At 67.8% G+C, this 56371-nt stretch carries 50 protein-coding genes and 1 other RNA gene (2 of these 51 cut by a window edge); 27 read left to right on the top strand and 24 right to left on the bottom strand.

Going from position 1 to position 56371, the window contains the following annotated elements; all coding sequences use genetic code 11:
- From DIE17_RS08570 to DIE17_RS08545, 6 genes are all read left to right on the top strand, one after another.
- A protein-coding gene (locus tag DIE17_RS08570) for a biopolymer transporter ExbD (protein WP_044844159.1) crosses the window boundary here: on the top strand, window positions 1–395 show its 3' portion. 61 nt of this gene lie to the left of the window's left edge; the window shows 395 of its 456 coding nt (coding positions 62–456); the start codon falls outside the window, past its left edge; its stop codon occupies window positions 393–395.
- 294 nt (window positions 396–689) lie between these two features.
- Window positions 690–3284 carry a leucine--tRNA ligase gene (gene leuS / locus DIE17_RS08565; RefSeq protein WP_124519977.1) on the top strand — a complete coding sequence of 865 codons (2595 nt, stop codon included), beginning with the start codon at window positions 690–692 and terminating at the stop codon, window positions 3282–3284.
- Between the two features lie 38 nt (window positions 3285–3322).
- On the top strand, window positions 3323–3877 hold the full coding sequence (gene lptE / locus DIE17_RS08560; protein WP_124519975.1) for an LPS assembly lipoprotein LptE: 555 nt from the start codon (window positions 3323–3325) through the stop codon (window positions 3875–3877).
- Window positions 3878–3895: 18 nt separating this feature from the next.
- On the top strand, window positions 3896–4990 hold the full coding sequence (holA, locus tag DIE17_RS08555) for a DNA polymerase III subunit delta (protein ID WP_124488266.1): 1095 nt from the start codon (window positions 3896–3898) through the stop codon (window positions 4988–4990).
- Window positions 4991–5128: 138 nt separating this feature from the next.
- Window positions 5129–6400, top strand: a complete 1272-nt coding sequence (locus tag DIE17_RS08550; RefSeq protein WP_044844155.1) for a glutamate-5-semialdehyde dehydrogenase — start codon at window positions 5129–5131, stop codon at window positions 6398–6400.
- 17 nt (window positions 6401–6417) lie between these two features.
- Window positions 6418–6840 (top strand): CopD family protein, encoded by a 423-nt coding sequence (locus tag DIE17_RS08545; protein WP_124519973.1) that lies wholly within the window; start codon window positions 6418–6420, stop codon window positions 6838–6840.
- Window positions 6841–6991: 151 nt separating this feature from the next.
- Here DIE17_RS08545 and DIE17_RS08540 read toward each other — a convergent pair whose 3' ends face one another.
- Window positions 6992–7840 (bottom strand): MurR/RpiR family transcriptional regulator, encoded by an 849-nt coding sequence (locus DIE17_RS08540; protein ID WP_044844153.1) that lies wholly within the window; start codon window positions 7838–7840, stop codon window positions 6992–6994.
- Between the two features lie 293 nt (window positions 7841–8133).
- Here DIE17_RS08540 and edd point away from each other — a divergent pair, with 293 nt between their 5' ends.
- The 4 genes from edd to DIE17_RS08515 all read left to right on the top strand — a co-directional run bounded on the left by edd (window position 8134) and on the right by DIE17_RS08515 (window position 12728).
- Window positions 8134–9990 carry a phosphogluconate dehydratase gene (edd, locus tag DIE17_RS08535; RefSeq protein WP_124519971.1) on the top strand — a complete coding sequence of 619 codons (1857 nt, stop codon included), beginning with the start codon at window positions 8134–8136 and terminating at the stop codon, window positions 9988–9990.
- Between the two features lie 19 nt (window positions 9991–10009).
- Complete coding sequence (gene eda, locus DIE17_RS08530; protein WP_044844151.1) at window positions 10010–10636, top strand: bifunctional 4-hydroxy-2-oxoglutarate aldolase/2-dehydro-3-deoxy-phosphogluconate aldolase; 627 nt, start codon at window positions 10010–10012, stop codon at window positions 10634–10636.
- A gap of 219 nt (window positions 10637–10855) precedes the next feature.
- A complete protein-coding gene (locus tag DIE17_RS08520) occupies window positions 10856–12217 on the top strand; it encodes a GntP family permease (protein WP_044844150.1) in 1362 nt (453 codons plus the stop codon).
- 13 nt (window positions 12218–12230) lie between these two features.
- On the top strand, window positions 12231–12728 hold the full coding sequence (locus DIE17_RS08515; RefSeq protein WP_044844149.1) for a gluconokinase: 498 nt from the start codon (window positions 12231–12233) through the stop codon (window positions 12726–12728).
- Between the two features lie 147 nt (window positions 12729–12875).
- Here the strand turns inward: DIE17_RS08515 and purB are convergent, their stop codons facing one another.
- Window positions 12876–14264 carry an adenylosuccinate lyase gene (purB, locus tag DIE17_RS08510; RefSeq protein ID WP_044844148.1) on the bottom strand — a complete coding sequence of 463 codons (1389 nt, stop codon included), beginning with the start codon at window positions 14262–14264 and terminating at the stop codon, window positions 12876–12878.
- 263 nt (window positions 14265–14527) lie between these two features.
- Between purB and DIE17_RS08505 the strand changes: the two genes are divergently transcribed.
- The 6 genes from DIE17_RS08505 to DIE17_RS08475 all read left to right on the top strand — a co-directional run bounded on the left by DIE17_RS08505 (window position 14528) and on the right by DIE17_RS08475 (window position 20414).
- The gene (locus tag DIE17_RS08505) at window positions 14528–15481 is read left to right on the top strand and encodes a LysR substrate-binding domain-containing protein (protein WP_044848296.1); all 954 of its coding nucleotides are present in this window, start codon (window positions 14528–14530) and stop codon (window positions 15479–15481) included.
- Between the two features lie 276 nt (window positions 15482–15757).
- Window positions 15758–17044, top strand: a complete 1287-nt coding sequence (locus DIE17_RS08495; RefSeq protein WP_044848295.1) for a Glu/Leu/Phe/Val family dehydrogenase — start codon at window positions 15758–15760, stop codon at window positions 17042–17044.
- A gap of 252 nt (window positions 17045–17296) precedes the next feature.
- Window positions 17297–18190, top strand: a complete 894-nt coding sequence (locus DIE17_RS08490) for a glutamate/aspartate ABC transporter substrate-binding protein (protein ID WP_185500314.1) — start codon at window positions 17297–17299, stop codon at window positions 18188–18190.
- 84 nt (window positions 18191–18274) lie between these two features.
- Window positions 18275–19015 carry an amino acid ABC transporter permease gene (locus DIE17_RS08485; RefSeq protein ID WP_044848294.1) on the top strand — a complete coding sequence of 247 codons (741 nt, stop codon included), beginning with the start codon at window positions 18275–18277 and terminating at the stop codon, window positions 19013–19015.
- Entirely contained in the window at window positions 19015–19692 is a 678-nt protein-coding gene (gene gltK, locus DIE17_RS08480) for a glutamate/aspartate ABC transporter permease GltK (protein ID WP_044848293.1), read from the top strand. Before DIE17_RS08485 ends, gltK begins: the two co-directional genes overlap by 1 nt.
- A complete protein-coding gene (locus tag DIE17_RS08475; RefSeq protein WP_044848292.1) occupies window positions 19689–20414 on the top strand; it encodes an amino acid ABC transporter ATP-binding protein in 726 nt (241 codons plus the stop codon). Before gltK ends, DIE17_RS08475 begins: the two co-directional genes overlap by 4 nt.
- Before the next feature lie 126 nt (window positions 20415–20540).
- Here the strand turns inward: DIE17_RS08475 and DIE17_RS08470 are convergent, their stop codons facing one another.
- The gene (locus DIE17_RS08470) at window positions 20541–25787 is read right to left on the bottom strand and encodes an autotransporter outer membrane beta-barrel domain-containing protein (protein ID WP_124519969.1); all 5247 of its coding nucleotides are present in this window, start codon (window positions 25785–25787) and stop codon (window positions 20541–20543) included.
- Between the two features lie 645 nt (window positions 25788–26432).
- Window positions 26433–27347: a class II glutamine amidotransferase gene (locus DIE17_RS08465; RefSeq protein WP_124551328.1), complete on the bottom strand. Its 915-nt coding sequence runs from the start codon at window positions 27345–27347 to the stop codon at window positions 26433–26435.
- Window positions 27348–27548: 201 nt separating this feature from the next.
- Between DIE17_RS08465 and pyrC the strand changes: the two genes are divergently transcribed.
- The 3 genes from pyrC (at window position 27549) to rnpB (ending at window position 29912) form a co-directional block, all read left to right on the top strand.
- Window positions 27549–28613 (top strand): dihydroorotase, encoded by a 1065-nt coding sequence (gene pyrC, locus DIE17_RS08460; protein ID WP_044848289.1) that lies wholly within the window; start codon window positions 27549–27551, stop codon window positions 28611–28613.
- Window positions 28610–29488 carry a DUF3025 domain-containing protein gene (locus DIE17_RS08455; protein ID WP_124519967.1) on the top strand — a complete coding sequence of 293 codons (879 nt, stop codon included), beginning with the start codon at window positions 28610–28612 and terminating at the stop codon, window positions 29486–29488. Before pyrC ends, DIE17_RS08455 begins: the two co-directional genes overlap by 4 nt.
- A 12-nt stretch (window positions 29489–29500) precedes the next feature.
- An RNA gene (gene rnpB, locus DIE17_RS08450) (RNase P RNA component class A) lies at window positions 29501–29912 on the top strand.
- Between the two features lie 69 nt (window positions 29913–29981).
- Here rnpB and DIE17_RS08445 read toward each other — a convergent pair.
- Both DIE17_RS08445 and DIE17_RS08435 read right to left on the bottom strand, forming a co-directional pair.
- Window positions 29982–30446 (bottom strand): OsmC family protein, encoded by a 465-nt coding sequence (locus DIE17_RS08445; RefSeq protein ID WP_072465471.1) that lies wholly within the window; start codon window positions 30444–30446, stop codon window positions 29982–29984.
- Between the two features lie 436 nt (window positions 30447–30882).
- Window positions 30883–31188, bottom strand: coding sequence for a DUF1090 family protein (locus DIE17_RS08435; protein ID WP_124487992.1), 306 nt, complete (start codon window positions 31186–31188; stop codon window positions 30883–30885).
- A 311-nt stretch (window positions 31189–31499) separates the two neighbouring features.
- On the opposite strand from DIE17_RS08435, the gene rplM reads away from it, so the two are divergent.
- From rplM to erpA, 3 genes are all read left to right on the top strand, one after another.
- Entirely contained in the window at window positions 31500–31928 is a 429-nt protein-coding gene (gene rplM / locus DIE17_RS08430; RefSeq protein WP_009687896.1) for a 50S ribosomal protein L13, read from the top strand.
- Window positions 31929–31939: 11 nt separating this feature from the next.
- Window positions 31940–32332: a 30S ribosomal protein S9 gene (rpsI, locus tag DIE17_RS08425; RefSeq protein ID WP_011883283.1), complete on the top strand. Its 393-nt coding sequence runs from the start codon at window positions 31940–31942 to the stop codon at window positions 32330–32332.
- Between the two features lie 207 nt (window positions 32333–32539).
- Window positions 32540–32911 (top strand): iron-sulfur cluster insertion protein ErpA, encoded by a 372-nt coding sequence (gene erpA, locus DIE17_RS08420; RefSeq protein WP_006401687.1) that lies wholly within the window; start codon window positions 32540–32542, stop codon window positions 32909–32911.
- Window positions 32912–33069: 158 nt separating this feature from the next.
- On the opposite strand, the gene DIE17_RS08415 is transcribed toward erpA, so the two are convergent.
- On the bottom strand, window positions 33070–34218 hold the full coding sequence (locus DIE17_RS08415) for an anhydro-N-acetylmuramic acid kinase (RefSeq protein WP_124487991.1): 1149 nt from the start codon (window positions 34216–34218) through the stop codon (window positions 33070–33072).
- A gap of 142 nt (window positions 34219–34360) precedes the next feature.
- Between DIE17_RS08415 and tyrS the strand changes: the two genes are divergently transcribed.
- The 3 genes from tyrS to DIE17_RS08400 are packed head-to-tail and all read left to right on the top strand — an operon-like array spanning window position 34361 to window position 36743.
- Entirely contained in the window at window positions 34361–35602 is a 1242-nt protein-coding gene (gene tyrS / locus DIE17_RS08410; RefSeq protein WP_044848285.1) for a tyrosine--tRNA ligase, read from the top strand.
- Window positions 35599–36057: a D-aminoacyl-tRNA deacylase gene (gene dtd / locus DIE17_RS08405; protein ID WP_124487990.1), complete on the top strand. Its 459-nt coding sequence runs from the start codon at window positions 35599–35601 to the stop codon at window positions 36055–36057. Before tyrS ends, dtd begins: the two co-directional genes overlap by 4 nt.
- Before the next feature lie 23 nt (window positions 36058–36080).
- Window positions 36081–36743, top strand: coding sequence for a histidine phosphatase family protein (locus tag DIE17_RS08400; RefSeq protein ID WP_124487989.1), 663 nt, complete (start codon window positions 36081–36083; stop codon window positions 36741–36743).
- A gap of 40 nt (window positions 36744–36783) precedes the next feature.
- Here DIE17_RS08400 and DIE17_RS08395 read toward each other — a convergent pair whose 3' ends face one another.
- The 9 genes from DIE17_RS08395 to DIE17_RS08355 form a co-directional block, all read right to left on the bottom strand.
- Window positions 36784–37737 (bottom strand): oxygenase MpaB family protein, encoded by a 954-nt coding sequence (locus tag DIE17_RS08395; protein WP_044848283.1) that lies wholly within the window; start codon window positions 37735–37737, stop codon window positions 36784–36786.
- Between the two features lie 24 nt (window positions 37738–37761).
- A complete protein-coding gene (gene ruvB / locus DIE17_RS08390; protein ID WP_044848282.1) occupies window positions 37762–38829 on the bottom strand; it encodes a Holliday junction branch migration DNA helicase RuvB in 1068 nt (355 codons plus the stop codon).
- 108 nt (window positions 38830–38937) lie between these two features.
- Window positions 38938–39519 (bottom strand): Holliday junction branch migration protein RuvA, encoded by a 582-nt coding sequence (ruvA, locus tag DIE17_RS08385; RefSeq protein ID WP_044848281.1) that lies wholly within the window; start codon window positions 39517–39519, stop codon window positions 38938–38940.
- Between the two features lie 186 nt (window positions 39520–39705).
- Window positions 39706–40248, bottom strand: coding sequence for a crossover junction endodeoxyribonuclease RuvC (ruvC, locus tag DIE17_RS08380; RefSeq protein WP_044848280.1), 543 nt, complete (start codon window positions 40246–40248; stop codon window positions 39706–39708).
- A gap of 151 nt (window positions 40249–40399) precedes the next feature.
- Complete coding sequence (gene purH / locus DIE17_RS08375) at window positions 40400–41965, bottom strand: bifunctional phosphoribosylaminoimidazolecarboxamide formyltransferase/IMP cyclohydrolase (protein ID WP_044848279.1); 1566 nt, start codon at window positions 41963–41965, stop codon at window positions 40400–40402.
- Window positions 41966–42009: 44 nt separating this feature from the next.
- Window positions 42010–42243 (bottom strand): Fis family transcriptional regulator, encoded by a 234-nt coding sequence (locus DIE17_RS08370; protein WP_006476892.1) that lies wholly within the window; start codon window positions 42241–42243, stop codon window positions 42010–42012.
- Complete coding sequence (gene dusB / locus DIE17_RS08365) at window positions 42240–43307, bottom strand: tRNA dihydrouridine synthase DusB (RefSeq protein WP_006751898.1); 1068 nt, start codon at window positions 43305–43307, stop codon at window positions 42240–42242. Before dusB ends, DIE17_RS08370 begins: the two co-directional genes overlap by 4 nt.
- 136 nt (window positions 43308–43443) lie before the next feature.
- Window positions 43444–44622: a UbiH/UbiF/VisC/COQ6 family ubiquinone biosynthesis hydroxylase gene (locus DIE17_RS08360; protein WP_124487988.1), complete on the bottom strand. Its 1179-nt coding sequence runs from the start codon at window positions 44620–44622 to the stop codon at window positions 43444–43446.
- Window positions 44623–44724: 102 nt separating this feature from the next.
- Window positions 44725–46122, bottom strand: coding sequence for an aminopeptidase P N-terminal domain-containing protein (locus tag DIE17_RS08355; RefSeq protein WP_124487987.1), 1398 nt, complete (start codon window positions 46120–46122; stop codon window positions 44725–44727).
- A 187-nt stretch (window positions 46123–46309) separates the two neighbouring features.
- On the opposite strand from DIE17_RS08355, the gene DIE17_RS08350 reads away from it, so the two are divergent.
- The gene (locus DIE17_RS08350) at window positions 46310–46921 is read left to right on the top strand and encodes a glutathione S-transferase family protein (protein WP_044848297.1); all 612 of its coding nucleotides are present in this window, start codon (window positions 46310–46312) and stop codon (window positions 46919–46921) included.
- A 94-nt stretch (window positions 46922–47015) separates the two neighbouring features.
- On the opposite strand, the gene DIE17_RS08345 is transcribed toward DIE17_RS08350, so the two are convergent.
- From DIE17_RS08345 to DIE17_RS08325, 4 genes are all read right to left on the bottom strand, one after another.
- Window positions 47016–48635, bottom strand: a complete 1620-nt coding sequence (locus DIE17_RS08345) for an FMN-binding glutamate synthase family protein (protein WP_124920789.1) — start codon at window positions 48633–48635, stop codon at window positions 47016–47018.
- A gap of 400 nt (window positions 48636–49035) precedes the next feature.
- Window positions 49036–50205, bottom strand: a complete 1170-nt coding sequence (gene mnmA / locus DIE17_RS08335; protein ID WP_124920788.1) for a tRNA 2-thiouridine(34) synthase MnmA — start codon at window positions 50203–50205, stop codon at window positions 49036–49038.
- A complete protein-coding gene (locus tag DIE17_RS08330; protein WP_124487985.1) occupies window positions 50202–50711 on the bottom strand; it encodes an NUDIX hydrolase in 510 nt (169 codons plus the stop codon). The genes mnmA and DIE17_RS08330 overlap by 4 nt, the downstream gene beginning before the upstream one ends.
- A 109-nt stretch (window positions 50712–50820) precedes the next feature.
- Window positions 50821–51741, bottom strand: a complete 921-nt coding sequence (locus tag DIE17_RS08325) for a LysR family transcriptional regulator (protein WP_124487984.1) — start codon at window positions 51739–51741, stop codon at window positions 50821–50823.
- 80 nt (window positions 51742–51821) lie between these two features.
- On the opposite strand from DIE17_RS08325, the gene DIE17_RS08320 reads away from it, so the two are divergent.
- Window positions 51822–52745, top strand: coding sequence for a carbon-nitrogen hydrolase family protein (locus tag DIE17_RS08320; RefSeq protein ID WP_044848272.1), 924 nt, complete (start codon window positions 51822–51824; stop codon window positions 52743–52745).
- 155 nt (window positions 52746–52900) lie between these two features.
- Here DIE17_RS08320 and DIE17_RS08315 read toward each other — a convergent pair whose 3' ends face one another.
- From DIE17_RS08315 to DIE17_RS08300, 4 genes are all read right to left on the bottom strand, one after another.
- Window positions 52901–53587 (bottom strand): YafY family protein, encoded by a 687-nt coding sequence (locus tag DIE17_RS08315; protein WP_044848271.1) that lies wholly within the window; start codon window positions 53585–53587, stop codon window positions 52901–52903.
- 73 nt (window positions 53588–53660) lie between these two features.
- Window positions 53661–54071: a VOC family protein gene (locus tag DIE17_RS08310; protein WP_044848270.1), complete on the bottom strand. Its 411-nt coding sequence runs from the start codon at window positions 54069–54071 to the stop codon at window positions 53661–53663.
- Between the two features lie 279 nt (window positions 54072–54350).
- Window positions 54351–55649: a class I SAM-dependent RNA methyltransferase gene (locus DIE17_RS08305; protein WP_044848269.1), complete on the bottom strand. Its 1299-nt coding sequence runs from the start codon at window positions 55647–55649 to the stop codon at window positions 54351–54353.
- 166 nt (window positions 55650–55815) lie between these two features.
- On the bottom strand, window positions 55816–56371 hold the 3' portion of the coding sequence (locus DIE17_RS08300; protein ID WP_124487983.1) for a site-specific recombinase. Its footprint extends 1568 nt past the window's final position; 556 of the gene's 2124 nt are visible here — the last part of the coding sequence; its start codon lies beyond the right edge, outside the window; its stop codon occupies window positions 55816–55818.

Here is a 56371-nt window from a genome sequence, read left to right as displayed (position 1 = left end):
CGCCGCTGATCGACGTGATGCTCGTGCTGCTCGTCATCTTCATCATCACCGCGCCGCTGATGACGCACGCGATCCGGCTCGACCTGCCGAAGGTCGCGGCCGGCGTTGCGCGCGACACGCCGCAGTCGGTCACGCTGTCGATCGACGACGCCGGCAAGCTCTACTGGGACGACGCGCCCGTCGCACTCGACGCGCTGCCGGCGCGCTTCCGGGCCGCCGCCGCGGGCGCCGCGCCGCCCGAGCTGCGGCTGCGCGCCTCGCGCGCGACCCGCTACGACGTGATCGCGCAGGTGATGGGCGCCGCGCAGGCCGCCGGGCTCACGCGGATCGGCTTCGTCACCGACGTGCCGCCGGCGGGCGCCGCCGCGCCGGCCGCCGCGGGCGCGACCCGCTGACCGGCTGACGCACCGGGCGCTCGCGCCATCCGTGTCGTCCCGCAGGCAAGAATGCGGGCCGGCCGGCGAGACCGGCCGTACCGCCCGCCACGAACGGTATAATCGTCGTTTTCGCCCGGTTGGCAGGGTTTCGCCGGGTAACCTGGAGACCCTCCGGGTTATCCGGCGAATATCCGGATCATGAGGCAGGCACGAGAACCGTGAGCCTGCCCCCGCCGCCGGGCTGCCCGATTTCGTCCACTTCCGCGTGCCCGCCTCGTGGCGCGCCGCTTAAAGCCTAGTCCGAACCACACCATGCACGAGAGATACGTACCCGCCGACGTCGAAGCCGCCGCTCAGGGCGACTGGCGCGCAGCCGATGCCTACAAGACGAAGGAAGATTCGCAGAAGCCGAAGTTCTACTGCGTGTCGATGCTGCCGTACCCGTCCGGCAAGCTGCACATGGGTCACGTGCGCAACTACACGATCAACGACGTGATGTACCGCTATCTGCGGATGAACGGCTACAACACGCTGATGCCGATGGGCTGGGACGCGTTCGGGATGCCGGCCGAGAACGCCGCGATGGCGAACGGCGTGCCGCCCGCGAAGTGGACCTACGACAACATCGACTACATGAAGGGCCAGATGCAGTCGATGGGCCTCGCGATCGACTGGTCGCGCGAGATCGCGACGTGCAAGCCCGACTACTACAAGTGGAACCAGTGGCTGTTCCTGAAGATGCTCGAGAAGGGCATCGCGTACAAGAAGACGGGCACCGTGAACTGGGATCCGGTCGACCAGACCGTGCTCGCGAACGAGCAGGTGATCGACGGCCGCGGCTGGCGTTCGGGCGCGCTCGTCGAGAAGCGCGAGATCCCGATGTACTACCTGCGGATCACGCAGTACGCGGATGAACTGCTGAACGACCTCGACGGCCTCGGCTGGCCCGAGCGCGTGAAGATCATGCAGCAGAACTGGATCGGCAAGAGCTTCGGCGTGAACTTCGGCTTCCCGTACGAACTCGACGGCGAGCAGAAGCTGCTGCGCGTGTTCACGACGCGTGCCGACACGATCATGGGCGTCACGTTCTGCGCGATCGCGGCCGAGCACCCGCTCGCCACGCGCCTCGCGCAGGGCAAGCCGGAACTGCAGGCGTTCATCGACGAATGCAAGCGCGGCGGCGTCGCCGAGGCCGATGTCGCGACGATGGAGAAGAAGGGCGTCGCGACCGGCTTCTCGGTCCAGCACCCGCTGACGGGCGAGCCGGTCGAGGTGTGGATCGGCAACTACGTGCTGATGAGCTATGGCGAAGGCGCGGTGATGGGCGTGCCGGCGCACGACGAGCGCGATTTCGCATTCGCGAAGAAATACGACCTGCCGATCAAGCAGGTGATCGCGGCCGAAGGCCGGACGTACTCGCTCGACGCATGGCAGGAGTGGTACGGCGACAAGGAAGTCGCGACCTGCATCAACAGCGGCAAGTACGACGGCCTCGCGTACGGCGCGGCGGTCGACGCGATCGCGGCCGACCTGAAGGCCGGCGGCTTCGGCGACAAGCAGGTCACGTGGCGCCTGCGCGACTGGGGCGTGTCGCGCCAGCGCTACTGGGGCACGCCGATCCCGATCATCCACTGCCCGTCGTGCGGCGACGTGCCGGTGCCGGAGCAGGATCTGCCGGTCGTGCTGCCGGAAGACCTCGTGCCGGACGGCTCGGGCAACCCGCTCGCGAAGTCGGAAGCGTTCCTGAACTGTTCGTGCCCGAAGTGCGGCGCGGCCGCGAAGCGTGAAACCGACACGATGGACACCTTCGTCGATTCGTCGTGGTACTTCTCGCGCTACACGGCGCCGGACGCCGAGACGATGGTCGACGCGCGCACCGATTACTGGATGCCGATGGATCAATACATCGGCGGCATCGAGCACGCGATCCTGCACCTGCTGTATTCGCGCTTCTGGACCAAGGTGATGCGCGACCTCGGCCTCGTGAAGTTCGGCGAGCCGGCGAAGAACCTGCTGACGCAGGGCATGGTGCTGAACGAGACGTTCTACCGCGAAGACGCATCGGGCAAGAAGACCTGGTACAACCCGGCCGACGTGACCGTCGCGTTCGACGAGAAGGGCCGCCCGGTCGGCGCGACGCTGAACGCCGACGGCCAGCCGGTCGTGCTCGGCGGCATCGAGAAGATGTCGAAGTCGAAGAACAACGGCGTCGATCCTCAGGTGCTGATCGACCAGTACGGCGCCGATACCGCGCGCCTGTTCACGATGTTCGCCGCACCGCCCGAGCAGCAGCTCGAATGGTCGGGCGCGGGCGTCGAAGGCGCGAGCCGCTTCCTGCGCCGCGTGTGGAGCTTCGGCGCGACGAACCGCGAAGCGCTCGCCGCGCGCGCGGGCTTCGACGCGGCCGCGCTCGGCGATGCCGACAAGGCGCTGCGCCGCGAGATCTACAGCGTGCTGAAGCAGGCCGATTTCGACTACCAGCGCCTGCAGTACAACACGGTCGTGTCGGCCGCGATGAAGATGCTGAACGCGATCGACGGCGCGAAGGGCGCGACGCCCGGCGTGCTGCGCGAGACGTACGGCGTGCTGCTGCGCGTGCTGTACCCGGTCGTGCCGCACGTCACGTTCGAACTGTGGAAGGCGCTCGGCTACGCTGACGAATTCGGCCCGCTGCTCGACGCCCCGTGGCCGAAGGTCGACGAGGCCGCGCTCGAGCAGGCCGAGATCGAACTCGTGCTGCAGGTGAACGGCAAGGTGCGCGGCGCGCTGAAGGTCGCGAAGGACGCGAGCCGCGAGGCGATCGAAGCGGCGGCGGTGGCCGACGAAGCATTCGCGAAGTTCAGCGACGGCAAGCCGGCGAAGAAGATCGTCGTCGTGCCGGGCCGCCTCGTGAACATCGTCGTCTGACGGCCGTTGGCCGCCGGGCGCACACAGAAGGAGCGAAGGTGATCCGCAGATCGTTTTTGATGCTCGCCGTCGGCAGCGCGCTCGCGCTGTCGGCATGCGGTTTCCAGTTGCGCGGCCAGCAGGACTACGCGTTCAAGCGCCTGCTGGTGGCCGGCGCGCCGGCGCCCGTCGAGGCGCGCCTGGTGCGCCTCGTCGAGGCCGGCAGCGACACGAAGATCGTCAAGTCGGCGGACGACGCCGATGCCGTGCTGCGCATGTGGGAGTCGCGTGGGCAGAACACGCTGACGCTCAACAAGTACGGCTCGGCGCAGGAATACGCGCTGTTCTATACGCTGAACTACACGCTGACGAGCAAGGACGGCACCGTGCTGATCCCGCCGAGCGCGATCGCGCTGAACCGCGCGATGACGTACAGCGACCAGTACACGAACGCGAAGGCGCAGGAAGCCGAGATCCTGTACGGCGACATGGAGAACGACGCGGTCGACCAACTGATGCGGCGTCTCGCGATCGTCCACACGCTGACGCCGGCGCCGGAAGACGTGGTGCCGGGCGTTGCACCGGGCGCACCGCTGCCGCCGCCGCCGCTCTGATCGCCGGCGCACGTATCGATGCAATTGCGACTTGATGCGCTGGAGCCGCACCTCGCGAAGGGGATGGCCGGGCTCTACACCGTCTACGGCGACGAGCCGCTGCTCGCGCAGGAAGCGTGCGACCGCATTCGTGCGGCCGCGCGCGCGGCCGGCTTCACCGAGCGTTCGGTGCACACGGTCGAGCGCGGTTTCGACTGGAGCGTGCTGCTCGGCGCGACCCAGGCGATGTCGCTGTTCGGCGAGCGTCAGCTGATCGAGCTGCGCATTCCGTCGGGCAAGCCCGGCAAGGAAGGCGCCGACGCGCTGAAGACGCTCGCGGCCGCACCGAACCCCGATGCGCTGATGCTCGTCACGTTGCCGCGCCTCGACGCGGCAACGCAGAAATCCGCGTGGTTTACCGCGCTGCAGAACGGCGGCGTCGCGCTGAAGATCGATCCGGTCGACCGCGCGCAGCTGCCGAACTGGATCGGCCAGCGTCTGTCGATGCAGGGCCAGCGCGTCGCGCCCGGCGACGACGGCCGGCGCGCGCTGCAGTTCATCGCGGAGCGTGTCGAGGGCAACCTGCTCGCCGCGCACCAGGAAATCCAGAAGCTCGGGCTGCTCTATCCGCAGGGCGTGCTGACGTTCGAGCAGGTGCACGACGCGGTGTTGAACGTCGCGCGCTACGACGTGTTCAAGCTGAACGAGGCGATGCTCGCGGGCGACGCCGCGCGGCTCGCGCGGATGATCGACGGGCTGAAGGGCGAGGGCGAGGCGATCGTGCTCGTGATGTGGGCCGTCGTCGAGGAACTGCGCACACTGCTGCGGATCAAGCGCGGCACGACGGCCGGCAAGCCGCTGGCCACGCTGCTGCGCGAGAACCGCGTGTGGGGGCCGCGCGAGCGGCTGATCGGCCCCGCGTTGAACCGCGTGTCGGAAGGCGTGCTCGAGAAGGCGCTCGCGTTCGCCGCGAAGCTCGACCGGCAGGTGAAGGGGCTGTCGGCCGTCACGCCGGGCCGCCGCACGCAGGACGAGCCGCCGCCCGATCCGTGGGACGGCCTGTTCCAGCTCGCGATGACGGTGGCGGGCGCGCGCGGCGAACGACCGCCGACCGCGGGTCGCGTGCGGCGTTAAGCCCCGTCCGGGCCTTCAGCGCACGCATCGCAACCCGCTTACAATATTTCGATAGCCGGCGCGGCCTTCCTGCCGCCGCGCCTCACGCTTCTCCACGAATTCATGCCGCGCCAAGCGGCTCGCTTCTCGAGTCACACGATGGATATCGACCAGTACATGACGGACCTGGGCCGCCGTGCCCGGCACGCTTCCCGCGCGATGGCGCGCGCCAGCACGGCGGCGAAGAACGCGGCGCTCGACGCCGTGGCCCGCGCGATCGAGCGCGACGCGCAGGCGCTGAAGGACGCGAATGCGCGCGACGTCGCCCGTGCCCGCGAAAAGGGGCTCGATGCGGCGTTCATCGACCGCCTGACGCTGTCGGACAAGGCGCTGAACACGATGGTCGAGGGCCTGCGCCAGGTCGCGTCGCTGGCCGATCCGATCGGCGAGATCGGCAATCTCAAGTATCGCCCGAGCGGAATCCAGGTCGGCCAGATGCGCGTGCCGCTCGGCGTGATCGGCATCATCTACGAGTCGCGTCCGAACGTGACGATCGACGCGGCCGCGCTGTGCCTGAAGTCGGGCAACGCGACGATCCTGCGCGGCGGCTCCGAGGCGCTCGAATCGAACGCGGCGCTCGCGAAGCTGATCGGCGAAGGGCTCGAGGCGGCCGGCCTGCCGCAGGACGCGGTGCAGGTCGTCGCGACCGCCGATCGCGCGGCGGTCGGCAAGCTGATCACGATGACCGAATACGTCGACGTGATCGTGCCGCGCGGCGGCAAGAGCCTGATCGAGCGCCTGATCAACGAGGCGCGCGTGCCGATGATCAAGCACCTCGACGGCATCTGCCACGTGTACGTCGACGATCGTGCCGATCTCGCCAAGGCACTGACGGTGTGCGACAACGCGAAGACGCACCGCTACGGCACCTGCAACACGATGGAAACGCTGCTCGTGTCGGGCGGCATCGCAGCCGCGCTGCTGCCGCCCCTCGGCAAGCTGTATCGCGACAAGCAGGTCGAGCTGCGCGTCGATGCAGCCGCGCGCGCGGTGCTCGCCGAGGCGGGCGTCGGTCCGCTCGTCGACGCGACCGACGAAGACTGGCACACCGAATATCTCGCGCCGGTGCTGGCGATCAAGGTCGTCGACGGCCTCGACGCCGCGATCGAGCACATCAACCATTACGGCTCGCACCACACCGATGCGATCGTCACCGAGGATCACGACCGCGCAATGCGCTTCCTGCGCGAAGTCGATTCGGCGAGCGTGATGGTCAATGCGTCGACGCGCTTCGCGGACGGCTTCGAATTCGGCCTCGGTGCGGAAATCGGCATCTCGAACGACAAGCTGCACGCACGCGGCCCCGTCGGCCTGGAAGGGCTCACGTCGCTGAAGTACGTCGTGCTCGGGCACGGCGAAGGCCGCCAGTAAAGCGAGGCGCACAACCGATGGCAATGCTCTGGGTCAAGACGTTCCATATCGTTCTGATCGCCGCGTGGTTCGCGGGACTGTTCTACCTGCCGCGCATCTACGTGAACCTGGCCATGGAGACCGATCCGGCCGCGGTGCGGCGCCTGCTGCTGATGGCGCGCAAGCTGTTCCGCTTCATGACGATGATCGCCGTGCCGGCGCTCGCATGCGGGCTGTGGCTGTGGCTCGTGATCGGCATCGGCCAGGGGCAGGGCTGGATCCATGCGAAGGTGACGGTGGTGCTGCTGCTCGTCATCTACCACGCGTATTGCGGGCACCTGCTGAAGATGTTCGAGCGCGGCGAGAACCGTCGCACCGACAAGTGGTATCGCGTGTTCAACGAACTGCCGGTGCTCGGCATGCTCGTGGCGGTCGCGCTGGTCGTGATCAAGCCGTTTTGAGCTGAGCGGCCGGTTGGCCGCACCGACTCAAGCGCAACGGCGCCCCGCGGGGCGCCGTTCTTCGTTTACGTGCGTGCCGGGTAGCGGCTGATGCGCCGGACCGTGCGTCGGTTCTGCATCGCTCATGCGCCGGCGGGGCGCCGTGCGTGGGTCAATCCTTCGTGCCGTCGTCGATCCGGCGGCGCGTAATCGCTTCCTTCGCGCGGCCGACGCGCTCCATCAATGCGGGCCCGCGCGACAGCGCGACGCCGACCGCGAGGATATCCCCGATCGCGAGATGCGACATGCGCGACGTCATCGGCGAGAACACGTCGGTTTCCTCCGCGACGTTCGACGCGAGGCTCACCGTCGCGAGCTTCGCGAGCGGCGAATGGCTCTGCGTGATCGCGACGACCTTCGCGCCGCACGCGAGCGCGGAGCGCGCGGCCTCGACGATGTCGCGCGTGCGGCCGGTGTTCGAGATCGCGACGACGACGTCGTGCGGCCCGAGCAGCGCCGACGACATCGAGAACGTGTGCGGGTCCGAATACGCGACGCTCGGCACGCCGAGCCGGAAGAACTTGTGCTGGATGTCCTGCGCGGCGATGCCGGAGCCGCCGGCGCCGTAGAACTCGATGCGCGACGCGTTCGACAGCAGCGCGATCGCGTCGGCGACGCTGCCGGCCGACAGGCTGTTGCGCACCTCGATCAGCGCGCCGATCGTGCGGTCGAACACCTTGCCGATGATGCCGGGCGCGGGCTCGTCGGGCTCGACGTCGCGATACACGGACGACACGCCCGGCGCGACGCTCTGCGCGAGCCGGATCTTGAATTCGCGAAAGCCGCTGCAGCCGAGCGCCTGGCAGAAGCGCGCGATGGTCGGCTGGCTGACGCCCGCGCGGGTCGACAGCTCGGTCATCGCGAGGTCGAGCACCTCGCGCGGCGCGGCGAGGATGTAGTCGGCGAGCTTGCGCTCGGACGGGCGCAGGTCGGCGCGGATCGCTTCAATGCGAGGCAGCATGGGACGGCGGATGGAAATCGGGTTCGGATGAGCGAGTGTATCGCAATCGAATTGTAGAAAATCTACATGAAAATGCTAGCTCTATCGTCGGCAATTTCTGCAGTGGACGATGCCGTGGATTAGGGTTTTCACTAGGAAAGCCTTGCTGGTGGCGGGGATGTGAGTTGCGCGTATGCTGATCCGCATTGCGCGCTTGTAGTTTTTCTACTAGACTGACTTCGTTCGTTCGATGCACTCGACCGTCCCCACGATTCCAACCGCCGGTGTCCGTCCGGCATACAGGAGCGCCCAGCATGACGTCGCTGCACCCCACCCTGGCGAAAGTCACCGATCGCGTGATCGCCCGCAGCCAATCGACCCGTTCCGCCTATCTGCAGCGCATCGACGGCGCGCAAGGCAAGTTCCCGGCGCGCGGCGCGCTGTCGTGCGCGAACCTCGCGCACGGCTTCGCGGGTCTCGAAGGCAGCGACAAGTTCCAGATCAAGGCGATCCGCGAGCCGAACATCGGCATCGTGTCCTCGTACAACGAGATGCTGTCCGCGCACGCGCCGTACAAGGATTTCCCCGACATCATCAAGGCCGCCGCGCGCGAGAACGGCGGCGTCGCGCAGTTCGCGGGCGGCGTGCCGGCGATGTGCGACGGCGTCACGCAGGGCAACCCGGGCATGGAGCTGTCGCTGTTCTCGCGCGAGGCGATCGCGATGGGCACCGCGATCGCGCTCACCCACAACATGTTCGACGCGGCGCTCTGCCTCGGCATCTGCGACAAGATCGTGCCGGGCCTCCTGATCGGCGCGCTGCAGTTCGGCCATCTGCCGACCATCTTCGTGCCGGCCGGCCCGATGACGAGTGGCCTGTCGAACGACGACAAGGCGAAGATCCGCCAGCAGTTCGCGACCGGCCAGGTCGGCCGCGACGCGCTGCTCGAAGCGGAATCGGCGGCATATCACGGCCACGGCACCTGCACGTTCTACGGCACCGCGAACAGCAACCAGATGCTGATGGAGCTGATGGGCCTGCACCTGCCGGGTTCGGCGTTCGTCCATCCGCACACGCCGCTGCGCGACGCGCTGACCGCCGAAGCCGCGCGCCGCGTGCTCGACCTGACGGTCGAGCGCGGCCACTACACGCCGATCGGCCACGTGATCGACGAGAAGGCGATCGTCAACGGGATCGTCGCGTTGCTCGCGACGGGCGGCTCGACCAACCACACGCTGCACCTCGTCGCGATCGCGCGCGCGGCCGGCATCCTGATCGACTGGAACGATTTCGACGAGCTGTCGGCGGTCGTGCCGCTGCTCGCGAAGATCTACCCGAACGGCAAGGCCGACGTGAACCACTTCCACGCGGCGGGCGGCGTCGCGTTCCTGGTGCGCAACCTGCTCGAGGGCGGGCTGCTGCACGAAGACGTGACGACCGTGGCGGGCAAGGGCCTGTCGCACTACACGAAGGAGCCGAAGCTGATCGACGGCAAGCTGACGTGGGTCGACGGCACGGCCGAGAGCCACGACACGAAGGTGCTGCGCGGCATTCGCGACCCGTTCCAGCCGGACGGCGGCCTGCGCCTGATGCAGGGCCGGCTCGGCCGCGGCGTGATCAAGATCTCGGCGGTCGCGCCCGAGCACCGCAAGGTGACGGCGCCCGCGATCGTGTTCGATTCGCAGGAAGCCGTGCAGGAGGCCTTCGATCGCGGCGAGCTGAAGCGCGATTTCGTCGCGGTCGTGCGCTTCCAGGGCGCGCGTGCGAACGGGATGCCCGAGCTGCACCGTTTGACGCCGCTGCTCGGCGTGCTGCAGGATCAGGGCTTCCACGTCGCGCTCGTCACCGACGGCCGCATGTCGGGTGCGTCGGGCAAGGTGCCGGCCGTGATCCACGTGTCGCCGGAAGCGCTGCTGGCCGGCCCGCTCGGCAAGGTGAAGACGGGCGACACGCTCGTGATCGACGCGGAAGCCGGCATCCTCGACATCGAGGTCGACGACGCCGAGTGGCAGGCGCGCCCGGTCGCGCAGCCGCTGCACCAGGCCGACAACGAAACGGGTTTCGGGCGCGAACTGTTCGGCGTGTTCCGCGCGGCGGCCGCGCCGGCCGAGCAGGGCGCATCGGTTTTCGGGACGCTGGTCGGCGAAACGGCCGTCAGCGTCGCTGCATGAATTTCAAGGAGTGTTCCAGATGAAGACGATTGCTGAAATCGTGAAGCTGGGCCCGGTGATTCCGGTGCTCGCATTCGACTCGGTCGAGCAGGGCGAACACGTGTCGCGCGCGTTGCACGCGGGCGGCGTCAAGGTGCTCGAGATCACGCTGCGCACGCCGGCCGGCCTGGAGGCGATCCAGCGCGCGAGCCAGCTCGCGGACGACATCGTCGTCGGCGTCGGCACGATCACGAAGCCCGAGCACTGCGAGCAGGCGAAGCGCGCGGGTGCGAAGTTCGGCGTGTCGCCGGGCCTGACGAAGGACCTGCACCTCGCGTCCCTCGACGCCGGCCTGCCGCTGCTGCCGGGCGTGATGACGCCGAGCGACATCATCCAGGCGCTCGAGTTCGGCTACGAGATCGTCAAGTTCTTCCCCGCGCAGCAAGCCGGCGGCGTGCCGATGCTGCAGGCGTTCCACGGTCCGTTCCCGGCGCTGAAGTTCTGCCCGACGGGCGGCATCACGGTCGACACCGCGCCGAATTTCCTGAAGCTGCCGAACGTCGTATGCGTCGGCGGTTCGTGGCTCACGCCGAAGGCCGCGCTCGCCGCGCAGGACTGGGCCGAAGTCACGCGCCTCGCGCAAGCCGCGAGCCAGCTGCCCCGTTAAGACTTGTACGAAACGAACGTTTGACCCTCGGTAAGCGAGCGCTTAGTGCTTGTTTTACCGAGGGTTTTTGCTGATGGAACCGGTTCTATCCGCGGACCGTAAAGATAAGTAAAATTCAGCGTCCTCGCGGGGTGGGAACCCCCGTGTTTCGGAGACCTGCATAGCCGGGCATACTCGCAACAACTCGCCCGGTTCGAACAATCCTAGGAGGAGTGCCACATGGGGGCTGTCCAAGGCAGCATGCTGCTCATTTATACCGTGATCGCGATCGTCGCGCTGATCGTGATGATCGCGCGGTTCAAGATCTATCCGTTCCTGGTGCTCATCATCGTCTCGCTCGGCCTCGGCCTCGTGGTCGGGATGCCGATGGACAAGATCGTCAAGTCGTTCGAGACCGGCAACGGCAACACGCTCGGCCACATCGCGGTGGTCGTCGGCCTCGGCACGATGCTCGGCAAGATGATGGCCGAATCGGGCGGCGCGGAGCGGATCGCGACCACGCTGATCGACTGGTTCGGCGAGAAGAACATCCATTGGGCGATGATGTTCGTCGCGATCATCGTCGGCCTGCCGGTGTTCTTCGAAGTCGGCTTCGTGCTGCTGATCCCGATCGCGTTCAACGTCGCGAAGCGCACCGGCAAGTCGCTGCTCGTCGTCGGCCTGCCGATGGTCGCGGGCCTGTCCGTCGTGCACGGGCTGATTCCGCCGCACCCGGCCGCGCTGCTGGCCGTCCAGCAATACGGTGCCGACATCGGCAAGACGATCGCGTTCGGCCTGATCGTCGGCGTGCCGACCGCGATCGTCGCGGGCCCGCTGTTTGCGCTGATGATCTCGAAGTTCGTCAAGCTGCCGGAGAACAATCCGCTCGCCGCGCAGTTCGTCGAATCGCACACGGAAGGCAAGCAGCGCGAACTGCCGAGCTTCGGCATCACGCTGTTCACGATCCTGCTGCCGGTGATCCTGATGCTGGTCGGCAGCTGGGCCGACCTGATCTTCACGCCGAAGTCGCTGCCGAACAGCCTGCTGCGCTTTGCCGGCAACTCGGACGTCGCGCTGCTGATCGCCGTGCTGGTGAGCTTCTTCACGTTCGGCAAGCTGCAGGGTTTCAACCGCGACCAGATCCAGAAGTTCTGCGGCGAGTGCCTGGCACCGATCGCCGGCATCACGCTGATCGTCGGTGCGGGCGGCGGCTTCGGCGGCGTCCTGCGCGACAGCGGGATCTCGCAGCAGATCGTCGAGACCGCGAAGCACGCGCACCTGTCGCCGCTGCTGCTCGGCTGGTTCGTCGCGGCGCTGATGCGTCTCGCGACGGGTTCGGCGACGGTCGCGATGACGACGGCCTGCGGCATCGTCGCGCCGATCGCGGCGGCGTCGGGCGCGGCGGTTCGTCCGGAGCTGCTGGTGCTCGCGACGGGCTCGGGCTCGCTGATCTTCTCGCACGTGAACGACGGCGGCTTCTGGCTGATCAAGGAATACTTCGGGATGACGGTTGGTCAGACGTTCAAGACCTGGTCGCTGCTTGAAACCATCATCTCGGTGCTCGGTCTGAGCTTTACGCTGCTGCTGAGCGTGGTTTTGTAACAAGGGGTAGTCAATGATTCTGATCGCAATGGGCGTGTCGGGCGCGGGCAAATCGCGAATCGGCGAAATGCTGGCAGAACGCCTGTCGTGCAGCTATACCGACGGCGACGCGTTTCACAGCGCGGCGAACAAGGAAAAGATGCACAACGGCATTCCGCTGACCGACGACGACCGCTGGCCGTGGCTGCGCACGATCCGCGCGGCCATCGAGGAAAAGCAGCGTGCCGGCGAGACGGCCGTGTTCACGTGCTCTTCGCTGAAGCGGTCGTACCGCGACGTGCTGCGCGGCACCGACACCGACGTGCGGTTCGTGTATCTGAAGGGCTCGTTCGAGGTGTTGCACGAGCGCCTGAAAAGCCGCACCGGCCATTTCTTCGATCCGTCGCTGCTGAAGAGCCAGCTCGACACACTCGAGGAGCCGGGCCCGGACGAGGCGATCGAGGTCAGCATCGAGCTGACGCCCGAACAGATCGTCGATCAGGTGATGGCGAAGATCGGCCACGCGCACTGAGCGCGGTTCGCGGCAATCGTGATGCCGCAGTGAGACAGGCGCCCCTCGGGGCGCCTTTTTTCGTCGAGCGCGCGCGAGCCGCCAAAGAAAAAGCCCGATGCGAGCAATTTCGCATCGGGCTTTTTTTCCGTCCGGCGACGGCGGCGCTTACGCGATCCGCTTCGCGAGTTCGACGGCCTTGCCGATGTACGACGCCGGCGTCATCGCGAGCAGGCGGTCCTTCGCATCCTGCGGGATCGCGAGCGTGGCGACGAATTCCTGCAGCGCTTCGCGCGTGATGCCCTTGCCGCGCGTCAGTTCCTTCAGCTGTTCGTACGGGTTCTCGATGCCGTAGCGGCGCATCACCGTCTGCACCGGCTCCGCGAGCACTTCCCAGCAGTTGTCGAGATCTTCGTTCAGGCGCTGCGGGTTGACTTCGAGCTTGTCGAGGCCGCGGATCAGCGAGTCGTAGGCGAGCAGCGAATAGCCGAGCGCGACGCCCATGTTGCGCAGCACCGTCGAGTCGGTCAGGTCACGCTGCCAGCGCGACACCGGCAGCTTGTCGGCGAGGTGGCGCAGCGTCGCGTTCGCGAGGCCGAGGTTGCCTTCCGAGTTCTCGAAGTCGATCGGGTTGACCTTGTGCGGCATCGTCGACGAGCCGATTTCGCCGGCCTTCGTCTTCTGCTTGAAGTAGCCGACCGAGATGTAGCCCCACACGTCGCGATCGAGGTCGAGCAGGATCGTGTTCGCGCGCGCAACCGCGTCGAACAGCTCGGCCATGTAGTCGTGCGGTTCGATCTGGATCGTGTACGGGTTGAACGTGAGCTTCAGGCGGTTCTCGATCACGTCGCGCGAGAACGCTTCCCAGTCGAATTCCGGATACGCGGACAGGTGCGCGTTGAAGTTGCCGACCGCGCCGTTCATCTTGCCGAGGATCTCGACCTTCTCGATGCGCGTGATCGCGCGTGCGAGGCGCGCGGCGACGTTCGCGAGTTCCTTGCCGAGCGTCGTCGGGCTGGCCGGCTGGCCGTGCGTGCGCGACAGCATCGGCTGCTCGGCGAGCGCGTGCGACAGCGCGACGAGGCGCTGGTGGACCGTGCGCAGCGCCGGCACGATCACGTGCTCGCGCGCACCGGCGAGCATCATCCCGTGCGACGTGTTGTTGATGTCTTCGGACGTGCACGCGAAGTGGATGAATTCGCTGGCCTTCTCGAGTTCGGCCTGGCCCTTGACCGATTCCTTCAGCCAGTATTCGACGGCCTTCACGTCGTGGTTCGTCACGCGCTCGATTTCCTTGATGCGCGCGGCGTCGTGCGCGGTGAAGCGCTCCGCGAGCTGCAGCAGGAATTGTTCGGACGCGTCGGAGAAGCGCGGGACTTCCGCGAAGCCGGCGCGCGACAGCGCGATCAGCCAGTGCACCTCGACGGTGACGCGGTGGCGCATGAAGGCGGCTTCGGAGAGCCAGTCGCGCAGCGCTTCGGTCTTGCTGGCGTAGCGGCCGTCGATGGGCGAGAGCGCGGTGAGGGCGAAAAGCGTATCGGGACGAGTGTCGGACATGATCGGGCGGGCCTTGGGGCCGGGTCGAGCGAGGGGGGAAGAATCCGGCATTTTACCATCGCCGCGGGGCGATCCCGGCCGAACCGGTCCGGCCGCGGCCGCCGCGGGCGATCGGCACGCGCCCGGCGCCCGGGCGGCGCGCGACCGGCCTGCCGGCAGGCGCCCGCGCCGGCTCGCCGGGGCGCCCGCCACGCCGCCGGGCCGGCCCGCCCGCCGGTAGAATGCAGGCTTCTTCCCGACCGCCGCCCGCCGCGCCCGCCTGCATGGAACTGAAATGGCTCGAAGACTTCGTCTCGCTCGCGGAAACGCGCAGCTTTAGCCGCTCCGCCGAACTGCGGCACGTGTCGCAGCCCGCGTTCTCGCGGCGTATCCAGGCGCTCGAGGCGTGGCTCGCGACTGAACTGATCGATCGTTCGGTCTATCCGACGCGGCTCACGCAGGCCGGCCAGATCTTCTACGAGCAGGCGCTGACGATGCTGTCGCAGGCGCACGAGGCGCGCACGCTGCTGCGCGGCCACGTCGGCGCGCCGGTGCCGACGATCGAGTTCGCGGTGCCGCACACGCTGTCGCTCACGTATTTTCCGCGCTGGCTGCAGCGGATCGAGGCGAAGATGGGGCAGGTCCACACGCGGCTGCGCGCGCTGAACGTGCACGATGCCGTGCTGTCGCTCGTCGAGGGCGGCTGCGATCTCGTGATGGGCTACCACCACCCGAGCCACCCGGTCGCGCTCGACCCGGCCCGCTACGACATGCTGGTGCTCGGCAGCGAGCCGATCAGCGCGTTTTCGGCGCCGGGCCGCGCGGGCCGGCCGCGCTATACGCTGCCGGGCACGGCCGAGGCGCGCGTGCCGTACCTGTCGTATACGCCGAACGCGTATCTCGGCCGGATGACCGAAGTCATCGTGGCGAATGCACCGACGTCGCTGTTCCTCGATCGTGTTTACGAAACCGACATGGCGGAAGGGTTGAAGGCGATGGCGCTCGCGGGCCACGGCGTCGCGTTCCTGCCGCACAGCGCGGTCGAGGACGCGGTGGCGAGCGGCCGCCTGATCCGGCTTGACCGTTCCGCGCGCGGCGGCACCCATCCGTTCACGCTGACGATGGAGATCCGCCTGTACTGCGACAAGCTCGCGCTGCAGGGCGACGATCCGCATCAGAAACTCGTGCGCGCGCTGTGGGACGTCGTGCGCGACGAACTGCGCGAAACCACCGGTTAACCGTGGGCGGTTAACCGGGCCGGTCGGGCGCGAGCGACTGACGAGCCGCTTTCGGCGCCTGTCGGACGCCCGTCCGGCGGGCGTCCCGCGACTTTCACGACGATTTTTCACGCCCGCGATGCACGGCCGATCGCGGGCGTTCTTGCGCAAATCGACCGCGGATTTGCGAAAAATCACGATCATGCAAGAAACGCATAATCGAATAAGCAAACGGCATTGGATAAAAAAAACGGGTTTTTCGACAATGTGCGCAATCCGTTGAACGTTGGAGTGTCCATGTCTTCGCAACTGCAGTCCATCCCGTCCTACCTTCACGCCGACGATCTCGGCCCGTGGGGCAACTACCTTCAGCAGGTCGATCGCGTCGCGCCGTACCTCGGCTCGCTGTCGCGCTGGCTCGAGACGCTGAAGCGTCCGAAGCGCATCCTGATCGTCGACTGCCCCATCGAGCTCGACAACGGCACCGTCGCGCACTTCGAAGGCTATCGCGTGCAGCACAACGTGTCGCGCGGCCCGGGCAAGGGCGGCGTGCGCTACCACCAGGACGTGACGCTGTCGGAAGTGATGGCGCTGTCGGCATGGATGTCGGTGAAGAACGCCGCAGTGAACGTGCCGTACGGCGGTGCGAAGGGCGGCATCCGCGTCGACCCGCGCAAGCTGTCGCGTGGTGAGCTCGAGCGCGTGACGCGCCGCTACACCAGCGAAATCGGCATCATCATCGGGCCGAACACCGACATTCCGGCACCGGACGTCAACACCAACGAACAGGTGATGGCGTGGATGATGGACACGTACTCGATGAACCAGGGCCAGACGTCGACCGGCGTCGTGACCGGCAAGCCGATCGCGCTCGGCGGTTCGCTCGGCCGCAAGGAAGCAACGGGCCGCGGCGTGTTCGTCGTCGGCTCCGAAGCGGCGAAGAAGAAGGGCCTGGAAATCGAAGGCGCGCGCATCGCGGTGCAGGGCTTCGGCAACGTCGGCGGCATCGCGGCGAAGCTGTTCCAGGAAGCGGGCTCGAAGGTGATCGCGGTGCAGGATCACACGGGCACGATCTACCAGCCGGCCGGCCTCGATTCGAACAAGCTGCTCGACCACGTCGCACGCACGGGCGGCGTCGCGGGCTTCGAAGGCGCCGAGCCGATGCCGAACGACGAGTTCTGGACGGTCGAGACCGACATCCTGATCCCGGCGGCGCTGGAAAACCAGATCACGGAAAAGAACGCGGCGAAGATCCGCACGAAGATCATCGTCGAAGGCGCGAACGGCCCGACGACGACGGCGGCGGACGACATCCTGAGCGCGAACGGCGTGCTCGTGATCCCCGACGTGATCGCGAACGCGGGCGGCGTGACCGTGTCGTACTTCGAGTGGGTGCAGGACTTCTCGAGCTTCTTCTGGACGGAAGACGAGATCAACCACCGTCTCGAGCGCGTGATGCGCGAAGCGTTCGCCGGCGTGTGGGCGGTCGCGGAAGAGCACAAGGTGACGGTGCGTACGGCGGCGTTCATCGTCGCGTGCAAGCGCATCCTGATGGCGCGCGAAATGCGCGGCCTGTACCCCTGATCGGTCGTTGCCGATCGCCGATCGGTTGACTACGATCAAAGCATGACGCAATCCACCCGATTGCGCGCATGAACCTTCGCGGGCGATGCCGAATCCGGCATCGCCCGCGCGCGCATTCAGGCGCCGAAACGGGCGCCCGGAGCCGGGAGGACGGCTTCGCACAGCGCGATTCGTAGTGCGGTTAACAACCAGTACTTTCAAAAATATTACTTTGATACACTGGCGCGGGTTTTAGCCAAGGAGATGACCAAAATGAAATACCAGAAGGCAGTCCTGATGGTCGCGGCGCTGTGCGCGTTCGCGAGCGGCGCGCACGCACAGGAGACCGGCACGCTGAAGAAGATCAAGGACACGGGCGTGATCGCGCTGGGCCACCGCGAATCGTCGATTCCGTTCTCCTACTATGACCAGAACCAGCAGGTCGTCGGCTATTCGCGCGAATTCCAGTTGAAGGTCGTGGACGCGGTGAAGAAGAAGCTGAACCTGCCGAACCTGCAGGTCAAGAACATCCCGGTCACGTCGCAGAACCGCATCCCGCTCGTGCAGAACGGCACGGTCGACATCGAGTGCGGCTCGACGACCAACAACCTGGAGCGTCAGCAGCAGGCCGCATTCTCCGACACGATCTTCGTGATCGGCACGCGCCTGATGACGAAGAAGGATTCGGGCGTGAAGGACTTCGCCGACCTGAAGGGCAAGACGGTCGTGACCACCGCCGGCACGACGTCCGAGCGCCTGCTGCGCAAGATGAACAACGACAAGCAGCTGGGCATGAACATCATCAGCGCGAAGGACCACGGCGACTCGTTCAACACGCTCGAGTCGGGCCGCGCGGTCGCGTTCATGATGGACGACGCGCTGCTCGCGGGCGAGCGCGCGAAGGCGAAGCAGCCGGGCGAATGGGTGATCGTCGGCACGCCGCAGTCGGAAGAGGCGTACGGCTGCATGATGCGCAAGGGCGATGCGGACTTCAAGAAGGTCGTCGACGACGCGATCTCGCAAGTCGAGAAGTCGGGCGAAGCCGCGAAGATCTACGCGAAGTGGTTCGAGAACCCGATCCCGCCGAAGGGGCTGAACCTGAACTTCCCGCTGTCCGATTCGATGAAGAAGCTGTACGCGAACCCGAACGACAAGGCGCTCGACTGACCACGCGGCCGTTGACGCAGAAATGACGCTACTGAAACGGAAGAGGCCACGCTTCTTCCGTTTCTTTTTGCTGGAGTCTTGCCCATGTCTTACCACTGGAACTGGGGCGTCTTCCTGAGCCCCGTCTCGACCGGCGAGCCGACGACTTATTTCGGATGGCTGATGTCCGGCTTCTGGGTGACGATCGAGGTGTCGCTCGTCGCCTGGGTCATCGCGCTGATCGTCGGCTCGCTGTTCGGCGTGCTGCGCACGGTGCCGAACAAATGGCTGTCCGCGATCGGCACCGTGTACGTGTCGATCTTCCGGAACATTCCGCTGATCGTGCAGTTCTTCATCTGGTACCTCGTCGTGCCCGAGCTGCTGCCCGCATCGATCGGCACCTGGATCAAGCAGTTGCCGCCGACCACGCAGTTCTTCACCTCGTCGATCATCTGTCTCGGCCTGTTTACGGGCGCGCGCGTGTGCGAACAGGTGCGCTCGGGGATCAACGCGCTGCCGAAGGGCCAGCGCGCGGCCGGCCTCGCGATGGGCTTCACGCAATGGCAGACGTACCGCTACGTGCTGCTGCCGGTTGCGTACCGGATCATCGTGCCGCCGCTCACGTCCGAGTTCCTGAACATCTTCAAGAACTCGGCGGTCGCGTCGACGATCGGCCTGCTCGACCTGTCCGCGCAGGCGCGCCAGCTCGTCGACTACACCGCGCAGACCTACGAGTCGTTCATCGCGGTCACGCTCGCGTACGTGATCATCAACCTCGTCGTGATGGCGTTCATGCGCTGGATCGAAGGCCGCACGCGGCTGCCCGGCTACATCGGAGGCAAGTGATGCATCAGTTCGACTGGAGTAGTATTCCCGGCGCGATACCGACGCTGTGGACGGGGGCGATCGTCACGTTCAAGATCACGCTGATCGCGATCGTCGTCGGCATCGTGTGGGGCACGTTGCTCGCGCTGCTGCGGCTGTCGGGCGTGAAGCCGCTCGCGTGGTTCGCGAAGGCGTACGTGACGGTGTTCCGCTCGATCCCGCTCGTGATGGTGCTGCTGTGGTTCTTCCTGATCGTGCCGCAGGTGCTGCAGGGCGTGCTGGGGCTGTCGCCGACGATCGACATTCGCCTCGCGTCGGCGATGGTCGCGTTCTCGCTGTTCGAAGCCGCGTATTATTCCGAGATCATCCGCGCCGGCATCCAGGCGGTGCCGCGCGGGCAGGTCAACGCCGCGTTCGCGCTCGGCATGAACTACGCGCAGGCGATGCGCCTCGTGATCCTGCCGCAGGCGTTCCGCGCGATGGTGCCGCTGCTGCTCACGCAGGCGATCGTCCTGTTCCAGGATACGTCGCTCGTGTACGTGATCAGTCTCGCGGACTTCTTCCGCACGGCCGCCAACGTCGGCGATCGCGACGGCACGACCGTCGAGATGGTCCTGTTCGCGGGCGCATGCTATTTCGTGGTTTGCTCGGTGGCGTCTGCCCTCGTCAAAGGTCTCCAGAAAAAGGTCACAAGATGATTTCCATCAAGAACGTTTCCAAGTGGTACGGCCAGTTTCAGGTCCTCACCGATTGCACGACCGAGGTCAAGAAAGGCGAGGTGGTGGTCGTGTGCGGTCCGTCCGGCTCGGGCAAGTCGACGCTGATCAAGACCGTGAACGGCCTCGAGCCGTTCCAGCAGGGCGAGATCCTCGTGAACGGCCAGTCGGTCGGCGACAAGAAGACGAACCTGTCGAAGCTGCGCTCGAAGGTCGGGATGGTGTTCCAGCATTTCGAGTTGTTCCCGCACCTGTCGATCACCGAGAACCTGACGCTCGCGCAGGTCAAGGTGCTCGGCCGCGGCAAGGACGAAGCGGCCGAGAAGGGCATGAAGCTGCTCGATCGCGTCGGCCTGAAGGCGCATGCGCACAAGTTTCCGGGCCAGCTGTCGGGCGGCCAGCAGCAGCGGGTCGCGATCGCGCGCGCGCTGTCGATGGACCCGATCGCGATGCTGTTCGACGAGCCGACGTCCGCGCTCGATCCCGAGATGATCAACGAAGTGCTCGACGTGATGGTCGAACTCGCGCAGGAAGGCATGACGATGATGGTCGTCACGCACGAGATGGGCTTCGCGAAGAAGGTCGCCCATCGCGTGATCTTCATGGACAAGGGCGCGATCGTCGAGGACGACCGCAAGGATGATTTCTTCTCGAATCCGAAGTCGGACCGCGCGAAGGACTTCCTCGCGAAAATCCTGCACTGAGCGTTCGTGCAGCGCGTGCGCCGCATGCACGCCGATGAAAAAACCGCCCGGCTGAACACCGGGCGGTTTTTTTCGCGGGCTGCCCGTCGCCCGCCGGTGGCAGCGGACGGGTTGCCGAGTCGGGCGTTACCAGCTGTAGCGGTAGCCGACCTGCCCGGTCACGCCGCGCCGGTAATCGCCGCCGATGTTGCGCGCATATTTCACGTTCGCGTACAACGCGCCCGACTTGCCGAAGCCCGCGGTCACGCCAAGGCCGAGCTCGTACCAGGTGCGGCCCAGGTGCGTCGCGAACGGCGTGCCGCCGACGACGGTCTGGCCCGGCGACAGGAAGTCGTGCAGCACGTCGGCCGTGAAGTACGGTGTCGCGGCGCCGCCGCCCGCGTTCGCGTCGAGGTTCGGCCGGAAGACGCGCACGCCGACGCGTCCGCGCAGCGCGTGGGTCGTCGTGCCCGACACGGCCGATACGTCGTCGTTGAACCCGTTCAGCTTCAGGTACTGGTACATCAGCTGCGCCTGCGGCTCGACCGCGATCGGCGTGCCGCCGATCCCGAACGGCTTGCCGACCTCCTGCGACAGCGCGATGCCGAAGCCGTTCTGCGAGGCCTCGTTGCCGTAGCTGTCGCGATAGCGGTTGCCGTAGTGCGTGACCTGGCCGACGCTATCGAAGTAGGTGCCGTCGGACAGGTAGCGTGTCCAGTAGCCGCCGACGCTCTGCGCGTGCATCTCGACCGAGCCCGTCGACGTCGACAGCCCGGCCGTGTCGGCGCGTGCCGTGTCGCTGAAGCTCGCGTTCGCGACGCCGATGCTCGCCGTCACGCCCGCATGCGTGCTGCCGCCGGCGGGCGCCTGGTCGAGCGTCCAGTCCTTGCCGAACTGCGCGAAGAACGTGCGCTCGTCGGCCGCGAAGCGGCCCGCGTTCGCGTCGAGGCTCTGTCCGCCGATGCGGCCCCACACGCCGTCGCGGTTGCCCGGCGCCTGCTTCTCGAGGTTGTAGATGTCGCCGACGCGCTCGTGCAGCTTGCCAAGCGTCGAGAAGCCGTAGTCGGCGTTCAGCAGCGGCGTCATCGCATAACCCGCGACGCCAGGACGGTACGCGAGATTGCCGCCGTTGTTGCCGCCCTCGATGACGGACGGGCCGACCGGATCGCCGGGGTCCGTCGGGTCCAGTTGCGAGCGCAGGTACCAGCCGTTCGCATCGCCCTGTCCGCCGCGGTAGAGACGGTATTCGTACGCGCCGGCCTGTACGGGGCCCGCGAGATGGAACGCCGACGCGGTAGTCGTGCCGCCATTGGCCGTGACGACCACCGGAATCCCGTCGCCCGTCGTCTGCGCGCCGGTGCCGGCCGTGTTCGCGATTTTCAGCCCGGTCGTGCCGCTCGCGGTGCCGCCGTTCACGATCAGCCGGTCGGTCGGCGATGCGTCGGCGCCGAGGTAGGTGTTCAGCGCGATCGTGCCGCCGTTGCCGACGTAATTGCCGGTCGTCAGCGTCCGGTAGCTGGCGGCCGCCGTCGGTGAACCGGACGGTGCGGCGAACGCGACCAGGCCCGCGTTGTTCAGGCTGCTCAGCACGGAGCTGCCGGTCATGTGCCACGTGCTCGAGCCGTCGACGCTCAGCGCGACCGGGTCGATCGTGCCGGTCAGGGTCGTGCCGTTCGTCAGGAACACGTTGCCGGTGCTCGACGCGTCCGACACGATGTCGCCCGCGAGATTCACGGCCGATGCGTTGAAGGTCGCGGTGCTGCCGTTCGCGAGGTCCAGCAGCGTGCCGTTGCCGGCCGTCACGACGGTGCCGTTGCGCACCGCGATGTCGACGGTGCCGGCGCGTGCGGCGAACGCCGGCCCGGTGACGGACGCGACGCTGCCGCCGTCGACGCGCACCGAGCTCGTCGCGCCGGTCGCGAGCGTGTCCGTGCTCATGACGCCGGCCGTCGCGCCCTTGAGCGTCGTGCCCGTCAGCGCGAGCACGCCGCCGCCGTCGACGGTCGCGCCGTTGCCGGCCGCGCTCGCGAGCGACGAACCCGTGTCGCCGATACGGCCGCCGTTGCGCGCGACGAGACCGTCGGCTGCCACGCCCGCCGCAGAGACCTTCGTGCCCGACAGCCACACGGTCGCGCCGCTGCCCGCGACGATCGCATGCGCGCCGGCGCCGGTCGTCGCGACGGTCGTGCCGTCGGCCGCCAGCGTCGAATCCGCGCCCGTCACAAAGAGGCCGCGTGCGTTGTCGCCGGCGGTGCGTACGACGGTCGCCGCGTCGGTCGCGATGCGTGCGCCCGTGCCCGTCGACGACAGCCCGTCGGCGCCATTGCCGGTCGTGCCGATCTGCGTGCCCGACAGCGCGATCGTCGTGTTCGTGCCGAGGTTGTCGATGCCCTTGCCGGCGCCGCCCGCCGCGATCGACGTCGCGCCGGCCGCGATCCCGCCGTTCGAGACGGTCGAGTCGATCAGCACGCCGTCGGCACTGCCGTTCGCGACGACGGTGCCCGCGCCCGACAGCGCGACCGACGCACCCGCGCCGGTCAGGTGCACGCCCGCGACGCCGTCGTCGGCCTCGATCGTGCCCGCGTTGGCAAGCGTCGCCGACGCGCCCTGCACGAGCGCGCCGGTGCCGTTGGCCACGCGGATCGCCGACGCGTTGTTCACGGTGCCGAGCGTGCCGACCACGACGCCCGTCGAGCCTGCGCCGCTCAGCAGCACCGTGTCGCGGTTATCGAGCGTGCCGAGGTTCTGCGCGACGAAACCCGTCACGCCCGCGGTCGACGAGGTGACCGCGGCATCGTTGGTCAGCGTCGTCGCGACCGGTGCGCCGGCATTCGCGCCGGCGAGGTCGTGCGCCTGGCCGTCGACGACGCCCGCGATCGCGCCGGCCGCATTCAGGTTGATGGTCGCGCCCGAGTCGATCGTGCCCTTCGCGCCGCCTTCGACTGCAACCGCGATGCCGTTCGCGCCGTTGACGTTGTAGGTGGCGTGGCCGGTGGACAGCGTCGTGCCGGCGCCGGTCGCGAGCACGCCGCGCGCGCGCTGGCCGTTGACGTCGGTCGTCAGCGTGCCGGCGGCCGATGCCCCCGTATAGGCCGCGCCGCCCGCCATGCGGAACAGCGTCGAATCGTCGGTATCGACGCTCAGGTGCTGCGCGGCGACGTTGATCTTCGAGCCTGCGCCATACGCATAGAAGCCGATCTGGTTCGTGCCCGACATGAAGTGGGGCACCGCGTTCGCGTCGACGTTGATCGTCGCGCCCGAGCGCGCATGGACGCCGATCGCACCGGTGCCCGTCAGGTTGAGCGCGCCGTCGACCGTGGCCTTCGCGCGCGGCCCTTCGGCCCACACGCCGTAGTTGCGCGTGTCCGATGCCGGATCGAGCCCGCCGGCCACGTTGATCGTGCCGGTCGACGTTGCGGCCGTCGCGGTCGAGCCGGTGCCGACCACCATGATGCCGATGCCGTTCACGCCGTTCAGCGTGATCGTGCCGGTGTTGGTCACGGTCGCGGCCGTGTTGGCCGCGAGCATGCCGACGTTGGCGAACGGCGTGCCGGGCGCCGCGCCGTTCACGACGATCGTGCCCGCGTTGCGCAGCGTGCCGGACGACGAACCGATGCTCGCCATTCCGGCGCCGTTCTGCGTCTGCGAGCCGATCACGATCGAGCCGAGGTTGCTGGCGGTGCCCGACGCGCCGAGCAGGATCCCGTACGCATGCGCGGACAGCGCGACGTCGTTCGCCGCCGCCCCCGGCCCGTACTGGGCCGCGCGGCCGAGATAGATCGTGCCGCCGGCCGCGTTCGTGAAGGTGCCGCCCACCGCGAAACCGCCGATCACCTCGCTGTCGAGCGTCGTCGCGTTGACGCCGACGTTGATCGTGCCGGCGTTCGACGCGTTCGCGCCGCCCGTCACGGCCACCGCGTAGTTCTGCAGGTCGGGGCGGTCGCCGGCGAGCGTCCACGCGCCGACGTTCATCACGCCGTGGTTGACGAACGAGGTGCCCGAGCCGTTCGCGTACACGCCGTTGCCCTCGGTGTACGCATGGAACCCGAAGTTGTCGGGCGGCGTGCCGCTGCTCGTGTCGAAATTGTCGCCGGACGCGTAGCCGGACGAGATCACGCCATTGTTGACGCCGCTCGCGCCGCTCAGCAGGCGCACCAGCGTGAAATCGCCCGACAGGCGGCCGTCGTTGACGAAGTGCGCGCCGTTTTCCGCGAGAACGGCCGAACTCGATGCGATCGTGTTGGTGCCGCGGAAGTCGATCTGGCCGTCCTTGCCGATCTGCAGCGTCGCGTTCGCGCCGGTGCCGTGCATTGCCGACAGGTGATCGATCGGCAGCGTGTTCTTGTCGCCGGCGGACACGTTGTTCGCGTACTGGAAGGTCTCCTTCGAGAACGTGACGGCCTGGCCGAACGCGGTGTCGTACGCGGCCTGCGAGCCGAGCGCGCCGCTCCGGACCGAACGCACGAGGAAGTCGTTGTAGGCGGCGAGCGACGCGGCGTCGCTGACGGTCCACGTGCTGCCGTCGAACGCAGTGAAAGTGCCCGCATAGGCCGGCACGTCGAGCTGGAGGTTGCCGACGGAGCCGCCGCTCGCGAGGTAGTCGCCGGTGGTGAACCAGACCTGGTTGCGCGAATTCCAGTTGACGACGCTCGGGGTGGCGCCCGTCCCGTCCGCGACGGTGAGGTCCGTCTGCTTCGCGGCCATCGTGATTGCGTTGCCGGCCGAGCCGGGCGCGTTGGCGGGATTGCCGATCGACACGTTCAGCGTGCCGCCGGAGCGGTCGACGGTGCCGATCCGTGTGTTCACGTACTGGTCGCCGTTGACGTCGCGGTAGACGGGCACGTCGGTCGTGCCGACCGTCGACGCGGAGAACGCGGACGAGTCGTAGGTGGCGACCGACGTATGGGTGCCCGTGATCGTGTCGGGCGTGCCGATGTTTTGCGTCTTGCCGCCGAGCGACACCAGCGGCTGATCCGGATTTCCCGACACGATCGTCGTCGTGCCGAACGGGATGCGCGTGTAGCCGGCGTCGCCGCTGTTCTGCGCCGTCCATGCGCCCGTCACGCCGACCGCGTCGCCGCCGGACACGGTCGTGGCGCCGGCCAGGTTGTCGTTCACGGTCGGGCTGACGCTGCCGAGCGCGCAGCTGCCGCCGCTCGCGACCGCCGAACCGTCGCCGCAGCTCGACGCGTACGCGGAGCCGGCCGACAGCGCGGCCAGCGCGGCACCGAGCGCGGCGACGCGCAGCGGCGAGCGGCGGATCGCCGTGCGGCCGGCGCGGGTGCTTGCGCCCGATTCGCGGCCTGAACGCTTGCCGCGCGCCCGTGTCGTTTCCGCGACCGCGACCCAGCAGCCGGCGGCGTCGCTCCAGATCGATCGAAATGAGTGATTCACGACATGCCCTCTTTCTTGTTTTGACGTGTTATTCGCCGCATGCGGCGAATGCGCATTCCACGGTGCTGCGTGACGCGAATGGACATGCGGCAGCCGTGGCTGCATGACGCGCCGGTCGGGTTTCGTTACACCGAAGATGGAGCGAGTCTACTAATTGGCGGGGCGGGCGATTTTCAAAAAATAAGAAAATGTGGGGATGGTAACGGTATTGAGTGGTATTTCTGAGTTGTGTGGGTAACCGAACTGAAAGCCTTTGTGGGTAAGGGCTTGGTGGATTTTTTATAGAACAGGCGGAAGCGCCGGTTCGGTAGGCTGGCGCACGATAGGCGTGGGGATTTTGCTTTAAGCTGAGGCTTCCGGATTATCCGGTTTCGAATATCTTGTTTTATTTGTTTCGACGGTTAACTATTTTTACTTGAAAATTAATTAAATAAAAGTGAATGTCGTGTGGCGACGCACGCGTGCTTGAAATGGCAGCCTGAATGGAGTTGTCGGGGGGAGATTTTCAATGCGGGCAATCATCGGCGGATGCCGGGCGCCGGATGCGTGGTTCGACGATCCGGGCATGACGCGGGATCGCCGGGCCGCGACGCTGGCGGAACAGCGCAACGCATGAAGCGCGCGCCCGGCGGCGGCGCGGCGCGCTCAGAAATCGATCGAGTCGTCGGAATCGTCGTCGGCGCCGGCCGCGAGTGCGGCGTGCTGCGTACCGCACGGCGCGGACGCCGACGCGTCGAGCGCCGGGTTGCGCAGTTTCTCGAGCACGCACTCGGGCACCGGAATCTGCATCCGCGCGGCGACGTCGCCGCACTGGAACATGATCAGCTCGCCCGGTTCGAACGAGGTCCAGATTTCGTTGTCGGTCAGCGGCTGCGTGGCGATCACCGCGACGCGATCCTCGGGCGTCGTGTATTTCGCGAAGTCGATCGACAGGTCTTCGTCGACCAGATGCGCGGTCGAGAACGGCCAGCGCCGCACGAGGTAGTGCAGCCGCGTCGAGCAGTGCGCGAAGAGAGCCTGGCCGTTCGACATCAGGAAGTTGAACACGCCGTGATCGGTGATGTCGCGCGTCAGCTCGCCGACGCGCTCGAACAGCTCCGGCAACGGCGGCTGCGCGCCGGGGAACGCTTCGCGCAGCCCCTGCATCAGCACGCAGAACGCCTTCTCGCTGTCGGTGGTGCCGACCGGATGGTAGACGCTGCCGTCGAGATCGGGTTCGTACTCCTGCAGATCGCCGTTATGCGCGAAGATCCAGTGCCGCCCCCACAGCTCGCGCATGAACGGGTGGCTGTTCTCGAGCAGGATGTGGCCTTGCGTGGCCTTGCGGATGTGCGCGATCGTGTTCTTGGACTTGATCGGGTAGCGCTTGACCATTTCGGCGAGCGGCGACGTGGCCGATGCCTGGTGGTCGACGAAGAGGCGACAGGCCTTGTCCTCGAAGAACGCGATTCCCCAGCCGTCGGCATGGTGATCGGTGAGGCCGCCCCGGGCCGCGAAACCTGTGAAGGAGAATGTGACGTCCGTCGGCGCGGCGCAGTTCATTCCTAGGAGTTGGCACATTTTACTTGGGGCGGGGCGGAAGCAGGGTAACCAACCGGGTGAACCCCGGTACAATGTGGCTTCTAGCATATCACCGAGCCTTGAGCGGTAAAAAGCGGATTCCGCCGGCCGAAGGCCCCGTGTTGCGGTTTGCCGTCAGTCGGCCCGCGCACGCGCGTTCCGGCCCCGCAGATGGCCAGCCCGTTCCTCACGACGCCTCCTATGACTGCCTCGAACGCTTCCTCTCCGGCGACGCTCACGCTCGCCCGTCCCGACGACCTGCACCTGCACCTGCGCGACGGCGACATGCTGGCCGCGGTGCTGCCGCACACGGCGCGCCAGTTCGCCCGCGCGATCGTCATGCCGAACCTGAAGCCGCCCGTCACGACCACCGCGCAAGCGCAGGCCTATCGCGAGCGAATCCTGGCCGCGCTGCCGGCGGGCATGGCGTTCGAGCCGCTGATGACGCTGTACCTGACCGACAACACGTCGCCCGACGAAATCCGCCGTGCGCGCGACAGCGGCTTCGTGCACGGCGTGAAGCTGTATCCGGCCGGCGCGACGACGAATTCCGACCACGGCGTCAGCGATCTCGCGAAGTGCGCGAAGACGCTCGAGGTCATGCAGGAAACCGGCATGCCGCTGCTCGTGCACGGCGAGGTGACCGACCCGGCGATCGACATGTTCGATCGCGAGAAGGTGTTCATCGACCGCGTGATGACGCCGCTGCGCCGCGATTTCCCCGGCCTGAAGGTGGTGTTCGAGCACATCACCACGAAGGACGCGGCCGACTACGTGCGCGACGCCGATGCGGCGCCGGGCCTGCTCGGCGCGACGATCACGCCGCAGCACATGCTGTACAGCCGCAACGCGCTGTTCGTCGGCGGGATCCGCCCGCATTACTACTGCCTGCCGGTGCTGAAGCGTGAAACGCACCGCGTCGCGCTCGTCGAAGCCGCGACGTCGGGCAACCCGCGCTTCTTCCTCGGCACCGACAGCGCGCCGCACGCACGCGACGCGAAGGAAACCGCGTGCGGCTGCGCGGGCTGCTACACGGCGCTGCACGCGCTCGAGCTGTATGCGGAAGCGTTCGACAAGGCGGGCGCGCTCGACAAGCTGGAAAATTTCGCGAGCCGCTTCGGCGCCGATTTCTACGGGCTGCCGCACAGCACCGAGACGATCACGCTGCGCCGCGAGACCTGGGAACTGCCGCGCGAGGTGTTCGCGGGCGATACGCCGGTCGTGCCGCTGCGCGCCGGCGAATCGATCGGCTGGAAGTTCGCGTGACCGGCACGCCGCCGCGCGCGGCCGGCCACGCGGCCGGCGGCGGCGCGGCGGCGTTCGCGCGGATCGACTGGTCCGCGCCGTGGCTCGCGCGTTACGCGGAACCGGGCCGCACGCTTCAGGCGGCCGCGCTCGTCGGCGAGGCCGCGCTGCTCGACGCACTGAACGGCGCGCTGCGCGGTGATGCCCGTGTCAGCGGCCGCGGCAAGCCGCTGCGCTTCGTGCCGCAGGCCGAGCTGCCGCCCGGCATCGCATACGAAACCCATATCGCCGACACCGGCGGCGTCCCGACCCGCCACAATCTTCACGACTTCTTCAATGCGCTCGTCTGGTTCGCGTATCCGCGCACCAAGGCTGCGCTGAACGCACGCCAGGCCGCGGCGATTGATGCCGCGGGCGGCGTCGGGCCGGTGCGCGGCACGCTGCGCGATGCGCTGACGCTGTTCGACGAAAATGCCGCGCTGTTCGTGACGGCCGACCGCGCGCTCGCCGATGCGCTGCGCGGCTTCAGCTGGCAGCAGCTGCTGGTGGCGGCGCGCGACGCGTGGGGCACGCGCTGCGAGGCGCGGCTCGTCGGCCATGCGCTGCTCGAGAAGCTCGTCGCGCCCTACAAGTCGTGCACCACGCACGCATGGATCGTCGAAGTGGGCGACGACTATTTTTCGTGGCCTGACGCGCAGCGTGCCGCGCATGTCGATGCGCGGATCGCCGGCGAGCTCGCGACCCGCGACCTGACGAGCCGCGATTTCGCGCCGCTGCCGGTGCTCGGCGTGCCTGGCTGGTGCGAAGCGAATGCCGCGCCCGCGTTCTACGACGATCCGGCGGTTTTCCGCAGCGGCCGCCGCTCGCGCGCTGCCGGCGGCGGCGCACAGTGCTAGAATGCGCGTCGCAAAGCAGGCCAGGCAGTCGCGGCCTCGCCGCCTTCGGGCAGGCGGGGGCGAGGAAAGTCCGGACTCCACAGGGCAGGGTGATGGCTAACGGCCATCCGTGGCGACACGCGGAACAGGGCAACAGAAAGCAAACCGCCGATGGCCCGGCGCAAGCCGGGATCAGGTAAGGGTGAAACGGTGCGGTAAGAGCGCACCGCGGCGACGGCGACGTTCGCCGGCACGGTAACCTCCACCCGGAGCAATTCCAAGTAGGCAGGCGCGCATTTTCGGATGCAGGACGGGGCCCCCGTCTCGTCTGCGGGTAGGAAGCTTGAGCGCGTCAGCAATGGCGCGCCTAGAGGAATGGCTGCCACGCGCCGCGCGCTTCGGCGTGCAGCGTGCACAGAATCCGGCTTATCGGCCTGCTTTGCCGTTCGAATGCGAAAGGGCCGGCGCTCCGTCAGGAGCGCCGGCCCTTTTTTCATGCGTGGCCGCCGTGCGTTCAGTCGGCGACGATGTCGAACGAATGCGTGAGTTCGGCGGTCTTCGCGATCATGATCGACGCGGAGCAGTACTTGTCGTGCGACAGGTTGATCGCGCGCTCGACCGTGGCCGGGTTCAGGTTGCGGCCGGTGACGGTGAAGTGGAAGTGGACCTTCGTGAACACTTTCGGATCTTCGCTCGCGCGTTCGGCCTTCAGCGTGACCGAGCAGCCGGTGACTTCCTGGCGGCTCTTCTTCAGGATCAGCACGACGTCGTACGCGGTGCAGCCGCCGGTACCGACCAGCACCATTTCCATCGGGCGCGGCGCGAGGTTGTGGCCGCCGCCTTCCGGCGCGCCGTCCATCGCGACGAGGTGCCCGCTCCCGGTCTGGGCGGAAAACGCCATGCCGTCCTGACCCATCCAGCTTACTTTGCATTCCATGCTTGCACTCCAGCGTTGCCTGATTCGGATTCGATCCGGCATTGTAGCCCGCAGCGCTTCGCTCGGCTGATGCGCTGCACGACGCGCCACACCATGCCGCCGCGTGCGGCGCGCGGCGGGGCGCCGAACGGCGATTTCCCTGCTGTCTTTAGGGGTTTTACTCTAGGCGTGGCGGGCTTCCGGCTGCGCGCTTTCTTGCCAGTTGATTGATTTTAAAAGGGAAAATCCAATCATCGCGTGAGGCTTACCGGATTCCGCATTATGGTGTTGGATTTCGTAATGCAAATTTTCTTGTGAAGTCGGCGACGCATTCGTATAATGAGCCTCATTGGTTGTCGCGCTGCGGCAACCTCCGCATGTCTCCTCCACCCTCCTCCTAAGGTGGATTAAGCCCGAACCAGCCGTTCGGGCTTTTTTTCGTCCCATGCAAGCATCGGTGCGCAGTTTGCGCGCGTCGATATCCGTCATTGACTCCCGTTTACGCCGGCCGCCGCGCGGCTGGCTGCGATGCCGCGCCGGGCGGCGTGTCCGTCGAACGGGCGGCAGGGGCCGGAACGTGTGCGGCCGATGCATGGCCATGACCACGCGCGCAGAAGTGGCGCACGCGTTCGCGCACCGCGCGCAGGCGGGCGATGCGATCTTCGGCATGGGCGTGGCGGGCGTCGGCGATGCGGGCGTCGAGAGCGTCGAGCTTGGCCTCGCAGCCGGCCCGGGCGGCGACGGCGGGCGCCGCGGCGGCCAGCAGCGCGGCCGCGAGAAAGGGCGTAAGTCGTTGTTTCATCATGCTTGTTTGTTGTTTTCCGTGATCGGCCGGTCTGGCGCGGCAAGGTCAGGTGCCGCGCGTCGATGGGTGCCGCCCCAGGCGCTCGGTTCGCCTGGTGTATCGGGGCACGACCGAATTTTGGCCCATTTCGGGCGCCGCCGGCACGGGGCGTGGATTCTCTTTGACCGCGCTGCGGTATTTCCTTTATAATTCAGGGCTTTTCCGCATTCATGCCCACGGAAAAAGAACAGGGAGAGCCTGCACCGCGCCTCGAAGCGCACACAGACAAGCAGGAAGAACACATCGGGCAAAGCATTTTTTTTGGATCGATCATGAAGACGTTTTCCGCAAAAGCCCATGAGGTGACGCGCGAATGGTACGTGATTGACGCGACGGATAAGGTTCTCGGCCGTGTTGCCAGCGAAGTGGCACGCCGTCTGCGCGGCAAGCACAAGCCTGAGTTCACCCCGCACGTCGACACTGGTGATTTCATCATCATCATCAACGCGAGCAAGTTGAAGGTCACGGGCAACAAGACTCTGGACAAGAAGTACTACCGTCACTCGGGCTACCCGGGCGGTATCTATGAAACGACGTTCGGCAAGATGCAAGAACGCTTCCCGGGCCGTGCGCTCGAGAAGGCGGTCAAGGGCATGCTGCCGAAGGGCCCGCTCGGCTACGCGATGATCAAGAAGCTGAAGGTCTACGCTGAAGCTACGCATCCGCATTCGGCTCAACAGCCGAAGGCGCTCGAGATCTAAGGGGAGCCCACATGATCGGTAACTGGAACTACGGTACGGGCCGCCGCAAGAGCGCAGTCGCACGTGTCTTCATCAAGGCTGGCAAGGGCGACATCATCGTCAACGGCAAGCCCATCGCCGACTACTTCTCGCGTGAAACGTCGCTGATGATCGTGCGTCAACCGCTGGAACTCACGAACCACGGCCAGACGTTCGACATCAAGGTCAACGTCAACGGCGGCGGCGAAACGGGTCAGGCAGGCGCAGTGCGTCACGGCATCACCCGCGCGCTGATCGACTACGATGCAACGCTGAAGCCGTCGCTGTCGAACGCAGGCTTCGTCACGCGCGATGCACGTGAAGTCGAGCGTAAGAAGGTTGGTCTGCGCAAGGCACGTCGCGCAAAGCAGTTCTCGAAGCGTTAATTCCGCTTCATGGCCGCGCCGCTTCCGGGCGGCGTCCGCCGGAAAAACCGCCAGTTTTCGCGCTGGCGGTTTTTTTATGCCCGCGCGGCGGCGCCCCGCGGGCAGTTTCCTTTACTGAAATCAACAAGAACCTATTGATTTCATGGACATCAGCACGATCTTCTGATCGGCCCTACAATAGCGGCTAAAGCTTTTTGGAGAGTTCGCATGAACGCTGTTACCGAATCCGCAGCAACGACCACCGAAATGCCGGCACCGTTCGTCTTCACCGACGCCGCGGCCGACAAGGTCAAGCAACTGATCGACGAAGAGGGCAATCCCGACCTGAAGCTGCGCGTGTTCGTGCAGGGTGGCGGCTGCTCGGGCTTCCAGTATGGCTTCACGTTCGACGAGGAAGTCAACGAGGACGACACCGTGATGAACAAGAACGGCGTCCAGCTTCTGATCGACTCGATGAGCTACCAGTACCTGGTCGGCGCCGAGATCGACTACAAGGACGACCTCAACGGTGCCCAGTTCGTGATCAAGAACCCGAACGCCACGACCACCTGTGGGTGCGGCTCGTCGTTCTCGGTCTGAACGCACGACGGATCCTGTCCGGTTCGCCGGAATGAAAAACGGGGCTTGATGCCCCGTTTTTTTGCGTCCGTTGTACGCGACGAACCGCGCGGGCGGCCTCTCGGCGCGTCCCGGACGCGCCGCATCGGGGCTCCCGCTCGTTTCGTCGTTTTCTCGTATCAGCGCGGATAAAGTGCGCCGAGCACGCGCTCGCCCGCGGCCCCCGTCACGCTCGCGAGATTGCCGGGCTGGCGCGCGGTGAAGCGGTACGCGAGCCACGCGAACGCGAGCGCCTCGACCTGCTGCGGCGGCACGCCGAGCGCGGCCGTCGTCTCCACCGTCGCCGGCACGCCGGCCTCGTGCAGTGCATGCCGGAGCGCATCGAGCAGCACCGGGTTGCGGGCGCCGCCGCCGCAGACGAACACGGCCTTGCAGCCGGCCGCGTGCCGGGCGATCTCGCGCGCGACCGAGACGGCGGTGAGTGCCGTCAGCGTCGCCTGCACGTCTTCCGGCGCGACCTGCGTGAACGCGGCGAGCTTCGCGTCGAGCCACGCGGGATTGAACAGGTCGCGGCCGGTGCTTTTCGGCGGCGGCGCGACGAAGTAGGGTTCGTCGAGCAGCGCGTCGAGCAGCGCCGCGTGCACGGTACCGCGCGCGGCGAACTTGCCGCCGTCGTCGTAGGGCTTGCCGAGATGGCGCGTCGCCCATTCGTCGAGCAACGCGTTCGCGGGCCCGCAGTCGAAGCCGCGCACGTCGCCGCCTTCGCCGGGCAGGATCGTGATGTTGCTGATGCCGCCGAGGTTGCAGACGACCCGCGTCTCGCCCGGCGCGCCGAACACCGTCGCGTGGAACGCCGGCGCGAGCGGCGCGCCGTGGCCGCCGGCCGCGACGTCGCGGCTGCGGAAATCGGCGATCACGTCGAGATGGGTGAGTTCGGCGAGCAGCGCCGGATTGTTGAGCTGGCGCGTGTAGCCGCGCTCGGGACGGTGCCGGACCGTCTGGCCGTGCACGCCGATCGCGCGGATCTCCTCGCGCGACAGGCCGGCCGTGCGCTGCAGCTCGTGACAGCACACCGCATAGCGCGCGACGAGCGCATTCGCCGCGACCGATTCGCGGTCGATCTCGTTGTCGCCGGGCTGCTGCAGCGCGAACAGCGCGTCGCGCAGCGATTGGGCGAAGCCGACGAACGCTTCCGCGAGCACGACCGGCGCGCGGCCGGTCTCGAAACGCACGGCGACGCCGTCGACGCCGTCCATGCTGGTTCCCGACATCAGCCCGAAGTAGATGCCGTCGGCCGGATGGGCGGGTTGCGGATGTCGTTGCGGCACGTTGGGTCCTCCTGGATCGAGCGGCGCGGGCCGGTGCCACGCGCCTTGCGCCCGATTATCCGCGCAACCTGACGCGTCGTTAAGCGATGCACGCGCAAGTTATGGGAAAATCCCTGTCTTTGCGACATTCTTCCTGGCCCCGATGAGCACCGAACCCAGTTCCAAGCCTGTTTTCCCGATCACCGACGAAGTCCGCCATGCGCTCGCCGTCACGAAGCGCGGCGTCGACGAACTGCTGATCGAGGAAGAGTTCGCGCAGAAGCTCGCGCGCAGCGCGGCCACCGGCACGCCGTTGCGCATCAAGCTCGGCCTCGACCCGACCGCACCCGACATCCACATCGGCCATACGGTCGTGCTGAACAAGATGCGTCAGCTGCAGGACCTCGGCCACACGGTGATCTTCCTGATCGGCGATTTCACGTCGCTGATCGGCGACCCGTCGGGCCGCAACGCGACGCGCCCGCCGCTCACGCGCGAGCAGATCGAATCGAACGCGAAGACCTACTTCGAGCAGGCTGCGCTCGTGCTCGACCGCGCCAAGACCGAGATCCGCTACAACAGCGAATGGTCGATGCCGCTCGGCGCGGACGGGATGATCAAGCTCGCGTCGCGCTACACGGTCGCGCGGATCCTCGAGCGCGAGGATTTCACGAAGCGCTTCCAGGGCGGCGTGCCGATCTCGATCCACGAATTCCTGTACCCGCTGATGCAGGGCTACGACTCGGTCGCGCTGAACGCCGACCTCGAGCTCGGTGGCACCGACCAGAAGTTCAACCTGCTGGTCGGCCGCGAACTGCAGAAGCAGTACGGCCAGGAACAGCAGTGCATTCTCACGATGCCGCTGCTCGAAGGCCTCGACGGCGTCGAGAAGATGTCGAAGTCGAAGGGCAACTACGTCGGCATCAGCGAGAAGCCGACCGACATGTTCGGCAAGCTGATGAGCATCTCGGACACGCTGATGTGGCGTTACTTCGAGCTGCTGTCGTTCCGCAGCATCGAAGAAATCGCGGGCTTCAAGCGCGACGCCGAAGGCGGCCGCAACCCGCGCGACTTCAAGGTGCTGCTCGCGCAGGAAATCGTCGCGCGCTTCCACTCGCAGGCCGATGCCGAGCGTGCGCTGGAGGACTTCAACCACCGCGCGAAGGGCGGCGTGCCGGACGACATCCCGTCGGTCACGCTCGCGGGCGCGCCGCTCGCGATCGGCCAGCTGCTGAAGCAGGCGGGCCTCGTGCCGTCGACGAGCGAAGCGCTGCGCAACATCGAGCAGGGCGGCGTGAAGATCGACGGCGCGACCGTCTCCGACAAGGGACTGAAGGTCGAGGCCGGCGAGTTCGTCGTCCAGGTCGGCAAGCGCCGCTTCGCGCGCGTCACGCTGACCGCATGATCGCGCTGATCCAGCGCGTGAAGCGCGCCGACGTGCGCGTCGGCGACCGTACGACGGGCGAGATCGGCGCAGGGCTGCTCGCGCTCGTCTGCGCGGAGCGTGGCGACACCGAGGCCGCGGCCGACAAGCTGCTCGCGAAGCTGCTCGGCTATCGCGTGTTCAGCGATGCCGCGGGCAAGATGAACCTGCCGGTGTCGAACATCGACGGCGCGGGCTGCGCCGGCGGCCTGCTGCTCGTGTCGCAGTTCACGCTCGCGGCCGATACCAACAGCGGGCTGCGGCCGAGCTTCACGCCGGCCGCGCCGCCCGACGAAGGCGCGCGCCTGTTCGACTATTTCGTCGCGGCCGCGCGCGAGCGTCATCCGGTCGTCGAGACGGGCGAGTTCGGCGCCGACATGCAGGTGTCGCTCGTCAACGACGGCCCCGTGACGTTCTGGCTGCAAGTGCGGCCCTGATTCATTCCCGGAGACGCGCCGCGATGGCCACCACGCAGATTCTCTTCATTCGCCATGGCGAGACGGCCTGGAACCGCATCAAGCGCATCCAGGGCCATATCGACATTCCACTGGCCGACACGGGGCTCGCGCAGGCGCAGCGGCTGGCCGTCCGGCTCGCGCGGGACGCGCGCGAAGGACAGCGGATCGACGCGATCTATTCGAGCGACCTGATGCGCGCGCAACAAACCGCGCAACCCTTTGCCGATGCGCTCGGGCTGCCGCTGCAGTTGCGCGAAGGGCTGCGCGAACGCGCGTACGGCGTGTTCCAGGGGCATGACAGCACCGAGATCGAGACGCTGTTTCCGGACGCCTACGCCGCGTGGCAGACGCGCGACCCGGGCTTCGCGCCCGACGGCGGCGAGTCGCAGCGCGAGTTCTATCATCGCGTGCTGCATGCGCTCGAGCCGATCGTCGCCGCGCATCCGGGCGGCCGGATCGCGTGTGTTGCACACGGCGGCGTGCTCGACTGCGTGTACCGCTTCGCCAACGGTATCGACCTGTCGGCGCCGCGCAGCTATCAACTGCTCAACACGAGCATCAACGTCGTCGATTACGTCGATGGTCGCGCACAGGTCGTGCAATGGGCCGACGTGTCGCACCTCGACGCCGCGAGCGACGACGACGGGTATCGCAAGGTACTCTGATCCGGTCGTACCGGCTCCGCCCGGCGGAAGAATCAGATCGTCAGGCGGGCGGGGTGCCGTCGGGCGGTGTCGCGGTTGCGCGGCGGCGTGCGCGCTTCGACGCGCCGTTGACGAGCGCCCAGCGCAGCACGGGCGCGACTGCCCGCACACCGGGCCGGACCACCGCGCGTCGCAGCGGCGCGAACGTCGACACGTCGAGCATGCGCTGCGCCCAGGGCGGCAGCAGGTCGATTCCCGCATGCATGATCAGCGACGCGGCTGGCCGCAGCGCGGGCGTTGCGACCGGCACGTTCAACAGGATGTCCATGACCTCGAAGGTGTGCGGCCCGGCTTCGAGTTCGGGCTGCATGCGCGCGAAATAGGCCGCTACCTCGGCGCGTGAACGGGGCACATCCCGGGCGCCGAGCAACTCCGCGATCAATGCCGTTTCCGCGTAGTAGCCGTCCTGCAGCTCGCCCGACAGCGACGGATTCACATAGCGCAAATGCGCGGCGAGGAAGCTCGAAACTTCCGCGACATGCACCCACGTCAGCAACGCCGGATCGTCGGCTCGATACGGCCGGCCGTCGGGCGCAGTGCCCGATATGCGCGCGTGGATCGTTTTCACGCGCTCGATGAGCGCGAGTGCGTCCGCGCGGCTGCCGAACGTCGTGCCCGTGATGAACGTGGCGGTGCGCCGCAAGCGGCCGAGGATGTCGGTGCGAAACGACGAGTGATCCCAGACGCCCGCGAGCGCGAGCGGATGGAGCGCCTGCAGCAGTAGCGCGGCAATGCCGCCCGTCATCATCGACGTGAAATCGGCATGCACGCGCCAGCAGATCGCGTCGGGGCCGAACAGCCCCGGGTCTCCGGGCGGCGACGAGAGATCGATCGACGGACCGCCGCCGCCCGTCGTCAGGTGCGTGATGCCGGCCACGAGCCGCTTGCGGATCGGTTCGACCCAGCGCGGGCCCGGTGTGGGCGGGGCGGGGTGCGGGCTGGGCGGCGTGGTCATGGCGAGCTTGGCGCGGGCAGCGGGTTACTTCCCGTCGGCGGTATCCCACATCCCGCGTTCGGGGTTGCCGGCGTCGGGCGCGGAGAGCCCGAAGTGGCGGTACGTGAGCAGCGTCGCGACGCGCCCGCGCGGCGTGCGCTGCAGGAAGCCCTGCTGGATCAGGTACGGTTCGAGTACGTCCTCGATCGTGTCGCGCTCCTCGCCGATCGCAGCCGCGAGGTTGTCGATGCCGACCGGGCCGCCGTCGAACTTGTGCAGGATCGCCTCGAGCAGCTTGCGGTCCATCAGGTCGAAGCCGACCGGGTCGACGTCGAGCATCGCGAGCGCGGCGTCGGCGACGGCCGCGGTGATCTGGCCGTCGGCCTTCACTTCCGCATAGTCGCGCACGCGGCGCAGCAGCCGGTTCGCGATCCGCGGCGTGCCGCGCGAGCGCTTCGCGATCTCCAGCGCGCCGTTCGGATCGATCTGCGCGTTCAGCAGCGACGCCGAGCGCCGCACGATGCGCGACAATTGCTCGGCATCGTAGAACTCGAGGCGCGCGACGATCCCGAAGCGATCGCGCAACGGGTTGGTCAGCATCCCCGCACGCGTGGTCGCGCCGACCAGCGTGAACGGCTGCAGGTCGAGCTTCACGCTGCGCGCGGCCGGCCCTTCGCCGATCATGATGTCGATCTGGTAATCCTCGAGCGCCGGATACAGGATTTCCTCGACGACCGGCGACAGCCGGTGGATCTCGTCGATGAACAGCACGTCGTTCGCTTCAAGGTTGGTCAGCAGCGCGGCGAGATCGCCCGCGCGTTCGAGCACGGGGCCCGACGTCTGGCGCAGGTTCACGCCCATCTCGCGCGCGATGATGTGCGCGAGGGTGGTCTTGCCGAGGCCGGGCGGCCCGAACAGCAGCACGTGGTCGAGCGGCTCGGCGCGGCGCTTCGCGGCCTCGATGAAGATCTCGAGCTGGCCGCGCACCTTTTCCTGGCCGACGTAGTCGTCGAGCTGGCGCGGCCGCAGCGCGCGTTCGAACACCTCCTCGTGCGACGAGGCGGGCGTGGCGGCGATGATCCGCTCGGCGGCGAGTTTGTCGGTTTCAATCATGCGGCCATTGTACCGCGCGCCGTCGCGCGGCCGAACTGGCCGAACGGCCGACTGGCGCGTGCCGCGCGACGGCGCGACACTGGCTCCGACAGCCGGCTCGGGCGGCCGTTACACCTTCGACAGTGCCTTGAGCGCGAGTTTGATGCCTTCGGACACGCCGGTGCCGGCCGGCACGTTCTTGATCGCGGCGAGGCCTTCCTTTTCCGAATAGCCGAGCGCGAGCAGCGCGTTGAGGATGTCGGTCGCGTGGTCGGACTGGGACGCGGCGCCGGCGAGTGCGCCGAGGTCCGCGCCGAGCTTGCCCTTCAGCTCGAGCAGCAGGCGCTCGGCGGTCTTCTTGCCGATGCCGGGCAGGCGCGTGAGGCGCGCGGCGTCCTGCATCGTCACCGCCTGCGCGAGCTCCTGCACGCTCATGCCGGACAGCACGGCCAGCGCCATGCGCGCGCCGATGCCGGTGATCTTCAGCAGTTCGCGGAAGGTCGTGCGCTCCTGCGGCGTCAGGAAGCCGTACAGCAGGTGCGCGTCCTCGCGCACGATCTGCTGCGTGAGCAGCACGACGCGCTCGCCCGTTTGCGGCAGGTTGTAGAAGGTGCTCATCGGCACGTCGATTTCGTAACCGACGCCGTTGCAGTCGACGAGCAGGTGAGGCGGATTCTTTTCGAGCAGGATGCCGGCGATGCGACCGATCATGGATGGCGGGATGCGAGGAAGAAAGCGCGAGTGTAGCGCAGGTGCGGCGCGATGCCGATGGGTTGGCCGTCAGGTCGGGGCGCCGCGCGACGCGGGGCGATCAGGCAGGCAGGCAGGACGGTGGCAGGCGCAATGCGCGCGACTCGGGTAGCCGCGCGCCGCGCCGAGGGGATGCGTGCCGTCGCGTCAGCCGACGAGCCGTCCGCGCCGCACGCGCAGCCCCCTTTTCGCGAGCGCCGGCGCGAGGCCGCCGATCGTGCCGAGCGTATTGCCGCTGTGCGCGTGGCAGATCGCCATCCCGAGCGCGTCGGCCGCGTCGCTGCCGGGCTGGCCGGTCAGGTTGAGCAGTCTCGTGACCATCTCCTGCATCTGCGACTTGGTCGCGCGGCCGTAACCGACGACCGCCTGCTTCAGTTGCAGCGCGGTGTATTCCGCCACCGGCAGGCCGCCGGAGACGAGCCCGCAGATCGCGGCACCGCGCGCCTGGCCGAGCAGCAGCGTCGACTGCGGGTTCACGTTCACGAACACCTGTTCGATCGCGGCCTGGTCGGGCGCGTGTTCGCGCACGAGCGTCGATACGCCCTGGAAGATCGTGCCGAGCCGGGTAGCCAGGTCAGCCGTAGGCGTGCGGATCACGCCGCTTGCGACATAGGCGAGCCGGTGGCCGCTGACGTCGATGACGCCGAAGCCGGTGACGCGCAGGCCGGGGTCGATGCCGAGAATTCGCATGAGTGAGGAGAAAAACCTGATGCCGCGATACTACAACGAATGGTGCGCGGGGCCGGCCGCGTGGCTGCGTGCGCCGGCGCCGCGCAATAAAAAACCCGGCGGGTATGATGCCGCCGGGTTTTCGTGCGGCGGCCGCGCGGGCCGCGTGCGATCAGTGACGGAAGTGGCGCACGCCCGTCAGGATCATTGCGATGCCGTGCTCGTCGGCCGCCGCGATCACTTCGTCGTCGCGCATCGAGCCGCCCGGCTGGATCACGCAGGTCGCGCCTGCCGCCACGACGACGTCGAGACCGTCGCGGAACGGGAAGAACGCATCCGACGCGACGGCCGAACCGGCCAGCGTGAGGCCCGCGTTCTGCGCCTTGATGCTCGCGATGCGTGCCGAATCGACGCGGCTCATCTGGCCTGCGCCGACGCCGAGCGTCATGCCGTTGCCGCAGAACACGATCGCGTTCGACTTCACGTACTTCGCGACGCGCCATGCGAACAGCAGGTCGTCCATTTCCTTCGCGGTCGGTTGACGCTTCGTGACGACGCGCAGCTCGCTCGGCTGCACGTTCTTCGAATCGAGCGACTGCACGAGCAGGCCGCCGCCCACGCGCTTCAGGTCGAACGCGTTATGGCCGTCGCCGAGCGCGATTTCGAGCAGGCGCACGTTCTGCTTCGCGGCGAACACCTGCTTCGCGGCGTCCGTGAACGACGGCGCGATCAGCACTTCGACGAACTGCTTGGCCACCGCCTGCGCGGCCGTCTCGTCGACTTCGCGGTTGAACGCGATGATGCCGCCGAACGCCGACGTCGGGTCGGTCTGGAATGCCTTCGCGTACGCGTCGGCCGAATCGTTGCCGACCGCGACGCCGCACGGGTTCGCGTGCTTGATGATCACGCAGGCCGGCGCGTCGAACGTCTTCACGCATTCCCACGCCGCGTCCGAATCCGCGATGTTGTTGTACGACAGTTCCTTGCCCTGCAGCTGGCGGTAGTTCGCCAGTGCGCCGGCCGGCGCCGCGAGGTCGCGGTAGAACGCCGCGCTCTGGTGCGGGTTCTCGCCGTAGCGCAGGTCCTGCACCTTGTCGAACGCCATGTTCAGCGTGGCCGGGTATGCGCTGCGCGATGCGTGCTGCAGCTCGTCGGTCAGGCTCGTCAGGTAGTTCGTGATCGCGCCGTCGTATTGCGCGGTGTGCGCGAACACCTTGGTCGCGAGGCGGAAGTTGGTCGCATAGCCGATCGCGTTGCCGTTCGCCTTCATTTCATCGAGCACGACCGCGTAATCGGCCGGGTCGACGACGACCGTCACGTCGCGGTGGTTCTTCGCGGCCGAGCGCAGCATCGTCGGGCCGCCGATGTCGATGTTCTCGATCGCGTCGGCGAGCGTGCAGTCGTCCTTCGCGATCGTCGCGACGAACGGGTACAGGTTCACGACCAGCAGGTCGATCGTCGGGATGCCGTGCTGCTCCAGCGCCTGCATGTGCTCGGGCAGGTCGCGGCGGGCGAGGATGCCGCCGTGCACCTTCGGGTGGAGCGTCTTCACGCGCCCATCGAGCATTTCCGGGAAGCCCGTGTAGTCAGCGACTTCGGTCACGGGCAGGCCCGCGTCGGCGAGGAGTTTCGCGGTGCCGCCGGTCGACAGGAGTTTGACGCCGAGGTCGGACAGCGACTTCGCGAAGTCGACGATGCCGGTCTTGTCGGAAACGGAAATGAGCGCTTGCTTGATCATGATGGAACCACCAATAGCCAGGGAAACGGGGACGGGACGGCTGCCTACAGCAAGCCGTGCTGCTGCAGCTTCTTGCGCAGCGTATTGCGATTGATGCCGAGGTACTCCGCGGCGAGCGACTGGTTGCCGCCGGCCTGTACGAGCACGACCTCGAGCATCGGCTTTTCGACGCAGGACATCACCATTTCATAGACGTCGTGCGGATTGGAGCCGTCTAGATCCCGGAAATACACGTCCAGGCTCTCGCGGACACATTGTTCGATGTTGTGCTTGCTCATGCTGCTAACTGGTTATGGTCGTCCGACTCGCCCTGGCCGTTTTCCTCTTCGTCATCGACGTAGACGAGGTGGTCCGACAGCGCCTTTTGCGCCTCGAAGAATGCATTGACGGCGGCGAGTTGCTCGCGGGTGGAATCGAGCGTGTTCATCCTGTGCCGGAACCCGTTGGCACCGGAAAGGCCGCGAGTGTACCAGCCGATGTGCTTGCGCGCAGTACGGACGCCCGTGAATTCACCATAGAACGCGTAGTGGTCTTCCAGGTGTTCGTTCATCACGTGCTGGATCTCGTCGATCCGCGGCGGGGGCAGCAGCTCGCCGGTTTGCAGGAAATGATCGATTTCACGGAACAGCCACGGCCGGCCTTGCGCGGCGCGACCGATCATCAGTGCGTCGGCGCCGGTGGCGTCGAGCACGGCCTTTGCTTTTGCCGGCGACGTGATGTCGCCGTTCGCGACGACCGGGATGCGCACGGCCGCCTTCACAGCCGCGATGGTGTCGTATTCCGCGTCGCCGCGGTAGAGGTCGGCGCGCGTGCGGCCGTGTACGGTCAGCATCGAGATGCCGGCCGCCTCGGCGAGGCGCGCGACCGTGATCGCGTTCTTGTGCTCGCGATCCCAGCCGGTGCGGATCTTCAGCGTGACGGGCACCGCATCCGGCCCCGTGCCGACCGCCGCGACGACGGCCTCGACGATCCGCTGCACGAGCGGCTCGTTCTGCAGCAGCGCGGAGCCGGCCGCGACGTTGCAGACCTTCTTCGCCGGGCAACCCATGTTGATGTCGATGATCTGCGCGCCGTTGTCGACGTTGTAGCGGGCCGCTTCGGCCATCATCGCCGGATCGGCGCCGGCGATCTGCACCGCGATCGGCTCGACCTCGCCTTCGTGGTTTGCCCGTCGCATCGTCTTCGCGCTCTTCCACAGCTGCGCATTGGACGCGACCATCTCGGACACGGCGTACCCGGCCCCCAGCCGCTTGCACAGCTGGCGGAACGGACGATCCGTCACGCCGGCCATCGGGGCGACGAACAGGTTGTTACGCAATACGTGAGAGCCGATAACGGGCATCGCAATGGCACCGCCCGCGAGCGCCGGGCGTCGCGGGCAAAAAAGGGCAGAGGGAAAACGGCTATTTTACCGTATTCCCATGCCCCGCCGATTTGACCCGGTTTGCGCGGCCTGACCGCGCGCAACGCGCGGCGTGTCAGTTGCGCTGGCCGAACATCATCTGGCGTGCGATCGCCTTCTTGAGCGGCGGCACGAATTCGAGCGCGGTGAGCGCCGCGCCGCGCAGCAGCGGAAGAGGGCCGGCGTCGACGGTAAACAGGCGCGCGAGCGTGTCCGTCGCGCCGATCGTGAAGCGCCGGTCGAGCGCGCGCCGTGCGTTGAAGGTGGCGAGCGCGGTCGCTTCGAAGCCCTGCGTGGACAGCGCGTCGACGAGCGTGTGCGCATCGCGCAGCCCGAGGTTGAGCCCCTGGCCGGCGACCGGATGCAGCGTTTGCGCGGCGTTGCCGACGATCGCGATGCGCCCGTTGACGAGCGTCTGTGCCGCGTTCAATCCGAGCGGGAACGATGCGCGCCCCGCGATCGCGACGAATCGGCCCATCCGCTCGCCGAATGCAGCGCCGAGTTCGCGCAGGAACGCGTCGTCGGGAAGGGCGGCGCGGCGGGCCGCCTCGTCGGGCGTGCAGCACCACACGAGCGAATAATCGGCACCGCCAAGCGGCAGCAGCGCGAGCGGGCCTTCGTGCGTGAAGCGCTCCCAGGCGACGTTCGGGCGCGGCGCCGAGACGGTGACCGTGCCGACGATCGCGGTCTGGCCATAGTCGCGGCGATGCTTGCCGGTATCGGCCTGCTGTTCGTGGAACAGCCCGCCTTCGGCGTTGATGACGATGCGCGCGCGCAGCGTGCGCTCGCCTTGCGGGCCGTCGAGCGTCAGCGTGACGCCGTCGGCGTCCTGTTGCGGCGTGCGTGCGGTGGTCGACGTGAGCCAGTCGACGCGCGTGCCGCGCACGGCCTGCGCGAGCGCCTGCACGATCGAGCCGTAGCGCACGACGTAGCCGAGCGCGGCGAGGTCGTGCTCGTCGCGGTCGATCAGCGTGCGGCCGAAATGGCCGCGCTGCGACACGTGGATGTGTTCGATCGGCGTTGCGTCGGCCGGCCATCCGAGCGTGTCGAGCAGCACGCGGCTGCCGTGCGACACGGCGATCGCGCGCGGGTCGTTCGCGCTCGCGGCCGGCTCGCGCGCGTCGATCAGCGCGATCGACGCGTGCTGCGTCGCGCTGCGTCGGGCGAGCCAGCCGGCGAGCGCGAGCCCGACGGGGCCCGCGCCGACGATGGCGAGGTCATGGTCCGGCGTGGCCGGGGAGGAAGCGGTCGTCATCAGTGTTCGTGAAACGGGGTAACGGTCAACTGCGGGTCAACGGCAGGTCAACACCGGGCCAACGACGGTCCGGCACCGGCGCGATGTCAACCTGCGGTACGCTCACGCGCCGTGCGCCGCGCCCGCACGCATCAGCGCCTCGATCTCGTCGGCCGCCACCGGCACGTCGCGCGTGATCAGCTCGCAACCGTGCTCGCGCACGATCGCGTCGTCCTCGATGCGGATGCCGATGTTCCAGTATTCGGACGGCACGTCGTCGGCGGCGCGCACGTACAGGCCCGGCTCGACGGTGAGCGTCATGCCGGCTTTCAGCGTGCGCCACGGCAGCGCGCCGTTGGCGTCGCGCGCGGCGAGCCGCTCGCGGTAGTCGCCGCAATCGTGCACGTCCATGCCGATCCAGTGGCCGGTGCGGTGCATGTAGAAGCGTGCGTACGCGCGCTCGGCGAGCACGTCGTCGACGCTCGAGAAGCGCGTCTTCGGGATGATGCCCGTATCGAGCAGCCCTTGCGCCAGCACCCGCACGGCCGCGTCGTGCGGCGCCTCGAACGGCACGCCCGCGCGCGTCGCGTCGATCGCGGCCTGCTGCGCGGCGAGCACGATGTCGTACAGCGTGCGCTGCGCGGGCGAGAAGCGCCCGTTGGCCGGGAACGTGCGCGTGATATCCGACGCGTAGCCGTCGAGTTCGCACGCGGCATCGATCAGGATCAGGTCGCCGTCCCGCGCGGCCGCGTTGCCGGCCGGGTAGTGCAGCACGCACGCGTTCGCGCCGGCCGCGACGATCGAGCCGTACGCGGGCGCCTGCGCGCCATGCTTGCGGAACGTGTACAGCAGCTCGGCCTCGAGTTCGTACTCGCGGATCCCCGGGCGGCACACCTGCATCGCGCGACGGTGCGCGAGCGCGGAGATGTGTGCGGCGCGCATCATGATCGCGAGTTCGTGTTCGTCCTTCACGAGCCGCATGTCGTCGAGCAGGGGCGTGAGGTCGAGCAGCGCGTCCGGTGCGGCGACGCCGCTGCGCGCCTGCGCGCGCACCGCATCGATCCAGCCGGCGAGCTGGCGGTCGAACTCGGCCGACGCGCCGAACCGGTAGTGCACGGTGCCCGCATCGGCGAGCAGGCGCGGCATTTCGGTGTCGATCACGTCGACCGCGTAGGCCGCGTCGAAGCCGAACGCATCGCGCGCGGCCTCGGGCCCGTAATGGAAACCTTCCCAGATCTCGCGGTCGGCATTCTTCGCGCGGCAGAACAGGATCGATTCCGGCGCGCCGTGCGACCCGGCCGCGTTCAGCACGAGCACGGCGTCCGGCTCGGTGAAGCCCGTCAGGTAGTGGAAGTAGCTGTCATGCCGGTACGGAAAGGCCGTATCGCGGTTGCGCAGCATTTCCGGCGCGGTGGGAACGATGGCGACGCCGCCGCCGGCGGCGCGCAGTGTGGCAAGCACGCGTTCACGGCGCTGGCGGTAGACGTCGACGGCGATGGCGGTATCGAGGGGCGCATTCATCGTGCGATTGTAGCGCCGCCGGACGCGGCGCGTGAGAGACACGGCCGCAAGCCGCGCCGGACGGGGCTCGGCGGCGGCTGTTGCAAACCATCCACAGGCCGGACGGGCGATTTTCTATCGGGCCGCGCCGGCCGGTTATGATCGGCGACAACGTATACTCTCGGCAGTTCCCTTGAAAAGGCAGATGATGAAATTAATCGGTTCGCTCAGCAGCCCGTACGTCCGCAAGGCGCGGATCGTGCTTGCTGAAAAGAAGATCGACTACAAGCTGGAGCTCGAGAACGTATGGGCGCCGGAGACGGACATTCATGCATCGAATCCGCTCGGCAAGGTCCCGTGTCTCGTGATGGAGGATGGTGCCGCGGTGTTCGATTCCCGCGTGATCTGCGAATACGTCGACACGCTGTCGCCGGTCGGCAAGCTGATTCCGCCGTCGGGACGCGAGCGGCTCGAAGTGCGGTGCTGGGAAGCGCTGGGCGACGGCGTGCTCGACGCGGCCGTGGCGATCCGTCTCGAACACACGCTGCGCGACGAAGCGCAGCGCAGCGCGAGCTGGATCGCGCGCCAGCAGCGCAAGATCGACGACGCGCTCGTCGCGATGTCGCAGGGCCTCGGCGGCAAGACGTGGTGCGTCGGTAATCATTACACGCTCGCCGACATCGCACTCGGCTGCGCGCTCGGCTACCTCGACTTCCGGATGTCCGAACTCAACTGGCGCGACCGCCATCCGAATCTCGACAAGCATTTCGTGAAGCTGTCGCAGCGGCAGACGTTCGTCGACACGCTGCCGCAAGGCTGACCTGCCGCCGCCCGCGGATCGGGCAGACAAGAGAAAAGCGCCCCGCGGGGCGCTTTTCTCTTTGGCGAGCCGCCCGGCGGCGGGCGCTCGCGCGTTACTCGATCGACGTGTAAACGGTTTCGCCGAGCACGAACGAATCGCTGCGCGCGATCGGCCACCACTTGTCGTACAGCGTATAGCCGCAGGTCTGGCCGTCGAGCAGCGCGCCGGGCTTCAGGTACTTCAGCAGCTGCGACATCAGCCGCACCTCGTGCGGCGCGACGCGCTGCACGATGTGATGCGCGCGCAGCTCGGACGGATGGCCGAGGCCGGCCGCCTGCACGAGTTCCTGCAGTGCGTGCAGCGTATTGCGGTGGAAGTTGAACACGCGCTCGGCCTTGTCGGGCACGACGAGGGCGCGCTGGCGCACCGGGTCCTGCGTGGCGACGCCGGTCGGGCAGCGGTCGGTGTGGCAGTGCTGCGCCTGGATGCAGCCGACCGCGAACATGAAGCCGCGTGCCGAGTTCACCCAGTCCGCGCCGATCGCGAGCGTGCGTGCGATGTCGAACGCGCTGATGATCTTGCCGCTCGCGCCGATCTTCACGCGATCGCGCACGCCGATCCCGACGAGCGTGTTGTGCACCAGCAGCAGGCCCTCCTGCAGCGGCACGCCGACATGGTCGGTGAATTCGAGCGGCGCCGCGCCGGTGCCGCCTTCCGCGCCGTCGACGACGATGAAGTCGGGCACGATGCCCGTCTCGAGCATCGCCTTCGCGATCCCGAAGAATTCCCACGGATGGCCGATGCACAGCTTGAAGCCGGTCGGCTTGCCGCCCGACAGCGTGCGCAGCCGTTCGACGAATTCGAGCAGCCCGCGCGGCGTCGAGAATTGCGAGTGCGTCGCGGGCGAGATGCAGTCCTTGCCCATCGGCACGCCGCGCGTCTCGGCGATCTCGGGCGTGATCTTCGCGGCCGGCAGCACGCCGCCGTGGCCCGGCTTCGCGCCTTGCGACAGCTTGATCTCGATCATCTTGACCTGCGGATCGGCGGCCTGCTTCGCGAACTTGTCCGGGTTGAACGTGCCGTCCTCATTGCGGCAGCCGAAGTAGCCGGACGCGATTTCCCAGATGATGTCGCCGCCGTTTTCGCGATGGTACTTCGACAGCGAGCCTTCGCCGGTGTCGTGCGCGAACTCGCCTTTCTTCGCGCCGAGGTTCAGCGAGCGGATCGCGTTCGCGGACAGCGAGCCGAAGCTCATCGCCGAGATGTTGAAGATCGAGATGTCGTACGGCTGCGCGCGGTTCGCGCCGACCCGGATGCGGAAGTCGTGGTTCGGCAGCTTCGTCGGCGCGAGCGAGTGGCTGATCCATTCGTGCGCGACGGACTTCACGTTCAGTTCGGTGCCGTACGGGCGGTTGTCGGCGACGTTCTTCGCGCGCTGGTAGACGAGGCTGCGCTGCGCGCGCGAGAACGGTTTCTCGTCGGTGTCGTCCTCGACGAAGTACTGGCGGATTTCAGGCCGGATGAACTCGAACAGGAAGCGGAAATGGCCCCAGAGCGGGTAGTTGCGCAGGATCGCGTGACGGTCCTGGTTCAGGTCGTACAGGCCGACGGCGACGAGGGCGACGGGGATGATGATCCACAGCCAGGAAAGCACGTGGATCGACGCGAGCGCGGCCGCGGCAACGAGCAGCAGGACGGCACACCACATCGCGAGGTAGCGTCTGGAAAGCATGGGGACTCCTAGGGTCTATTCATGTATGGAACGCGCATGCGAATGCCCGAAAGCGCGCGCAGGGCAAGGAGCGAGGAGCGCCGTTTGGCCGAGCCAAACAAGTGACGAGCGACGCCGCCATGCGGGCGATTTCGGGCATTCCCGTGACTTGAATTTCTTAATTTGGGGTTGCCACGAGAACGGCCGCTCGCCGCGTTGCGCTCCTTGCGAATACGTCAGTATTCGCGGCGTCGCGCGCCTCGCGAGCGGCCGTTCTCGTGGCAACGCATGTGCGTTCCATACATGAATAGACCCTGCATCTTGAAATGCCGCCATGCGTACGCTGCGCGGCGGCGCACCGGCCGCGGCGGAATCGTGTTCCGCCGGGCGCGGCGTGCCGCAAGTCTAAACCGAATGGATGTCAGCGTGCTTCGGCGAGCGCACCCGCGCGGGCTGCCGCCGGTGCCGGCGCCGTCTGGCCGGGCTGGCCGGTGGCCGCGAACTCGATGATGCCGCCGCCGAGGCAGATCTCGCCGTCGTACAGCACGGCCGACTGGCCGGGCGTGACCGCCCATTGCGCGTCGTCGAAGGCGAGCGAGAAGCGGGCTTCGCCGGCCGGGCCGGGTGCGGCGGCGCCGAACGCGCATGCCGCATCGGCCTGCCGGTAGCGCGTCTTCGCGCCGCACGCGAAGCCGTCGGCCGGCGGTTCGCCCGCGACCCAGCTCACGTTGCCGGCGACGAGCTCGCGCGACAGCAGCCACGGATGGTCGTGGCCCTGCACGACGTACAGCGTGTTCGACGCGATGTCCTTCGCCGCGACGAACCACGGCTCGCCGCTGCCGCTCTTGCTGCCGCCGAGGCCGATGCCCTTGCGCTGGCCGAACGTGTAGAACGCGAGGCCGATGTGCTCGCCGACCACCTTGCCGTCCGGCGTCTTCATCGGACCGGGTTTCGTCGGAAGATAGCGGTTCAGGAAGTCGCGGAACGGCCGTTCGCCGATGAAGCAGATGCCGGTCGAGTCCTTCTTCTTCGCGTTCGGCAGGCCGATCTGCGCGGCGATCTCGCGCACCTTCGTCTTCGGGATCTCGCCGAGCGGGAACATCGTCTTCGACAGTTGCGCCTGGTTCAGCCGGTGCAGGAAGTACGACTGGTCTTTCGTATGATCGAATGCCTTCAGTAGTTCGAAGCGGCCGTCGCGCTCGCGCACGCGCGCGTAGTGGCCGGTCGCGATCATTTCCGCGTCGAGCGACATCGCGTGGTCGAGGAACGCCTTGAACTTGATCTCGGCGTTGCACAGCACGTCCGGGTTCGGCGTGCGGCCGGCCGAATATTCGCGCAGGAATTCGGCGAACACGCGGTCCTTGTATTCGGCCGCGAAGTTCACGGCTTCCATGTCGATGCCGATCAGGTCGGCCACCGACACCACGTCGATCCAGTCCTGGCGCGTCGAGCAGTATTCGCCGTCGTCGTCGTCTTCCCAGTTCTTCATGAACAGGCCGACCACGTCGTATCCCTGTTCCTTCAGCAGCCACGCGGTCACCGACGAATCGACGCCGCCCGACATGCCCACTACTACACGGCGCTTGCTCATTTGTTTACCGCCTGACGGTCGAATGCGTCCGGGCGCGGCGCGACCGAATGCGTGTGCACGAAATCGAGCGGAATGCGCCGCCCGGCCAGATAGTCGTCGACGCAGCGCATCACCGCGGGCGAGCGGTGACGCTCGCTGCACGCGCGCAGTTCGTCGGCGCTCATCCACAGCGTGCGGACGATGCCGTCGTCGAGCACGTGGCCCGGCAGCGGCTCGCCGGCCGTGCCGCAGAACGTGAAGCGCAGGTAGGTCGCGCCGGCGCTGCCGGGGCGGTCGTAGTGCGCGAGATAGACGCCGACGAGCGCATCGGGGACGAACGGATGCGCGGTTTCCTCGAGCGTCTCGCGGATCACGGCGTCGGCGAGCGTCTCGCCGGCCTCGAGATGGCCGGCCGGCTGGTTGATGCGCAGGCCCGTCGAGGTTTCTTCCTCGATCACGAGAAAGCGACCGGCGCGCTCGACGAGCGCCGCGACGGTCACATGCGGGGTCCAGATTTCGGGTTTCATGGATCGGCATTTTACCGGTTGCGCCCGGACGCTGCCGGCCATTACGTTAGACGAATCCGACCCCGTGCTCTCGCGCTCGCCTCGCCGGTGCACGCCGCATCGCGCCCTTTTATGGCGCGACGATCGTCGCGACGCAGGCGGCGATCGAGTCCCGCACGCGCACGATCGCCGGGTCGCGCTGCGTGCTCGTGCGCCAGCCGATTTCCACCGGGTAGCGCGGCAGCTCGACCGGGCATGCGAGCGCGCGCAGCGACGTCGACTGCGCGATCGCGCGGGCCGCGTGCGCCGGTATCGTCGCCACCGCGTCGGAGCCGGCGAGCAGGTACGGCAGCGCCGCGAAATGCGTGGTCGACGCCGCCACGCGCCGCTTGTGGCCGAGCGCGGCCAGCGCTTCGTCGACGATCCCGATCACGCCGCCCGACGACACGAGCAGGTGATCGCGCCGCAGGAAATCGGCGAGCGCGAGCGTGCGCGGCGCGCGCGCCCGGCCGGCCGGATCGATCAGGCATGCGTAGCCGCCCGTCGCGACCGCGCGCCGGCTGAGCCCGTTCGCCGAGAACCCGCCCGACGCGATCGCGAGATCGACGCCGTGCCGCAGCAGCGCGTCGCCCGCGATGCCGCTGTGGGTCTGCCGGAAGATCAGCCGGATGCCCGCGGCTTCCCGCGCGACCGCGTCGATCAGCGCGCGGCCGAGCGCGATCTCGAAGTCGTCCGACAGCCCGATCGAGATCGTGCGGCCGACCCGCTCGCCGTCGTCGGCCGCGATCGCGAGGCTCGCGCGGCAGCGGTCGAGCGCGTCGGACAGGATCGGCTTGAGCTCGTCCGCGCGCGGCGTCGGCGCGAGCCCGCGGCCAGTGCGCACGAACAGCGGGTCGGCGTAGATCACGCGCAGCCGCGCGAGCGCCGCGCTGACGGCCGACTGCGTGAGGCCGAGCCGCAGCGCCGCGCGGCTCGCGCCGCCTTCCTCGTACAGCGCCTCGAACACCTTCAGCAGGTTCAGGTCGAGCCCGGCGATATCATCCGTATTCATGTCAGTTATCGTTGTATCGATTTGATCGATGAAATGATATCGATAAAGATGGCGTCACCCCATTCACCGGAGACGTCGTCATGTCCACCTCAGTCATCGCCGCGCTGCAGATCGGCGCATCGCCCGCCGGCACGCGCGCCACGCTCGACACGATCCTCGGCTACGAAACCGCGATCCGCGACAGCGGCGCGTCGCTCGTCGTGCTGCCCGAAGCCGTGCTCGGCGGCTATCCGAAAGGCGAGATCTTCGGCACGCGGCTCGGCTACCGGCTGCCCGAGGGCCGCGACGCGTATGCGCGCTACGCCGCGCAGGCGATCGACGTGCCGGGCCCCGAAACCGACGAACTGGCCGCGCTCTCGCAGCGCACGGGCGCGAGCCTCGTGGTCGGTGTGATCGAGCGCGGCGGCAGCACGCTGTACTGCACGGCGCTGTTCTTCGATCCGCGCGACGGGCTCGTCGCGAAGCACCGCAAGCTGATGCCGACCGGCACCGAACGGCTGATCTGGGGGCAGGGCGACGGCTCGACGCTGCCGGTGGTCGACACGGCCGCGGGCCGCGCGGGCGCCGTGATCTGCTGGGAGAACCACATGCCGCTGCTGCGCTGCGCGATGTATGCGAAAGGCGTGCAGATCTGGTGTGCGCCGACCGTCGACGAGCGCGACCTGTGGCAAAGCTCGATGCGGCACATCGCGCACGAGGGACGCTGCTTCGTCGTGAGCGCCTGCCAAGTGCAGCCGTCGCCGCGCGCGCTCGGCATCGACGTGCCGGGCTGGGATCCGGAGCGGCCGCTGATCCGCGGCGGCAGCGTGATCGTCGGGCCGCTCGGCGACCTGCTGACCGAGCCGCTGATCGGCGAGGCCGGGCTCGTGACCGCGCGTATCGATACCGACGAACTCGTGCGCGCGCGTTACGACTTCGATGTGGTCGGGCACTATGCGCGCCCGGACGTGTTTTCGCTGCACGTCGACGAGCGGCCGAAGCGGTCGGTGGTGTTCGGCGAGTGACGGGTGCGACCGGGGCGCGGACGCCCCGGCGTGCGAATGGCGGCGAGGTGGCCTGACAGTCGGGCGGCCGGACAGCCAGACAGACCGCCGGACAACCAGGTAGCCGAACCGCCGAACCGCGGCGCGGCATTCAGCGGGCGGCGGCTCTCCCCGCCTCAGCGCATCGGCGCTTCCGCGATCCGCATGTAGTCGGCGATCCGCCGGCCTTCCATGTCCGGAAACTGCTCGTGCACGGAGATATCACCCATCCGCGCGATGTCGAAGGTGCGGAAGTCGTCGCGGAGCTCGCACCATGCGCCGATCGTCCAGCGTCCGCCCCAGTAGACGAGCCCGAGCGGCCACACGCGGCGCTTCGTGTGCGCGCCGAGCCGGTCGCGGTAGTCGAAGCTGACGACGTGATGCGTGTCGACCGCCTGGTGGATCGCGTCGACCTTCGCGCAGAACGTCTCGTCGATGTGGAACGACGGCGCGAACACCGGCAGGCGATCGAGCGCGGTGCGCTTGTCGGCCGGCATCGCCGACGCGATCTTCGCGAGCGCCGAACGCGCGCCGCCCGCGAAGCGCGCGCCGCCCCAGGTCTCGAGCATGCGCGCGCCGGCCGCGAGCGCCGCGAGCTCCTCGGCCGTGAACGTGAGCGGCGGCAGGCTGGCGTTGCGGTTCAGCCGGTAGCCGATGCCGGCTTCGCCTTCGATCGGCACGCCCGACAGCTGCAGGTCGCGCACGTCGCGATAGACCGTGCGCGGCGACACCGACAGCCAGTCGGCGAGTTGCTGCGCGGTCGTGAGACGTCGCCCGCGCAGCAGCTCGGCGATCTGGAACAGGCGGTCGGCACGGCGCGTCATGGCTGCACCTCGACTCCAACGGCTACGGGGACTTCGCGATGATAGCGCCGCGCCCGCCGGAGCGTGGACGCGCTCAGTGGCATTTCGGCGCGTGCAGGCCGACGCGGTTGCCTTCGGTGTCGATCAGGTAGCCGATGTAGCCGTAGTTGTTCGGCAACTCGACGACCGAACCCTGCACGACGCCGCCCGCGCGCTTCGCGCGTTCGAGTGCCGCGACGACCGACTCGCCGGCGTTCAGGTAGACGAGCACGCCGTTCGCGCTCGGCTTCATCTGCTGCGGATCGAACACGATGCTGCCGCCCGTGCTCGACGCTTCGTGATCGAACATGGCCATCGGCACGCCGCCGATGACTTCGCGCTGCAGCGTCGTCTGCAGCACGGTTTCGTAGAAACGGATCGCCCGGTCGAAATCGAGGGACGGGATGTCGAACCACGCGATCGCGCGTTCCAGGGTTGCGGTGTCGGTTGCAGTTGCGGACGTCATGACGAGCTCCGTGTTGTTCGGGTTCTTGATGGAAACCAGCCTTGCATTGCGCCGGGATTGCAGTGTGACCGGGGGCTGCTGACAGCGTGCTGTCAGTAGTCGTGGCGACGCTGACAAATGACGCTGACAAATGGCGGCTTCGCTCCCGCAACGACCGCGCGGAACCTCGGTGGCGCGCGTGGCGCCGCTCGCCTGGGTGCGGCGGAAAGAAAAATGCCCGGCCGATTGGCCGGGCATCGTCAGGGTGTCAGCAGGCGGCCGCAGCCGCCGCCTCGCGTATCAGGCGTCGCCTTCCGGCGTGGCCGGGCGTGCCTTCACGCTGCCGGCGATCAGGTCGAAGCGGAACAGCCGGCATTCGAGCGCGCCGTTGAACAGCGGCGTCTTCGCCGATTCGCGCAGGCGCAGCTGGCCCGGCAGCGAGCGGTCCGACGTCAGCAGGAACGCCTGCCAGCCGGTGAAGCGCTGCTTGAGCGCATCGCCGAGCGCGTTGAAGAACTCGCTGTCCGGCGCGTCGGTGTGCGTGCGGCGGAATGCGTCGTCGTTGCCGCGGTTGCGGCCCGTCTCGCGCACCTCGCCGCGCGCGCTGCGGCCGCGCACCTCGATCCGCTCGCCGTACGGCGGGTTCGCGAGGATGATGCCCGGGCCGTCGCACGGCGGCGTCATGCCGCGCGCGTCGACCTGCTTGAGCCACACCGACGGCACGCCCGCGCGCTCGAGGTTCGCGCGCGCCTTCTCGAGCATGTCGCCCGAGATGTCGCTGCCGTACACGCCGAGCGAATCGCGCTTGCCGCGCGCCGCGCGTTTCGCGTCGAGCGCCGCGACCTTCAGGCCCTGCCATGCGGTGATGTCGTACTGCTTGAGCTTCTCGAAGCCGAAGCGGCGCTCGACGCCCGGCGCGACGCCGAGTGCGATCTGCGCGGCTTCCGCGAGGAACGTGCCGCTGCCGCACATCGGGTCGTACAGCGCGGTGCCGGGCGTCCAGCCCGTCAGGCGCAGGATGCCGGCCGCGAGGTTCTCGCGCAGCGGCGCCGCGCCCTTGTCGAGGCGCCAGCCGCGCTTGAACAGCGGCTCGCCCGACGTATCGAGGTACAGCGTGCACTCGGTGGCCGTCAGGAACGCGAACACGCGCACGTCCGGCGCGCCGGTGTCGATGCTCGGGCGCGAACCGGTCTTGTCGCGCATCCGGTCGCAGATCGCGTCCTTCACGCGCAGCGTCGCGAACTCGAGGCTCTTCAGCGGCGACTTGATCGCGGTGATGTCGACGCGCAGCGTCTGCGTCGACGCGAACCAGCGTTCCCACGGCTGCTCGAGCGCGAGCGCGTAGACGTCCTGTTCGTTGCGGTACGGGCGGTGCGCGATCTTCAGCAGGATCCGGCTCGCGATTCGCGAATGGAGGTTCGCGGCCATGCCGGCGGCCCAGCCGCCGCGGAAATGGACGCCGCCCGGCACCTGCGCGCCCGCAGTGAACGGCGCGCCGTCCAGATGGCGGCCGGCGATTTCGGCCAGCTCGGCGGCAAGCGCCGCTTCGAGGCCGCGCGGGCAGGGAGCGAAGAATTCGTACAGGGTGGGCGAGGACATAAGGCGGATGAGGACGTGCAAAAGTCCACTATTGTACGCGGCGCGGGCGCCCGGGGCCGGCGTTGCGTCGGATTCGGGACGCCGGCGCGGGTCGGCCGGCCGTGACGGGCGGCCCGCCGGGCCGCGCGGCGGCGCCCGCCCGGGCGGGCGCGCCGCCGTCGAACGCTCAGTGCGAGCCCGTCTGGCCGGCGCGCGCGGCAGTTCCGCCGGCCGGCCAGAACAGCGCGGACGGCTTCGCGAGCACCGTGCGGACGATCGCGCCGACCAGCGCGCGCACCTTGGTGCGGCGCAAGCTGCGCGAGCGCACGGCCATCGTGAACGCGAGCGCGAAGCTCACGAGCACGTTGAGGATCGCCATGCTCAGCACGCCGGCGCCGGCCCACCAGAGTTCGGGCGTGCTCAGCGCGCCCTTGCCGAGCACGCCGAGCGCGATTCCGATCGAGCCGGCCGACAGCGTCACGTGCCGCACCTCGAACGGGAACAGGAACACGGTGACGATCGCGGGGATCAGGCCGAGCATCAGGCCGAGGCCGACGTTGGCGACCACGCCCGCGACGTTCGAGCGGCAGAAGTGCGCGAGTTTCGCGGCGCCCGGCGCGCCGAGCGTGAGCCGCAGCCGGCGGTTGTACGTGAGCGCGTCGCCGACCCGGTGCAGCACGAACCAGTTGTCGGCCCAGCCCGCGAGCAGGCTCGACGCCCACAGCAGCACGCCCGTGAGCGCC

This window comes from Burkholderia sp. Bp9099 (genome assembly GCF_003857805.1).
In the GTDB taxonomy this organism is placed as follows: domain Bacteria; phylum Pseudomonadota; class Gammaproteobacteria; order Burkholderiales; family Burkholderiaceae; genus Burkholderia.
The sequence above is the reverse complement of the archived record's forward strand: the minus strand, read 5'-3'. Positions and strand labels throughout refer to the sequence as shown.

Bases quoted from the DNA above. Each gene is read 5' to 3' on its own strand.
- leuS (WP_124519977.1), top strand. From the start codon at position 690: ATGCACGAGAGATACGTACCCGCCGACGTCGAAGCCGCCGCTCAGGGC.
- holA (WP_124488266.1), top strand. From the start codon at position 3,896: ATGCAATTGCGACTTGATGCGCTGGAGCCGCACCTCGCGAAGGGGATG.
- DIE17_RS08550 (WP_044844155.1), top strand. From the start codon at position 5,129: ATGGATATCGACCAGTACATGACGGACCTGGGCCGCCGTGCCCGGCAC.
- DIE17_RS08545 (WP_124519973.1), top strand. From the start codon at position 6,418: ATGGCAATGCTCTGGGTCAAGACGTTCCATATCGTTCTGATCGCCGCG.
- DIE17_RS08540 (WP_044844153.1), bottom strand. From the start codon at position 7,840: ATGCTGCCTCGCATTGAAGCGATCCGCGCCGACCTGCGCCCGTCCGAG.
- edd (WP_124519971.1), top strand. From the start codon at position 8,134: ATGACGTCGCTGCACCCCACCCTGGCGAAAGTCACCGATCGCGTGATC.
- eda (WP_044844151.1), top strand. From the start codon at position 10,010: ATGAAGACGATTGCTGAAATCGTGAAGCTGGGCCCGGTGATTCCGGTG.
- DIE17_RS08520 (WP_044844150.1), top strand. From the start codon at position 10,856: ATGGGGGCTGTCCAAGGCAGCATGCTGCTCATTTATACCGTGATCGCG.
- DIE17_RS08515 (WP_044844149.1), top strand. From the start codon at position 12,231: ATGATTCTGATCGCAATGGGCGTGTCGGGCGCGGGCAAATCGCGAATC.
- purB (WP_044844148.1), bottom strand. From the start codon at position 14,264: ATGTCCGACACTCGTCCCGATACGCTTTTCGCCCTCACCGCGCTCTCG.
- DIE17_RS08505 (WP_044848296.1), top strand. From the start codon at position 14,528: ATGGAACTGAAATGGCTCGAAGACTTCGTCTCGCTCGCGGAAACGCGC.
- DIE17_RS08495 (WP_044848295.1), top strand. From the start codon at position 15,758: ATGTCTTCGCAACTGCAGTCCATCCCGTCCTACCTTCACGCCGACGAT.
- DIE17_RS08490 (WP_185500314.1), top strand. From the start codon at position 17,297: ATGAAATACCAGAAGGCAGTCCTGATGGTCGCGGCGCTGTGCGCGTTC.
- DIE17_RS08485 (WP_044848294.1), top strand. From the start codon at position 18,275: ATGTCTTACCACTGGAACTGGGGCGTCTTCCTGAGCCCCGTCTCGACC.
- gltK (WP_044848293.1), top strand. From the start codon at position 19,015: ATGCATCAGTTCGACTGGAGTAGTATTCCCGGCGCGATACCGACGCTG.
- DIE17_RS08475 (WP_044848292.1), top strand. From the start codon at position 19,689: ATGATTTCCATCAAGAACGTTTCCAAGTGGTACGGCCAGTTTCAGGTC.
- DIE17_RS08465 (WP_124551328.1), bottom strand. From the start codon at position 27,347: ATGTGCCAACTCCTAGGAATGAACTGCGCCGCGCCGACGGACGTCACA.
- pyrC (WP_044848289.1), top strand. From the start codon at position 27,549: ATGACTGCCTCGAACGCTTCCTCTCCGGCGACGCTCACGCTCGCCCGT.
- DIE17_RS08445 (WP_072465471.1), bottom strand. From the start codon at position 30,446: ATGCCGGATCGAATCCGAATCAGGCAACGCTGGAGTGCAAGCATGGAA.
- DIE17_RS08435 (WP_124487992.1), bottom strand. From the start codon at position 31,188: ATGATGAAACAACGACTTACGCCCTTTCTCGCGGCCGCGCTGCTGGCC.
- rplM (WP_009687896.1), top strand. From the start codon at position 31,500: ATGAAGACGTTTTCCGCAAAAGCCCATGAGGTGACGCGCGAATGGTAC.
- rpsI (WP_011883283.1), top strand. From the start codon at position 31,940: ATGATCGGTAACTGGAACTACGGTACGGGCCGCCGCAAGAGCGCAGTC.
- erpA (WP_006401687.1), top strand. From the start codon at position 32,540: ATGAACGCTGTTACCGAATCCGCAGCAACGACCACCGAAATGCCGGCA.
- tyrS (WP_044848285.1), top strand. From the start codon at position 34,361: ATGAGCACCGAACCCAGTTCCAAGCCTGTTTTCCCGATCACCGACGAA.
- dtd (WP_124487990.1), top strand. From the start codon at position 35,599: ATGATCGCGCTGATCCAGCGCGTGAAGCGCGCCGACGTGCGCGTCGGC.
- DIE17_RS08400 (WP_124487989.1), top strand. From the start codon at position 36,081: ATGGCCACCACGCAGATTCTCTTCATTCGCCATGGCGAGACGGCCTGG.
- DIE17_RS08395 (WP_044848283.1), bottom strand. From the start codon at position 37,737: ATGACCACGCCGCCCAGCCCGCACCCCGCCCCGCCCACACCGGGCCCG.
- ruvB (WP_044848282.1), bottom strand. From the start codon at position 38,829: ATGATTGAAACCGACAAACTCGCCGCCGAGCGGATCATCGCCGCCACG.
- ruvA (WP_044848281.1), bottom strand. From the start codon at position 39,519: ATGATCGGTCGCATCGCCGGCATCCTGCTCGAAAAGAATCCGCCTCAC.
- ruvC (WP_044848280.1), bottom strand. From the start codon at position 40,248: ATGCGAATTCTCGGCATCGACCCCGGCCTGCGCGTCACCGGCTTCGGC.
- purH (WP_044848279.1), bottom strand. From the start codon at position 41,965: ATGATCAAGCAAGCGCTCATTTCCGTTTCCGACAAGACCGGCATCGTC.
- DIE17_RS08370 (WP_006476892.1), bottom strand. From the start codon at position 42,243: ATGAGCAAGCACAACATCGAACAATGTGTCCGCGAGAGCCTGGACGTG.
- dusB (WP_006751898.1), bottom strand. From the start codon at position 43,307: ATGCCCGTTATCGGCTCTCACGTATTGCGTAACAACCTGTTCGTCGCC.
- DIE17_RS08360 (WP_124487988.1), bottom strand. From the start codon at position 44,622: ATGACGACCGCTTCCTCCCCGGCCACGCCGGACCATGACCTCGCCATC.
- DIE17_RS08355 (WP_124487987.1), bottom strand. From the start codon at position 46,122: ATGAATGCGCCCCTCGATACCGCCATCGCCGTCGACGTCTACCGCCAG.
- DIE17_RS08350 (WP_044848297.1), top strand. From the start codon at position 46,310: ATGAAATTAATCGGTTCGCTCAGCAGCCCGTACGTCCGCAAGGCGCGG.
- DIE17_RS08345 (WP_124920789.1), bottom strand. From the start codon at position 48,635: ATGCTTTCCAGACGCTACCTCGCGATGTGGTGTGCCGTCCTGCTGCTC.
- mnmA (WP_124920788.1), bottom strand. From the start codon at position 50,205: ATGAGCAAGCGCCGTGTAGTAGTGGGCATGTCGGGCGGCGTCGATTCG.
- DIE17_RS08330 (WP_124487985.1), bottom strand. From the start codon at position 50,711: ATGAAACCCGAAATCTGGACCCCGCATGTGACCGTCGCGGCGCTCGTC.
- DIE17_RS08325 (WP_124487984.1), bottom strand. From the start codon at position 51,741: ATGAATACGGATGATATCGCCGGGCTCGACCTGAACCTGCTGAAGGTG.
- DIE17_RS08320 (WP_044848272.1), top strand. From the start codon at position 51,822: ATGTCCACCTCAGTCATCGCCGCGCTGCAGATCGGCGCATCGCCCGCC.
- DIE17_RS08315 (WP_044848271.1), bottom strand. From the start codon at position 53,587: ATGACGCGCCGTGCCGACCGCCTGTTCCAGATCGCCGAGCTGCTGCGC.
- DIE17_RS08310 (WP_044848270.1), bottom strand. From the start codon at position 54,071: ATGACGTCCGCAACTGCAACCGACACCGCAACCCTGGAACGCGCGATC.
- DIE17_RS08305 (WP_044848269.1), bottom strand. From the start codon at position 55,649: ATGTCCTCGCCCACCCTGTACGAATTCTTCGCTCCCTGCCCGCGCGGC.